The organism is Escherichia sp. WS568, from assembly GCF_046486085.1.
GTDB classification, from domain to species: domain Bacteria; phylum Pseudomonadota; class Gammaproteobacteria; order Enterobacterales; family Enterobacteriaceae; genus Escherichia; species Escherichia coli.
The window spans coordinates 1-57,671 of record NZ_JBJQMC010000016.1; the positions used below are offsets into that span (position 1 = coordinate 1).

The window sequence follows — 57,671 nt, forward strand, 5'->3', positions numbered from 1 at the left end:
GCACGGCTGGGACGGAAGTCGCTGTCGTTCTCAAAATCGGTGGAGCTGCATGACAAAGTCATCGGGCATTATCTGAACATAAAACACTATCAATAAGTTGGAGTCATTACCCAGTCTGTCGATGACATTACAATGCCAGGATGGGCTTTATCTTCACGTTGTGCTATCGCGGTGTGAGAGGTGCAACTGCCGCCAACGTTAGGTTATACTGTCATCTCACCGTGTAACTTAACGTGACAGTTACTAAGGGCGGATCACAATGGTAGAACTCCTAAGCAAATTAAATAGGTAACTGTTTAAGTTGCTGACAGAGAAGACTTTTTTGGTCTTCTCCACCTGGGGAGATTCTGGAGCGGGCGAAGGGAATCGAACCCTCGTATAGAGCTTGGGAAGCTCTCGTTCTACCATTGAACTACGCCCGCTTCGAGATGCGTAAGGCATTATAAACCTTACGCTCTCCTTAGCAAGTGCCGCGCTGCTGACTGCTGATTAATTCGCCATCAGCATTTTGGCTTGCTGCTCTGAGGCGGCAAGTAACGCAGCGGATCAATTGCCGTAGCACGGTAACGAATCTGGAAATGCAGGCGAACCGATGCCGCATCAGTGCTCCCCATAGTGGCGATTTTTTGCCCAGCCTTCACGCTTTGCCCATTATTTACCAGCATCGTGTCATTATGGGCGTAAGCCGTAATGTAATCTTCACTGTGTTTAATCATGATGAGATTACCGTAGCCACGCAGCTGGTTGCCCACATACACCACCTTTCCTGCACCCGCGGCGTAAATAGGTGTACCCCGTGGAGCTGAGATATCAATCCCTTTATTGCCGCCATCAGCTGTCGAATACGGCATGATAACTTTCCCTGTCGTTGGCCATAACCAACAACGTTGCCCTACTGGCGGCCAGGAAGATTTCGGTACTGCTGATGACGGTGTAACCGATGCGGTTTTGGTCGTTGATTTGGCGGTTGATTTACGTGTACTGCTACTTTTCGCCCCACCCAGTTTTAGTTTCTGACCAACTTCAATGGTGTAAGGGGGGGAAATGCCGTTCAGTCGCGCCAGCTCTTTTACGCTGGTTCCCGTGGTGCGCGAAATACGATATAGCGTATCCCCCCGTTTCACGGTGTAAACGGAGCCGGAATACGTTCCTGTATCGGATGATTTGCTACCCGAGCAGCCCGCCAAAAGCAGTCCAACCGATAACAACATCACGATACCCAGAGATTTTTTATTCAGGCGTCCCGCACTCAAAATCTTTCCTCGCTTAAAAAACAAGACGCCATATCATAGCAGCCAGCCTCTGGATACCCAATCTCTTGCTTCTCGAAAAACGCGGTAATAGAGAAAGAGGTTAATTTCATTTGGCAAAGGGAAGTATCATCAGCAAAATATTCGCTGCAGAGGTATCGAATTTCCTGACTTTTTTACCCTATTTCCCATCCTGATGCGTAATAATCCTGATTTATCACATTGATTTTATCGCCACTCATATTGATACGTATCACTGCCCCTATTCAGAGTCCTGTTTCGTATCATATCTGTGTTTTTTTAACGTCATCACACTTCCTTCCTCCCCTAACGCTTATCGTCGTTTCTGGCGTAAATCTTGCCTGCTTAGACTAAATCTTTGCCATAAGAACCAAATGTTCAAATCGAGGGGATTTCTATGGAAGCGCGGGAAGCAACCGCTACGGGTGAATCTTGCATGCGCGTCGATGCCATTGCTAAGGTCACCGGGCGGGCACGATATACTGACGATTATGTTATGGCGGGCATGTGTTACGCGAAATATGTACGTAGCCCTATCGCACATGGTTATGCCGTAAGTATTAATGATGAACAAGCCAGAAGTTTACCAGGCGTACTGGCGATTTTTACCTGGGAAGATGTACCTGATATCCCATTCGCTACAGCTGGGCATGCCTGGACACTTGACGAAAACAAGCGCGATACCGCCGATCGCGCACTGCTAACTCGCCATGTTCGTCATCATGGTGACGCCGTTGCCATCGTCGTGGCCCGTGATGAACTCACGGCAGAAAAAGCGGCGCAATTGGTCAGCATTGAGTGGCAAGAATTACCCGTTATCACCACGCCAGAAGCGGCGCTGGCAGATGACGCTGCACCAATCCATAACGGCGGCAATTTACTAAAACAAAGCTCGATGTCGACGGGTAATGTCCAACAAACAATCGATGCCGTCGATTACCAGGTGCAGGGGCACTATCAGACGCCGGTCATTCAACATTGTCACATGGAAAGCGTGACATCGCTGGCATGGATGGAGGATGACTCGCGAATTACCATCGTTTCCAGCACCCAGATCCCGCACATTGTTCGCCGTGTGGTTGGTCAGGCGCTGAATATTCCCTGGTCATGCGTACGAGTCATCAAACCGTTTGTCGGTGGCGGTTTTGGTAATAAACAGGATGTACTGGAAGAGCCAATGGCGGCATTCCTGACCAGCAAGCTTGGCGGCATTCCGGTGAAAGTTTCCCTTAGCCGTGAAGAGTGTTTCCTCGCAACCCGTACCCGCCACGCTTTTACTATTGACGGGCAAATGGGCGTGAACCGCGACGGAACATTGAAAGGTTATAGTCTGGATGTTCTGTCTAACACCGGCGCTTATGCATCTCACGGGCACTCCATCGCTTCTGCAGGGGGGAATAAAGTCGCTTACCTTTATCCTCGTTGTGCCTACGCTTACAGTTCAAAGACCTGCTATACCAACCTCCCCTCGGCTGGTGCGATGCGTGGTTATGGCGCGCCACAAGTCGTATTTGCCGTTGAGTCTATGCTTGATGACGCCGCGACAGCGTTAGGTATTGATCCTGTTGAAATTCGTTTACGCAACGCCGCCCGCGAAGGAGATGCTAATCCGCTCACAGGCAAACGTATTTACAGCGCAGGGTTGCCGGAGTGTCTTGAAAAAGGCCGGAAAATCTTTGAATGGGAAAAACGCCGTGCAGAGTGCCAGAACCAGCAAGGCAATTTACGCCGCGGCGTTGGCGTCGCCTGTTTTAGCTACACCTCTAACACCTGGCCTGTCGGCGTAGAAATTGCTGGCGCGCGCCTGTTGATGAATCAGGATGGAACCATCAACGTACAGAGTGGTGCCACGGAAATCGGCCAGGGTGCCGACACCGTGTTCTCGCAAATGGTGGCAGAAACCGTGGGGGTTCCGGTCAGCGACATTCGCGTTATTTCAACACAAGATACCGACGTTACGCCGTTCGATCCCGGCGCATTTGCCTCACGCCAGAGCTATGTTGCCGCGCCCGCGCTACGCAGTGCGGCACTGTTATTAAAGGAGAAAATCATCGCTCACGCCGCTGTCATGCTACATCAGTCAGCGATGAATCTTACCTTGATAAAAGGCCATATCGTGCTGGTTGAACGACCGGAAGAGCCGTTAATGTCGTTAAAAGATTTGGCGATGGATGCCTTCTACCACCCTGAACGCGGCGGGCAGCTCTCTGCCGAAAGCTCCATCAAAACCACCACTAACCCACCAGCGTTTGGCTGTACCTTTGTTGATCTGACGATCGATATTGCGCTGTGCAAAGTCACCATCAACCGCATCCTTAACGTTCATGATTCGGGCCATATTCTTAATCCGTTGCTGGCAGAAGGTCAGGTACACGGCGGAATGGGAATGGGCATTGGCTGGGCGCTATTTGAAGAGATGATCATCGATGCGAAAAGCGGCGTGGTCCGTAACCCCAATCTGCTGGATTACAAAATGCCCACCATGCCGGATCTGCCACAACTGGAAAGCGCGTTCGTCGAAATCAATGAGCCGCAATCCGCATACGGACATAAGTCACTGGGTGAGCCACCAATAATTCCTGTTGCCGCTGCTATTCGTAACGCGGTGAAGATGGCTACCGGTGTTGCAATCAATACACTGCCGCTGACGCCAAAACGGTTATATGAAGAGTTCCATCTGGCAGGATTGATTTGAGGATAACATCATGTTTGATTTTGCTTCTTACCATCGCGCAGCAACCCTTGCCGATGCCATCAACCTGCTGGCTGACAACCCACAGGCCAAACTGCTCGCCGGTGGCACTGACGTACTGATTCAGCTCCACCATCACAATGACCGTTATCGCCATATTGTTGATATTCATAATCTGGCGGAGCTGCGGGGAATTACGCTAGCGGAAGATGGCTCACTACGTATCGGCTCTGCAACGACATTTACCCAGCTCATTGAAGATCCTGTAACTCAACGTCATCTCCCAGCGTTATGTGCTGCGGCCTCGTCCATTGCCGGACCGCAGATCCGTAACGTCGCTACCTACGGTGGAAATATTTGCAACGGTGCTACCAGTGCAGATTCTGCCACGCCAACGCTAATTTATGACGCGAAACTGGAGATTCACTCCCCGCGCGGTGTTCGTTTCGTCCCGATTAATGGCTTTCACACTGGGCCGGGCAAAGTGTCTCTTGAGCATGACGAAATCCTTGTCGCCTTTCATTTTCCGCCCCAGCCGAAAGAACACGCGGGCAGCGCGCATTTTAAATATGCCATGCGCGACGCAATGGATATTTCAACGATTGGCTGCGCCGCACATTGCCGACTGGATAACGGCAATTTCAGCGAATTACGCCTGGCATTTGGTGTTGCCGCGCCAACGCCAATTCGCTGCCAACATGCCGAACAGACTGCACAAAATGCGCCATTAAACCTGCAAACACTGGAAGCCATCAGCGAATCAGTCCTGCAAGATGTCGCCCCGCGTTCTTCATGGCGGGCCAGTAAAGAGTTTCGTCTGCATCTCATCCAGACGATGACCAAAAAAGTGATTAGCGAAGCCGTCGCCGCGGCGGGGGGAAAATTGCAATGAATCACAGCGAAACAATCACCATCGAATGCACCATTAACGGGATGCCTTTTCAGCTTCACGCCGCACCAGGCACGCCGCTCTCGGAATTACTCCGCGAACAAGGACTGCTAAGTGTCAAACAAGGGTGCTGCGTGGGTGAATGTGGTGCCTGTACGGTGCTGGTCGACGGCACAGCAATAGACAGTTGCTTATACCTTGCCGCCTGGGCTGAAGGAAAAGAGATCCGCACGCTGGAAGGTGAAGCGAAAGGCGGAAAACTTTCTCATGTACAGCAGGCTTATGCTAAATCCGGCGCAGTGCAGTGCGGGTTTTGTACGCCTGGCCTGATTATGGCTACCACAGCAATGCTGGCGAAACCACGCGAGAAGCCATTAACCATTACGGAAATTCGTCGCGGACTGGCGGGAAATCTTTGTCGCTGCACGGGGTATCAGATGATTGTAAATACAGTTCTGGATTGCGAGAAAACGAAGTAAAAGGATATCCGGCCTGAATTCAGGCCGGATTCACTGAGGTTATGTGTTTAACAACTCATATTTCTTAATCTTGCGATAGAGCGTAGCAATGCCGATGCCCAGTTCATCAGCAACTTGCTTCTTGCTGTTATGACGTGAAAGCGCCTCGCGGATCATTTGCTTTTCCATCTCCTCCAGCGCCGTGCCGCCCGCATCATCGAGTGCCAGGTGCGCCTCGTTGACCTCTGTTACATCACTTTGCTCCGTTGTGCCATTATTCAGCAGATTTGGCGGCAATAGCGTGCTGTCGATAACTTCACCTGAAGGAACCACGTTAACCAGATATTCCATCAAATTGCTTAACTCGCGCAGGTTTCCGGGCCAACGATGCTTACGCAATATTTCGACGACATCGGGAGCAATGCCCGGATAAACCGATCCCAGACGACGGGTATGCAGATGTAAAAAGTAATGCACCAGTAGTTCAATATCTTCCTGACGTTCACGCAGCGGTGGCAGAGTTATCGGGATAACATTAAGTCGGTAGAAGAGATCTTCGCGGAATTTACCTTCGGCAATGAACTGGGCCAAATTCTGGTTAGTTGCAGAAATGATGCGAATGTCGACTTGTATTGGGCTACTGGCACCAATCGGCAGAATTTCACGCGCCTCAATAGCGCGCAGTAATTTAGCCTGCAACATTAATGGCATATCACCTATTTCATCGAGAAACAGCGTGCCCGTATTCGCCGCCTGAATCAACCCTGTTTTACCGTTGGCAGAAGCGCCAGTAAATGCGCCTTTAACATAACCGAACAGTTCGCTCTCCAGAAGCTGCTCCGGAATCGCGGCACAGTTGATAGCAATAAAGGGTTTATTCCGTCTTCCGCTCAACTTATGGATTGCACGGGCGACAACTTCTTTACCCGTGCCGCTTTCACCAACCACCATAACGCTGGATGGGCTGGGTGCAATACGGCTAATGAGTCGTTTTAATTGCCGCATAACACGGCACTCGCCAACCAATTGTTCAATATGCGGTTCATCAGGTGCATTTGCTACAGAAAAACTGGTATGCGATTGGTGAAACGCCATTAAAAATAATTGTCGGCCCTGAATGTTATGCAATTGACCAATGATTAATTCACTTTTATCGTCCCACGAAACAATATGCTGCATATGTCCATGGGTAAAATTACTCTCAAATGTTAATGGTCTGAAACGGATAGGTTTCCCAATAATATTATTTTGTACAACACCAAGTGTTTTTAAGGCAGTCTGATTAACAAACTGAATCCGATTATCGTCATCAACAACTAATACACCCTGATCCATATTATCGATCATGGTCGCGAATATTTTACTGATGTTATCTCCTGGTCCCTGATCCTCCAGAAGTTTCGAAACAAAAATGGTGGATATATGGCGAACGTAATCAGAAAATTCGCGTAAATTATCACTAATATGCTCTTGTTGCTCGTGGGTAACGGCAATCAAACTTATCACCCCAACACAACGATCCTGTAAAATGACAGGCGTACCCAGAAATGCTTTTTCGCGGCAATTTTCTTTACTATCGCAACCTTCGCAAAGGGGATCGAAGCGAGACTGTGTCACAACTTTTTCAGTTTTCGTTTCCAGGACGTGGCGGAGCAGGCGTGAGTTGCCGCTCAACTGGCGACCAAGAAACTTCCCATACGCGCCCGTTCCGGCGACGCGACACAAGTTTTCATCAACGATCTCAACCTCAAGCTGCAAAACGCTGGCAAGCATTCTGGCAAAACGCTGAATTGTCGGTTGAATTTGCATCAATACTGACTGCGTAGTAGCAAGCTCCATAGCTTTACCTTCCAGACTTACTTAAAAGTCGATCATTGAAGACGTTGATGGTTCACAGATCATGATGATATTAACTCAGGCGAAATTGGCTTTGATAAAAACATAAGATTTTTATCACTTTCTAATGAAATTATGGAAGAGATATCACATTTCTATATCAATATGAGAATTACGGCGGTGAGTTTATCAAACTGAAGAGAGAGCGCCTGTTCCTTTATCTTATTTCTGATACTTAGCAGCAAATAAATAACGCGATAAAAAAAGCCAAACGTTTTCGTATTTTACAAACAACCAGAAGCTGGCATCAATTTGTGATCAACCCCACACATTACCCGTCAAATTAGTCTTTTGCAGCCGCTTGGATAATTCTGGCATAGTTATTGTTAGTCCCAGGTATAGCTGTGAAAAGACCAATCACTTTTGGCAAGTCACAGTGAAATAAACCTCTTTGCCTGTCATTCCACTACCGGGACTTTATGATGAAAACTGTTAATGAGCTGATTAAGGATATCAATTCGCTGACCTCTCACCTTCACGAGAAAGATTTTTTGTTAACGTGGGAACAGACGCCAGATGAACTGAAACAAGTACTGGACGTTGCCGCAGCATTAAAAGCACTGCGTGCTGAAAACATCTCAACCAAAGTCTTTAATAGTGGATTAGGTATTTCCGTATTCCGCGACAACTCCACCCGTACCCGTTTCTCTTATGCTTCCGCGCTTAACCTGCTCGGCCTTGCACAGCAAGATCTCGACGAAGGCAAATCACAAATCGCTCACGGCGAAACCGTGCGTGAAACCGCCAATATGATCTCCTTCTGCGCCGATGCCATCGGTATTCGTGACGATATGTATCTGGGCGCAGGCAACGCCTATATGCGTGAAGTTGGCGCTGCACTTGATGACGGTTACAAGCAGGGTGTGCTGCCGCAACGTCCGGCTTTAGTGAACCTGCAATGCGATATTGACCACCCGACTCAGTCAATGGCTGACCTGGCATGGTTACGTGAACACTTTGGTTCACTGGAAAACCTGAAAGGTAAAAAAATCGCCATGACCTGGGCCTACTCCCCAAGCTATGGCAAACCGCTCTCTGTACCACAAGGCATCATCGGTCTGATGACTCGCTTCGGTATGGATGTCACCCTGGCCCATCCGGAAGGCTACGACCTGATCCCGGATGTCGTTGAAGTCGCTAAAAACAATGCTAAAGCCTCCGGCGGTAGCTTCCGTCAGGTCACCAGCATGGAAGAAGCCTTCAAAGACGCAGACATCGTTTATCCGAAGTCATGGGCACCTTACAAAGTGATGGAAGAGCGTACTGAATTGCTGCGTGCGAACGATCACGAAGGCTTAAAAGCACTGGAAAAACAGTGTCTGGCACAGAACGCGCAACACAAAGACTGGCATTGTACTGAAGAGATGATGGAACTGACCCGTGATGGCGAAGCCCTGTACATGCACTGCCTGCCAGCTGATATCAGCGGCGTATCCTGCAAAGAAGGTGAAGTGACTGAAGGCGTATTCGAAAAATACCGTATCGCGACCTACAAAGAAGCCAGCTGGAAGCCTTATATCATCGCCGCGATGATCCTGTCCCGCAAATACGCCAAACCAGGTGCACTGCTCGAGCAACTGCTGAAAGAAGCGCAAGAACGCGTGAAATAACCCCTCGGGCCGATCAGCTGGTCGGCCCTCTATTTCCAGAGGCCAAAAGGATAGGATATGTCCGTTTTCTCATTGAAGATTGATATCGCCGATAACAAATTTTTCAACGGCGAAACATCACCGCTCTTTTCGCAAAGCCAGGCCAAACTGGCGCGCCAGTTCCACCAGAAAATTGCTGGTTATCGCCCAACACCGCTTTGTGCGCTGGACGATCTCGCAAACCTTTTTGGTGTGAAGAAAATTCTCGTCAAAGACGAATCAAAACGATTCGGTCTGAACGCCTTCAAAATGCTCGGCGGTGCGTACGCCATCGCTCAATTATTGTGTGAAAAATATCATCTTGATATCGAAACGCTGTCATTTGAGCATCTGAAAAATGCCATCGGCGAAAAAATGACCTTCGCGACCACCACCGACGGCAACCACGGGCGCGGTGTGGCATGGGCAGCACAGCAACTCGGACAGAATGCGGTGATTTACATGCCGAAAGGTTCTGCTCAGGAACGCGTTGACGCCATTCTGAACCTCGGTGCCGAGTGCATCGTCACGGATATGAACTATGACGATACCGTTCGCCTGACCATGCAACACGCGCAGCAGCACGGCTGGGAAGTGGTGCAAGATACCGCCTGGGAAGGTTACACCAAAATCCCAACCTGGATCATGCAGGGCTATGCAACACTGGCAGATGAAGCCGTCGAGCAAATGCGTGAAATGGGCGTAACCCCGACGCACGTTCTGCTGCAAGCTGGTGTCGGTGCAATGGCCGGTGGTGTGCTGGGTTATCTGGTCGACGTCTATAGCCCGCAAAATCTGCACAGCATTATTGTTGAACCTGACAAAGCTGACTGTATTTATCGCTCCGGCGTCAAAGGCGACATCGTCAACGTTGGCGGTGATATGGCCACCATCATGGCGGGCCTGGCCTGCGGCGAACCTAACCCGCTGGGCTGGGAAATCCTACGTAACTGCGCCACCCAATTCATCTCCTGCCAGGACAGTGTTGCCGCATTAGGTATGCGTGTGCTGGGTAATCCGTACGGCAATGACCCGCGCATCATCTCCGGTGAATCCGGCGCTGTCGGTTTGGGCGTTCTCGCAGCGGTTCATTATCACCCGCAACGTCAAAGCCTGATGGAAAAACTGGCGCTGAACAAAGATGCCGTAGTGCTGGTTATCAGCACTGAAGGCGACACAGACGTGAAGCACTACCGCGAAGTTGTCTGGGAAGGCAAACACGCTGTAGCACCTTAATCACCCTATTGGAACTGCTCCCTGCAAAACGGGGAGTAAAAAATCTGGAGAAAAATAATGGCTAAGAATATTCCATTCAAACTGATTCTTGAAAAAGCAAAAGATTACCAGGCGGACATGACTCGCTTCCTGCGCGACATGGTTGCTATTCCCAGTGAAAGCTGCGACGAAAAACGCGTAGTACATCGTATTAAAGAAGAGATGGAAAAAGTCGGCTTCGATAAAGTTGAAATCGACCCGATGGGCAACGTTCTCGGTTATATCGGCCACGGCCCGCGTCTGGTGGCAATGGACGCTCATATTGATACCGTCGGCATTGGCAACATCAAAAACTGGGACTTCGATCCGTACGAAGGCATGGAAACTGATGAGCTGATCGGTGGTCGCGGTACTTCCGACCAGGAAGGCGGCATGGCATCTATGGTTTATGCCGGTAAAATCATTAAAGACCTCGGTCTGGAAGATGAATATACCCTGCTGGTTACCGGTACTGTGCAGGAAGAAGACTGCGACGGTCTGTGCTGGCAGTACATTATTGAACAATCCGGCATTCGCCCGGAATTTGTGGTCAGTACCGAACCAACCGACTGCCAGGTATACCGTGGTCAGCGCGGTCGTATGGAAATTCGTATTGATGTTCAGGGTGTTAGCTGCCACGGTTCTGCGCCAGAACGCGGTGACAACGCCATTTTCAAAATGGGTCCGATTCTTGGCGAATTACAAGAACTCTCCCAACGTCTGGGTTATGACGAATTCCTCGGCAAAGGCACCCTCACCGTTTCTGAAATCTTCTTCACATCCCCAAGCCGTTGCGCTGTAGCAGATAGCTGCGCCGTCTCTATTGACCGCCGTCTGACCTGGGGCGAAACCTGGGAAGGCGCGCTGGACGAAATCCGCGCCCTGCCTGCAGTACAGAAAGCTAACGCGGTTGTTTCTATGTACAACTACGACCGTCCGTCCTGGACTGGCCTGGTTTACCCAACCGAATGCTACTTCCCGACCTGGAAAGTGGAAGAAGATCACTTCACCGTTAAAGCACTGGTGAATGCCTACGAAGGTCTGTTTGGCAAAGCGCCGGTTGTTGATAAGTGGACCTTCTCAACTAACGGCGTATCTATCATGGGCCGTCACGGCATTCCGGTGATCGGCTTTGGCCCAGGTAAAGAACCTGAAGCGCATGCACCTAACGAAAAAACCTGGAAATCTCACCTGGTGACCTGTGCCGCGATGTACGCGGCAATCCCGTTAAGCTGGCTGGCAACCGAATAATTACTCTTCACTTATTCCCCTCCGGTTCGCCGGAGGGTTTTTGGAGTTTGCTATGCGCGTATTGATCAAAAACGGCACTGTCGTTAACGCAGATGGACAAGCCAAACAGGATTTGCTGATTGAAAGCGGGATTGTTCGCCAGTTGGGCAACAATATTTCGCCACAGCTCCCGTATGAAGAAATTGATGCCACTGGCTGTTACGTTTTCCCTGGCGGCGTGGATGTCCATACGCATTTCAATATTGATGTCGGCATCGCGCGCAGTTGTGATGATTTTTTTACCGGTACCCGCGCAGCTGCGTGTGGCGGTACAACAACCATTATTGACCATATGGGATTTGGCCCGAATGGCTGCCGGTTACGCCATCAACTGGAGGTTTATCGTGGTTATGCCGCCCATAAGGCGGTCATCGACTACAGCTTTCACGGTGTGATCCAGCACATTAATCACGCCATCCTCGACGAAATTCCGATGATGGTCGAAGAAGGACTGAGCAGTTTTAAACTCTATTTAACCTATCAATACAAACTCAACGATGACGAAGTTTTGCAGGCGTTACGCCGCTTGCATGAGTCCGGCGCGCTGACCACCGTGCACCCGGAAAATGATGCAGCTATCGCCAGCAAGCGGGCGGAGTTTATTGCCGCAGGGTTAACCGCGCCGCGCTATCACGCCTTGAGTCGCCCTCTGGAATGCGAAGCGGAAGCCATCGCCCGCATGATTAACCTGGCACAAATTGCCGGTAACGCCCCGCTCTATATCGTGCACCTGTCTAACGGCTTAGGTCTGGATTATCTGCGTCTTGCCCGTGCGAATCACCAGCCAGTCTGGGTTGAAACCTGCCCACAATATCTCCTGTTGGACGAACGCAGTTACGATACAGAAGATGGCATGAAGTTCATTCTTAGCCCACCGCTGCGTAACGTACGCGAGCAGGACAAACTGTGGTGTGGCATCAGCGATGGTGCGATTGACGTGGTAGCGACCGATCACTGCACATTCTCGATGGCTCAACGCCTGCAAATTTCTAAAGGCGATTTCAGTCGCTGCCCAAATGGCTTACCCGGTGTGGAAAACCGCATGCAGTTACTGTTTTCCAGTGGCGTTATGACGGGACGTATAACACCGGAACGTTTTGTTGAATTAACCAGCGCGATGCCCGCCAGGCTGTTTGGCCTGTGGCCGCAAAAAGGATTATTAGCGCCCGGTTCCGATGGCGACGTGGTGATTATCGACCCACGTCAGAGTCAACAAATTCAGCATCGCCATCTCCACGACAACGCCGACTACTCGCCATGGGAGGGTTTTACCTGTCAGGGCGCGATTGTCAGAACTTTATCCCGTGGTGAAACGATTTTCTGTGACGGCACTTTTACAGGCAAAGCCGGGCGAGGTCGTTTCCTGCGACGCAAACCGTTTGTCCCTCCCGTGCTCTAACCACTGCCAGGGATCTATACACAATCAAGAATGATGAGTGAGGAAAAATGAGTAAGAAAATTGTTCTCGCCCTGGGCGGGAATGCGCTGGGCGACGATCTGGCCGGGCAAATGAAAGCGGTAAAAATTACTTCTCAGGCAATTGTTGATTTAATTGCCCAGGGACATGAGGTCATCGTCACTCACGGTAACGGGCCACAGGTGGGCATGATTAACCAGGCCTTTGAAGCTGCCGCAAAAACTGAAGCGCACTCGCCAATGCTGCCGATGTCTGTCTGTGTTGCCTTAAGCCAGGGTTATATTGGTTACGATCTACAAAACGCATTAAGAGAAGAACTGCTTTCTCGTGGCATTAATAAACCTGTAGCAACGCTGGTTACCCAGGTCGAAGTCGATGCTAACGACCCGGCATTCCTCAACCCGACCAAACCGATCGGTTCGTTCTTTACCGAGCAAGAAGCAGAGCAACTGACAAAACAGGGTTACACTCTGAAAGAAGATGCTGGTCGCGGCTATCGCCGTGTTGTTGCCTCGCCAAAACCGGTTGATATCATTGAAAAAGAAACGGTTAAAGCGTTGGTAGATGCAGGCCAGGTGGTGATCACCGTTGGCGGTGGTGGTATCCCTGTTATTCGTGAAGGTAACCACCTGCGTGGTGCCAGTGCGGTTATCGATAAAGACTGGGCCAGCGCCCGTTTAGCAGAAATGATTGATGCCGATATGCTGATCATTCTGACTGCGGTAGAAAAAGTGGCCATTAACTTCGGTAAAGAGAATGAACAGTGGCTCGATCGCCTGTCATTAAGTGATGCTGAACGCTTTATCGAAGAAGGTCATTTTGCGAAAGGTTCTATGCTGCCTAAAGTGGAAGCTGCCGCCTCGTTTGCTCGCTCTCGCGCAGGTCGTGAAGCACTGATTACCGTATTGAGCAAAGCGAAAGAAGGGATTGAAGGCAAAACCGGAACGGTGATTTGTCAGTAATTAAAAGGCCGGGTGGGTAATACCATCCGGCCATTTTCATTTAAGCCACTTCCAGCACTTCTTTTGTCGCTTTCACGCCCTGATGCATCAACATCATTAACGCCTCAAGTACGCCGCCGCCAATTGCCCGGGCTTTATCAGAAACGCTGGTGAAATCAGCCGTTTCACCACGAGGATCGATATCACCAATTTTAAAACCACCGACCACTGCTAGTCCGTCGTTCAACAAGCCACGCACCATCCCCGTCAACGGTGCTTTAATTTCATGCTCACCAATCCAGGCAATCACATCGCCCTCTTTCACCAGATCGCCTAATTTCACGTTGGATCGCATAATGCCTGCAGCAGGAGCACGGATCACCCGTCGGGTGGTATGCCCCATAATATTGCCAGGAACACCGGTATTCTCCTGCGCACAACCAGAGTAAATCACCTGACCGAGCCAGTGCCCGCGATTTGTTTCAATTACCGCATGACAATCCTTCCCTGCAATAAAGCCCGGCCCAAGCGCGATTGTTACTGGTGCCATATCTGCCCGCGTCCCCAAATTCTGTTTCGCCAGAATAGCGTCCACCACGCAAAGCGGTTTCAGTTCATCAAGCAATGAACAGGCGGGATCTACCATCACAGGGATGAATCCGCGTTCGGTAAGTTTCATCGCTTCCGCAGAGCTGGTTGCCAGGCGGGCAGTGACGCCTTCGACCGTCATTTCGCCATCGAACACGGCCTGGGCAAACGCCACGGTACAACGAATCACTGTCGGTTTTTCCACTTCCAGCATGATCACTTTAAAACCCGCATGATACAGACGTAGCGCCACACCACTGGCGATATCCCCCGCACCGCGAATCACCACCAGCTGGTGTCCGGAAGGATGAGAAGGTTTCATCATCAGCCCACCCGGCGCGTTATTTTTCACCTGTAATATTTCTGCCAGCACGCTGATGGCGATCTCCTGCGGCGTTTCCGCACCTATGTTGTAACCAACGGGCGCATGTAAACGGGCAATATGTTCTTCAGCCACGCCTTTCTCACGCAATTGACGCAGGAAAAGCTGAACCTTGCGGCGACTTGCCAGCAACCCCAGCCATGCAATGGGCTGTTCAATGAGTTTGTCGAGGGCTTCACGATCCTGATTATTCGTGGCAATCAGGACAAAATTATCAGGGCGAATATCCAGTGCTTCCACTGCCGCACCAAACGACTCAGCATGGAGAAGCGTGGTTGATGGTGGGAATAATTCAGGATTGAGGCTTTCGCGATAAATATCGGCAACGGCAATATCAAATCCTAATAGCGCCGCACTCTGGGCTATCGCCCGGTTGACATGCCCCGCGCCAATCAACACCAGACGTGGACGCATACCATGGACGCTGATAAATACGGACATTGCACCTCCACAATCTGACCCGACAGCATCCGCACCGTTACGAGCCATACGTCCATGGAATAATCGCGGCTTACGTTCCTGCAATGCCTGAAGCGACTCTTCAATCACCTTCCGCTCAACCATTCCGCCACCAATTGTACCGACGATAGAGCCATCGGCGCGCACTAACATTTGTGCAGAATGGCGGGGAGTCGAGCCTCGGCTATCAACAATTTGCGCCATCGCAAACGGACAATTTTGCTCTTCGAGTTTTGCAGCCTCTGTGAAAATATTCATACCAACCTCAATGGATATCCTTTCAGTAACCCGGAATACCCGGGCCGCTAATTCACAAATCTGCGCGCGATTGCAGGATGTTCTTGTATATCGCCCAGCCAGATTGCCTCTACGTCGTGTTGTTGCAGCGGTTGAAGGAGCTCGCTTTGTGCAATCGCATTCTCACATTGAGAAAAACGGTTAATGAACCAGACTCGCCGACAACCTTGCGGTACGTTTTTAAATGCGCCCTGAGGGTGGCGAACCAGCGCAACGAGATCGCTCAGTTGCAAGGTTGCATCAGGTGTTAACCCGGTAATATCAGCAAACTGCGACCAGCGATGGACATTTTCTGTGCTCACTTTCGCGCCCAAAATATGTCCTCCCATCACAGCAATCACGCAGCAACTGCTTTTGGGTATGCAAGGTTCGTGCTCATCAGGCGCTTTTAACGTCATTCCACGCGAGCCATCTGCCTCAATGAGAATTACGTCACACTCTGGTCGTTGCACCAGTGCATCAATCGCTTCTGGCGTAAATCCCTGCACTTTTCCCTGGTTCGCTTTCCAGCTGTGAAAACAAAATGAAATGGGGGATGTAAGAGACGCATGAGGAAGCATGGCGGGATCACGACAGAAAACCACGGGCCAGTGAGACGTTGGCATAAACATATGTGTCGTCGTAGTGATTAACACACGCCTGCCGCTAGCCTGGAGCAGTTCTGCCAGCCAAAAAAGCAAGCTGGTTTTCCCCCCAGCCCCAACAACAGAAATCACAGTGGGACGTTTCTGCGCGCCTAAATCAATGAATAATGCCGATGGGTCAACTATACTTTTCACGAGTCTTTATGACCTCTCTGGGATAAATTATCCCCAACTTAATCCATCAGGAAGTAACGCAATTATCAGGCGTTATTAGCCCCTATAAATAATGGAACCACTATGTCAGCCATCGACTGTATAATTACCGCTGCCGGATTATCATCAAGAATGGGGCAATGGAAAATGATGTTACCCTGGCAACAGGGAACAATTCTTGATACAAGTATCAAAAATGCGTTGCAGTTTTGTAGCCGAATTATTTTAGTCACCGGCTATCGTGGTAATGAACTGCACGAGCGTTATGCGAACCAGAGCAATATCACTATTATCCACAACCCAGATTATGCGCAGGGTTTACTAACATCAGTAAAGGCCGCAGTACCCGCGGTAAAAACAGAATATTGTTTTCTCACCCACGGTGACATGCCTACCCTCACCATCGATATTTTTAGAAAAATCTGGTCGTTACGAAATGATGGCGCAATACTGCCACTCCATAATGGCATTCCCGGCCATCCGATTTTAGTGTCAAAGCCATGCCTGATGCAGGCAATCCAGCGTCCCAATATCACCAATATGCGTCAGGCACTCCTTATGGGAGATCATTATTCCGTCGAAATAGAAAATGCAGAAATAATTTTAGATATTGATACTCCGGACGACTTTATTACAGCGCAAAAAAGGTATACTAAAATTTAGAAAATGTAGTTAAACGATTGCGTTCAAATATTTAATCCCTCCAGCACTCTTTATCATAATGATAAGGAATCACTGATTTTGAGAAAAGAGAAAAAGTGATAAATGGGCTGGCAATAATAATTTTCAGGAGTGATTTTAATTCTCATTTGGCACCTGTGAGTTCATTCACAAAAAGCTCCTAAGTTTCGAGCCGCCTCACATTTTTTTATATTTCCCGCCAAACCTGGCAAGAGTGGTGCGATTGTTGCTCTATCCCCCTAAACCACCGGATTTCTCAACACCGGTCACTCAATGATATCTGTATAAGCTAAGGAGAGGGTTATGGGGGATATTATGCGTCCCATTCCGTTTGAGGAACTTTTGACGCGCATATTTGATGAATACCAACAACAACGCTCAATCTTTGGTATTCCCGAGCAACAGTTTTACTCACCCGTAAAAGGTAAAACTGTTAGCGTCTTCGGTGAAACCTGTGCCACTCCCGTCGGCCCTGCCGCTGGCCCGCACACGCAGCTCGCGCAAAATATTGTCACTTCCTGGCTGACTGGCGGGCGCTTCATCGAACTAAAAACCGTCCAAATTCTTGACCGTCTGGAGCTGGAAAAGCCCTGTATCGATGCCGAAGACGAGTGCTTTAACACCGAATGGTCTACCGAATTTACCCTGCTTAAAGCCTGGGATGAATACCTCAAAGCCTGGTTTGCCCTGCACCTTCTCGAAGCGATGTTCCAGCCTTCTGATTCCGGTAAATCGTTCATCTTTAATATGAGCGTCGGTTATAACCTCGAAGGTATTAAGCAACCGCCGATGCAACAGTTCATCGACAATATGATGGATGCATCTGACCATCCGAAATTCGCTCAATATCGCGATACGCTGAATAAATTACTCCAGGATGACGCATTTTTAGCCCGCCACGGATTGCAGGAAAAACGCGAATGCCTGCAGGCCTTACCGGCACGCATCCCCACCAGCATGGTAGAAGGCGTTACCCTCTCCACCATGCACGGCTGTCCTCCGCATGAAATCGAAGCCATTTGCCGCTACATGCTGGAAGAAAAAGGGCTCAATACCTTTGTGAAACTCAACCCGACCTTACTGGGGTACGCGCGTGTTCGTGAGATCCTCGATGTCTGCGGTTTCGGTTACATAGGCTTAAAAGAAGAGTCATTTGATCACGACCTCAAGCTGACGCAAGCGCTGGAAATGCTGGAACGCCTGATGGTACTGGCAAAAGAAAAATCACTCGGCTTTGGCGTAAAACTGACTAACACTCTCGGCACCATCAACAATAAAGGCGCACTGCCTGGTGAAGAGATGTATATGTCAGGCCGTGCGCTGTTCCCGCTCTCCATCAATGTTGCAGCAGTTCTCTCTCGCGCCTTTGACGGCAAACTGCCCATTTCTTATTCCGGTGGTGCCAGTCAGCTGACTATCCGCGATATTTTTGATACTGGTATTCGCCCTATTACTATGGCAACCGACCTGCTGAAACCTGGCGGCTATCTGCGCTTAAGTGCCTGCATGCGCGAGCTGGAAGGCTCCGACGCCTGGGGGCTTGACCATGTTGACGTCGAACGCCTGAACAAACTGGCAGCAGACGCGTTAACCATGGAATACACTCAGAAACACTGGAAGCCAGAAGAGCGTATTGAAGTGGCAGAAGACCTGCCGCTGACCGACTGCTACGTTGCACCGTGCGTTACTGCTTGCGCCATTAAACAGGATATTCCGGAATACATCCGTCTGCTTGGCGAACACCGCTATGCCGACGCACTGGAACTCATCTACCAACGCAACGCCCTGCCCGCCATTACCGGTCATATTTGCGATCACCAGTGCCAATACAACTGTACCCGCCTGGATTACGACAGTGCGCTGAATATCCGCGAACTGAAAAAAGTCGCGCTGGAAAAAGGTTGGGATGAATATAAGCAACGCTGGCACAAACCAGCCGGTTCTGGTTCACGCCATCCGGTTGCCGTGATTGGTGCAGGTCCGGCGGGTCTGGCAGCAGGTTACTTCCTTGCCAGAGCGGGCCATCCGGTTACGCTGTTTGAACGCGAAGCCAATGCGGGCGGCGTGGTGAAAAATATCATTCCTCAGTTCCGTATTCCTGCAGAGTTAATTCAGCACGATATCGATTTTGTTGCCGCTCACGGCGTGAAATTTGAGTATGGCTGCTCACCCGATTTGACCGTTGAACAGTTAAAAAATCAGGGCTTCCACTATGTTCTGATTGCCACCGGCACTGATAAAAATAGCGGTGTGAAACTGGCGGGCGACAACCAAAATGTCTGGAAATCACTCCCCTTCCTGCGTGAATACAACAAGGGCACAGCGCTCAAGCTGGGCAAACATGTGGTCGTTGTCGGGGCGGGTAACACGGCAATGGACTGCGCTCGTGCGGCGTTACGCGTTCCAGGCGTAGAAAAAGCAACGGTCGTTTACCGTCGTTCACTGCAAGAGATGCCAGCATGGCGCGAAGAGTATGAAGAAGCGTTGCACGACGGTGTGGAGTTCCGTTTCCTGAATAATCCGGAACGTTTCGATGCTGATGGCACCTTAACCTTGCGCGTTATGTCGCTTGGCGAACCTGATGAGAAAGGTCGTCGCCGTCCGGTTGAAACCAACGAAACAGTAACACTGCATGTAGACAGCCTGATCACCGCCATTGGTGAACAGCAGGATACTGAAGCCCTGAATGCGATGGGCGTGCCGCTGGACAAAAACGGCTGGCCAGACGTCGACCATAATGGCGAAACTCGTCTGACTGACGTCTTTATGATCGGCGACGTACAGCGCGGACCATCCTCCATTGTCGCTGCTGTCGGAACCGCGCGTCGGGCGACCGATGCCATCCTTAGTCGGGAAAACATCCGTTCCCACCAGAACGATAAATACTGGAACAACGTCAATCCGGCGGAAATCTATCAACGCAAAGGCGATATCTCTATCACCCTGGTGGATAGCGACGATCGTGACGCGTTTGTCGCCCAGGAAGCCGCACGCTGCCTTGAATGTAACTACGTTTGCAGCAAGTGTGTGGATGTCTGCCCGAACCGCGCCAACGTATCCATTGCGGTCCCTGGCTTCCAGAACCGTTTCCAGACGCTGCACCTCGACGCTTACTGTAACGAATGCGGCAACTGCGCTCAGTTCTGCCCGTGGAACGGTAAACCGTACAAAGACAAAATCACCGTCTTCAGCCTGTCGCAAGACTTTGATAACAGCAGCAACCCTGGCTTCCTTGTGGAAGATTGCCGGGTACGAGTACGTCTGAATAACCAAAGCTGGGTGTTAAACATCGACAGCGAAGGTCAGTTCAACAACGTACCACCGGAGCTGAACGATATGTGCCGCATTATTAGCCATGTCCACCAGCATCATCATTATCTGCTGGGCCGCGTGGAGGTGTAATCATGTTGATTCTGAAGAATGTCACCGCAGTGCAGTTACACCCGGCGAAAGTGCAGGAAGGCGTTGATATCGCCATCGAAAATGATGTGATTGTCGCTATCGGCGATGCCCTGACGCAACGCTACCCCGATGCCAGCTACAAAGAGATGCATGGTCGGATTGTGATGCCAGGAATTGTCTGCTCGCACAACCATTTTTACTCGGGGCTGTCCCGCGGAATTATGGCAAACATCGCCCCCTGCCCGGATTTCATCTCAACGCTGAAAAATCTCTGGTGGCGACTCGATCGCACCCTTGATGAAGAGTCGCTCTATTACAGCGGACTGATTTGTTCCCTGGAAGCGATTAAGGGCGGATGTACATCGGTTATCGATCACCATGCCTCTCCGGCGTATATCGACGGGTCGCTCTCCACATTGCGCAACGCATTTTTAAAAGTTGGCCTGCGCGCGATGACCTGTTTTGAAACTACTGACCGTAACAACGGTATCAAAGAGTTGCAGGAAGGTGTAGAAGAAAACATCCGCTTCGCCCGTCAGATTGATGAGGCGAAGAAAGCAGCAACCGAACCGTATCTGGTGGAAGCACATATCGGCGCTCACGCGCCGTTTACCGTGCCGGATGCCGGTCTGGAGATGCTGCGTGAAGCCGTGAAAGCCACAGGTCGTGGTTTGCACATTCACGCTGCGGAAGACCTTTATGACGTTTCCTACAGTCACCACTGGTACGGCAAAGACCTGCTGGCACGACTGGCGCAATTCGATCTCATCGACAGCAAAACGCTGGTCGCTCATGGGCTGTACTTGTCGAAAGATGACATCGCCCTACTCAATCAGCGCGATGCGTTCCTGGTGCATAACGCCCGTTCAAACATGAACAACCATGTCGGCTACAACCATCACCTTAGCGACATCCGCAATCTGGCGTTGGGAACTGACGGCATTGGTTCGGACATGTTTGAAGAGATGAAATTTGCCTTCTTTAAACATCGCGATGCGGGTGGTCCGCTGTGGCCTGACAGTTTTGCCAAAGCACTGGCTAACGGCAACGAACTGATGAGCCGCAACTTTGGCGCGAAATTTGGCCTTCTGGAAGCCGGTTACAAAGCCGATTTAACCATTTGCGATTACAACTCGCCGACACCGCTGCTGGCAGACAATATCGCCGGGCATATCGCTTTCGGTATGGGCTCAGGCAGCGTTCATAGCGTGATGGTCAATGGCGTGATGGTCTATGAAGACCGTCAGTTTAACTTCGATTGCGATTCCATTTATGCGCAAGCCAGAAAAGCCGCTGCCAGTATGTGGCGTCGGATGGATGCGCTGGCATAAATGACAAATACCCTCTTCCCGTAGGGAAGAGGGTTAAATAAGGAAAGAAGATGATTGAACAATTTTTCAGGCCCGACTCTGTCGAACAGGCGCTGGAACTGAAGCGCCGCTACAAGGATGAAGCCGTCTGGTTCGCCGGGGGCAGCAAACTCAACGCTACACCAACCCGTACCGATAAAAAGATTGCCATTTCCTTACAGGATCTGGAACTGGACTGGGTTGACTGGGATAACGGTGCACTGCGGATTGGCGCAATGTCTCGCTTGCAGCCACTGCGTGATGCGCGATTTATTCCTGCAGCACTGCGTGAAGCCCTCGGCTTTGTCTACTCTCGCCATGTTCGTAATCAGTCGACCATTGGTGGTGAAATCGCCGCCCGGCAGGAAGAGTCTGTGCTGCTTCCCGTCCTGCTGGCACTGGATGCTGAACTGGTTTTTGGCAATGGCGAAACACTGTCAATCGAAGAGTACCTGGCCTGCCCATGCGATCGCCTGCTAACCGAAATTATCATTAAAGATCCGTATCGCACCTGTGCGACCCGCAAAATTAGCCGTTCTCAGGCAGGTTTAACCGTCGTGACGGCAGCCGTTGCAATGACAGACCACGACGGTATGCGAATTGCGCTGGATGGCGTCGCCAGTAAAGCCCTGCGTCTGCACGATGTTGAAAAACAAAATCTGGAAGGCAATGCACTTGAACAGGCTGTCGCCAACGCCATTTTCCCGCAGGAAGATTTGCGGGGCAGCGTGGCCTATAAACGCTATATCACGGGAGTTCTGGTAGCCGACCTTTATGCCGACTGCCAACAGGCTGGGGAGGAAGCCGTATGATCATCCACTTTACTTTAAATGGCGCGCCTCAGGAGCTAACCGTTAATCCAGGCGAAAACGTGCAAAAGCTGTTGTTTAACATGGGAATGCACTCTGTACGCAACAGCGATGATGGATTCGGGTTTGCCGGTTCTGACGCAATTATCTGTAACGGTAATATCGTTAACGCGTCCTTGCTTATCGCCGCACAGTTAGAGAAGGCAGATATTCGTACCGCAGAGTCTCTGGGCAAATGGAACGAGTTAAGTCTGGTTCAACAGGCAATGGTTGATGTTGGCGTGGTGCAGTCTGGTTATAACGATCCAGCTGCGGCTCTGATTATCACCGATCTTCTCGATCGCATTGCCACACCGACCCGCGAAGAGATCGACGACGCGCTTTCTGGTTTGTTCAGCCGCGATGCAGGCTGGCAACAATACTATCAGGTCATTGAACTGGCGGTTGCACGTAAAAATAATCCGCAGGCCACCATTGATATCGCTCCAACTTTCCGCGATGACCTTGAAGTCATTGGTAAGCATTATCCTAAAACTGATGCCGCGAAAATGGTGCAGGCGAAACCCTGCTATGTTGAAGACCGCGTAACGGCTGACGCCTGCGTCATTAAAATGTTACGTAGCCCACACGCTCACGCACTGATTACTCATCTGGATGTCAGCAAAGCTGAAGCCTTACCGGGCGTTGTTCACGTTATTACTCACCTGAATTGCCCGGATATCTACTATACCCCGGGCGGTCAGAGCGCACCGGAACCGTCACCGCTTGACCGCCGTATGTTCGGCAAGAAAATGCGTCACGTCGGCGATCGCGTTGCTGCGGTCGTCGCTGAAAGTGAAGAAATTGCGCTCGAAGCACTGAAGCTCATCGACGTTGAATATGAAGTGCTTAAACCTGTAATGTCGATCGACGAAGCAATGGCGGAAGATGCGCCTGTCGTGCACGATGAACCGGTGGTGTATGTTGCTGGTGCGCCAGATACTCTGGAAGACGATAACAGCCATGCAGCCCAGCGCGGCGAACATATGATCATCAACTTCCCGATCGGTTCTCGCCCCCGTAAAAATATCGCCGCCAGTATTCATGGTCATATTGGCGATATGGACAAAGGCTTTGCCGATGCCGATGTGATCATTGAGCGAACCTATAACTCAACGCAGGCACAGCAGTGCCCGACTGAAACACATATCTGCTTTACCCGTATGGACGGCGATCGTCTGGTGATCCACGCCTCCACCCAGGTACCATGGCACTTACGCCGCCAGGTCGCGCGCCTCGTGGGCATGAAACAGCATAAAGTTCATGTCATTAAAGAGCGAGTTGGCGGCGGTTTTGGTTCCAAACAAGACATCCTGCTGGAAGAAGTGTGCGCCTGGGCAACCTGCGTGACCGGACGTCCGGTACTGTTCCGCTACACCCGTGAAGAAGAGTTTATTGCTAACACCTCTCGCCACGTCGCGAAAGTCACCGTCAAACTGGGCGCGAAAAAAGATGGTCGCCTGACGGCAGTGAAGATGGATTTCCGCGCCAACACGGGCCCTTACGGCAACCACTCACTCACCGTACCGTGTAACGGACCGGCGCTGTCGCTGCCGTTATATCCGTGTGATAACGTCGATTTCCAGGTCACCACCTACTACAGCAACATTTGCCCAAATGGTGCTTATCAGGGTTATGGCGCGCCGAAAGGTAACTTCGCTATCACCATGGCATTAGCGGAACTGGCTGAACAGTTACAGATCGACCAGCTGGAAATTATCGAACGTAACCGTGTACACGAAGGGCAAGAGCTGAAAATTCTCGGTGCAATCGGTGAAGGTAAAGCGCCGACCTCCGTTCCTTCCGCCGCCAGCTGCGCACTGGAAGAGATCCTGCGTCAGGGTCGCGAGATGATCCACTGGTCGTCACCGAAACCGCAAAATGGTGACTGGCACATCGGTCGCGGCGTCGCCATTATCATGCAGAAATCGGGTATCCCAGATATCGATCAGGCTAACTGCATGATCAAACTGGAATCGGACGGCACCTTTATCGTTCATTCTGGCGGTGCGGATATTGGTACTGGTTTGGATACTGTGGTGACGAAACTGGCAGCAGAAGTGCTGCACTGCCCACCGCAGGACGTGCATGTTATCTCCGGTGATACCGATCATGCGTTGTTTGATAAAGGCGCATATGCCTCGTCCGGTACTTGCTTCTCGGGTAACGCGGCGCGTTTGGCAGCAGAAAATCTGCGGGAGAAAATTCTGTTCCACGGTGCACAAATGTTGGGTGAGCCAGTGGCAGATGTCCAACTAGCAACGCCGGGCGTCGTGCGCGGCAAGAAAGGCGAAGTTAGTTTCGGGGATATTGCCCATAAAGGCGAAACCGGCACCGGCTTTGGTTCACTGGTGGGAACTGGCAGTTATATCACGCCTGATTTCGCCTTCCCGTATGGCGCAAACTTCGCTGAAGTTGCCGTCAACGCGCGTACGGGTGAAATCCGCCTGGATAAATTCTACGCCTTGCTGGACTGCGGTACACCGGTCAACCCGGAATTAGCATTGGGACAAATCTACGGTGCTACCCTGCGAGCTATCGGCCACAGTATGAGCGAAGAGATCATTTATGACGCCGAAGGTCACCCGTTAACGCGTGATTTACGCAGTTACGGTGCACCGAAAATTGGTGACATTCCGCGTGATTTCCGCGCAGTGCTGGTGCCGAGCGACGATAAAGTCGGCCCGTTCGGGGCGAAATCGATCTCGGAAATCGGTGTAAATGGCGCAGCTCCGGCGATTGCTACCGCAATTCACGATGCCTGCGGCATCTGGTTACGCGAATGGCATTTCACACCGGAGAAAATACTCACCGCGCTGGAAAAAATATAAGTAATAAATGGCCGCTTCGGCGGCCTGTTTCTCTGTTTGAACGACGACCAAATAGTGACTGCGAAAATGAGATAAGCCGTTCTCAAGGCGTCCTGCGCCCCAAATTCGTGGGAATTTATTTTACTGATTCAGATGATCAAATTTACTTTAAAAGGAGTGAAGGGATGTCTGATATAAACCATGCAGGTTCTGACCTTATATTTGAACTGGAGGATCGCCCTCCCTTTCATCAGGCTCTCGTTGGTGCCATTACCCATCTGTTGGCAATTTTCGTTCCGATGGTAACCCCCGCGTTAATCGTGGGTGCGGCCTTACAGCTTTCCGCTGAAACAACTGCCTATCTTGTTTCAATGGCGATGATCGCCTCTGGTATTGGTACCTGGTTACAAGTAAACCGCTATGGCATCGTCGGTTCTGGCCTACTCTCAATTCAGTCAGTCAATTTTTCATTTGTTACGGTCATGATTGCGCTGGGCAGCAGCATGAAAAGCGACGGTTTTCACGAAGAGTTAATCATGTCGTCGCTCCTCGGCGTCTCCTTCGTTGGCGCATTTCTGGTTGTCGGCTCTTCTTTTATCCTGCCCTATTTACGTCGGGTTATTACGCCTACCGTCAGCGGCATTGTGGTGCTGATGATCGGCTTAAGCCTGATTAAAGTCGGCATTATCGATTTTGGTGGAGGATTTGCAGCCAAAAGCAGCGGTACATTCGGCAATTACGAACATCTCGGCGTTGGTTTATTGGTTTTGATTGTGGTGATCGGCTTTAACTGCTGTAGCAGTCCGTTGCTACGCATGGGAGGGATCGCCATTGGGCTATGTGTCGGCTATATCGCATCGTTATGCCTGGGCATGGTGGATTTCAGCAGTATGCGCAATTTGCCGTTAATCACCATCCCACATCCGTTCAAATACGGCTTTAGTTTTAGCTTCCATCAGTTCCTGGTGGTTGGCACGATTTATCTGCTTAGCGTGCTGGAAGCTGTCGGCGATATCACCGCCACGGCAATGGTTTCCCGCCGCCCCATTCAGGGGGAAGAGTATCAGTCCCGACTGAAAGGCGGCGTGCTGGCAGACGGTCTGGTTTCTGTTATCGCCTCCGCTGTCGGATCATTACCCTTAACCACGTTTGCGCAAAATAATGGGGTTATTCAGATGACTGGCGTCGCTTCACGTTATGTCGGGCGAACCATCGCGGTAATGCTGGTTATCCTCGGCTTATTTCCGATGATTGGCGGCTTCTTCACGACCATTCCCTCGGCAGTTCTGGGAGGCGCAATGACGTTGATGTTTTCCATGATTGCCATCGCAGGGATTCGCATCATCATCACCAACGGTTTAAAGCGCCGAGAAACACTTATTGTCGCCACTTCTTTAGGTTTAGGGCTTGGCGTCTCCTACGATCCCGAAATTTTTAAAATATTGCCAGCCTCTATTTATGTACTAGTTGAAAACCCTATTTGTGCTGGCGGGTTAACTGCGATTTTATTAAATATTATCCTCCCTGGTGGCTACCGACAGGAAAACGTTCTGCCTGGTATTACCTCAGCGGAAGAGATGGATTAACAGTAAAGGAGTCAATGATGTCAGGAGAACACACGTTAAAAGCGGTACGAGGCAGTTTTATTGATGTCACCCGTACAGTCGATAACCCAGAGGAGATTGCCTCTGCGCTGCGGTTTATTGAGGATGGTTTATTACTCATTAAACAGGGAAAAGTGGAATGGTTTGGCGAATGGGAAGACGGAAAGCATCAAATTCCTGACACTATTCGCGTGCGCGACTATCGCGGCAAACTGATAGTACCGGGCTTTGTCGATACACATATCCATTATCCGCAAAGTGAAATGGTGGGGGCCTATGGTGAACAATTGCTGGAGTGGTTGAATAAACACACCTTCCCTACTGAACGTCGTTATGAGGATTTAGAGTACGCCCGCGAAATGTCGGCGTTCTTCATCAAGCAGCTTTTACGTAACGGAACCACCACGGCTCTGGTGTTTGGCACTGTTCATCCGCAATCCGTTGATGCGCTGTTTGAAGCCGCCAGCCATATCAATATGCGTATGATTGCCGGTAAGGTGATGATGGACCGCAACGCACCGGATTATCTGCTCGACACTGCCGAAAGCAGCTATCACCAAAGCAAAGAGCTGATCGAACGCTGGCACAAAAATGGTCGTCTGTTGTATGCGATTACGCCACGCTTCGCCCCTACCTCATCTCCTGAACAGATGGCGATGGCGAAACGCCTGAAAGAAGAATATCCGGATACGTGGGTACATACCCATCTCTGTGAAAACAAAGATGAAATTGCCTGGGTGAAAGAACTTTATCCTGACCATGATGGCTATCTGGATGTTTACCATCAGTACGGCCTGACCGGTAAAAACTGTGTCTTTGCTCACTGCGTCCATCTCGAAGAAAAAGAGTGGGATCGTCTCAGCGAAACCAAATCCAGCATTGCTTTCTGTCCGACCTCCAACCTTTACCTCGGCAGCGGCTTATTCAACTTGAAAAAAGCATGGCAGAAGAAAGTTAAAGTGGGCATGGGAACGGATATCGGTGCCGGAACAACTTTCAACATGCTGCAAACGCTGAACGAAGCCTACAAAGTATTGCAATTACAAGGCTATCGCCTCTCGGCATATGAAGCGTTTTACCTGGCCACGCTCGGCGGAGCGAAATCTCTGGGCCTTGACGATTTAATTGGCAACTTTTTACCTGGCAAAGAGGCTGATTTCGTGGTGATGGAACCCACCGCCACTCCGCTACAGCAGCTGCGCTATGACAACTCTGTTTCTTTAGTCGACAAATTGTTCGTGATGATGACGTTGGGCGATGACCGTTCGATCTACCGCACCTACGTTGATGGTCGTCTGGTGTACGAACGCAACTAATAATAAAACTTTAACATCCTCGTGAGGACATCATTATGTCTGGAGACATCCTACAAACACCGGACGCACCAAAGCCACAGGGCGCGCTGGATAATTATTTTAAAATTACCGCTCGTGGCAGTACCGTTCGTCAGGAAGTACTGGCTGGCTTAACGACCTTTCTGGCCATGGTTTATTCCGTTATCGTCGTTCCGGGAATGCTGGGCAAAGCAGGTTTTCCTCCCGCAGCTGTGTTTGTTGCCACCTGTCTGGTCGCGGGCTTCGGCTCGTTGCTGATGGGATTATGGGCCAATTTGCCAATGGCGATTGGTTGCGCGATTTCCTTGACGGCGTTTACCGCATTCAGTCTGGTACTCGGGCAACAAATTAGCGTTCCTGTCGCACTGGGCGCGGTCTTTCTGATGGGAGTCATCTTCACCGCCATTTCCGTAACCGGTGTGCGTACCTGGATCTTACGTAATTTACCGATGGGGATCGCTCACGGTACAGGTATCGGTATCGGGCTGTTTCTGCTGCTGATTGCTGCTAACGGTGTGGGAATGGTTATCAAAAACCCGATTGAAGGCTTGCCAGTGGCGCTCGGTGCGTTTACCTCCTTCCCGGTGATGATGAGCTTACTAGGGCTGGCGGTCATCTTCGGTCTGGAGAAGTGTCGCGTACCAGGCGGGATCTTGTTGGTGATTATTGCAATTTCGATCATCGGCTTAATCTTTGACCCAGCGGTGAAGTACCACGGTCTGGTGGCGATGCCAAGCCTGACTGGCGAAGATGGTAAGTCTCTGATTTTCAGCCTCGATATTATGGGCGCACTCCAGCCAACTGTACTTCCGAGTGTACTGGCATTGGTGATGACCGCAGTGTTCGACGCCACTGGCACCATCCGTGCCGTCGCCGGTCAGGCGAATTTGTTGGATAAAGACAACCAGATCATCAACGGCGGCAAAGCCCTGACCAGTGACTCAGTAAGTTCAATATTCTCCGGCCTGGTGGGCGCAGCGCCCGCAGCGGTTTATATCGAATCAGCGGCAGGAACCGCCGCCGGGGGTAAAACAGGGTTAACCGCAACCGTAGTGGGGGCGTTATTCCTGCTGATTCTGTTCTTATCACCGCTGTCATTTTTGATCCCTGGTTACGCCACTGCACCCGCTCTGATGTACGTAGGTTTGCTGATGTTAAGTAACGTCTCGAAGCTGGATTTCAATGATTTTATTGACGCTATGGCTGGCCTGGTGTGTGCCGTGTTCATCGTTCTGACTTGTAATATCGTTACCGGTATTATGCTGGGCTTTGTGACACTGGTCGTAGGCCGCGTCTTTGCACGCGAATGGCAAAAGCTGAATATTGGTACGGTGATCATTACTGCCGCACTGGTCGCATTTTACGCGGGTGGTTGGGCAATCTAATAGATTCTCCGCGCCTTTCAGCGCGGAGATTTCTTTCACAGAGGATTCTCACCGCTGGCAACAATACGCTGCTGGCGGACTCGCCTGAGTTCTCTTTCAGTAAGCAACTGCAGCGCCTGTGTTGGGCAAGATTCAACGCAGGCTGGCCCCTCTTCCCGCTGTTCACAGAGATCGCATTTCACGATTTGTTGCCGGGTATCCCCCGGCAACGACTGAATGGTGATCATTCCAAACGGGCACGCACTGACGCAACTCTGACAGCCAATACAACGGGCAGAATTGGTCTGCACCACCTGCTCGCCCATCGTCAGCGCCCCCACGGGGCAAGCGCCAACACAAGGGGCGTTTTCACACTGATGGCACATCACCGGCGCACTGATGCTGTCCAGTCGCTGTACCTTCAGCCGGGGTAAAAAGACATCGGCATTCAACTCCTGTTCTGAAGGGTGAGCGACCACACAGGCTACTTCACAAGTACGGCAGCCAATACAGTCAGCCGGATTAACGATAATTAACGATTTCATCACGATGCCTTCGTATCAAACAGAGTTAACATATCGCGCGCCGCCTGCCTTCCTGCGGCCATTGCAGTGACAACCAGATCCGCGCCATGAACTGCATCACCACCAGCAAAGACTTTTTTCAGATGCGTCTGGGTAGGTAAATACCCGACGTCACCGGTTTGAATCAGGCCCCATTTATCGAGTTTAATTCCGCTGCCCTGCAACCACGGCATGGCATGCGCCTGGAAACCAAAGGCCATAATGAGAACATCGGCGGGCAATTCAAACTCTGAACCCGCTACCGGACGAGGACGACGGCGACCATCCGGCCCCGGCTCCCCCATGGCGGTACGAATCAGGCCCACTGCAGTTAAACGCCCATCTTCGTCACAAGCGATATATTGCGGCTGAACATTGAACTGAAACTCGACACCTTCCTCGCGCGCATTGACCACCTCTTTGCGCGAGCCCGGCATACTGACTTCATCACGACGATACGCGCAGGTCACGCTGGCGGCATTGAGGCGGATGGAGGTCCGCAAACAATCCATGGTCGTATCGCCACCGCCCAATACCACGACTCGCTTACCTTCCACATCCGTCAGCGGATACTCTTCAGACTCCGGCAACCCCATGAGCTGGCGGGTATGGGCAGTCAGGAACGGTAGAGCCTGAATGACACCGGGCGCATCTTCATGCGGCAGATCTGCTCGCATCATCCCGTAAGTCCCCACGCCGATGAAAACTGCATCATATTCAGAAGTTAAATCGCTAAAGGTAATATCGCGGCCAATTTCACAGTTAAGATGAAAGTCGATTCCCATTGCGGTGAATATCTCTCGCCGCTGGCTTAATACCGTTTTATCGAGTTTGAAAGGAGGTATGCCAAAAGTCAGCATACCGCCAATTTCTGGATGGCGATCAAAGACATCAACCTGAACTCCTGCGCGCGCCAGAATATCAGCACACCCTAACCCTGCAGGCCCTGCGCCAATCACCGCCACTTTTTCGATACGGGGAACAACTTTGCTGACATCGGGACGCCAGCCCATCGCCAGCGCGGTATCGGTGATGTAGCGTTCCAGATTCCCGATAGAGACTGCGCCAGAGTGATCTTTCAAAGTACATGCGCCTTCACAAAGACGGTCCTGTGGACATACCCTGCCGCAGATTTCTGGTAAGGAACTGGTCTGGTGGCAAAGTTCTGCCGCTTCAATAATCTTTCCTTCCTGCACCAGACGGATGTAATCCGGAATAGCGTTATGCAGCGGGCAATGCCAGTTGCAGTTAGCTTTTTCGGCGCAATAAACACAGCGGTCACTCTCATAAGTCGCTTGTTGTGGATCCAGCCCGTAATAGATTTCGCCAAAGTGGGTTTTCCGTTCACTCGCTGAAATGTTATCTGCGCCTTTACGCGAGTTAACGGGGAGCAACGCTGCACTGCGAGATGGCTGAGCGTCTGATGACGCTTTTCCTGCTGCCGTTTTGCGCTGGCGGGCCACCTTTATCTGCTGCAACCCTTTATCGTCCATCAGCCGTAACGCCTGTGTTGGGCAGACTTCAATACAGGCTTGCGTGCCGGAACTGCGCTGGTTACAAAGGTCGCATTTCTGCGCAATCGTATCGACCATCTCAACGACGCCAAAGGAGCAAGCGATTGCGCATCTTTTACAACCAATACATTTTTGCTCGTCCAGTTGTACGCTATCGGGCTGGAAAGTCAGAGCATTAACCGGACAAGCCGTAACGCAAGGGGCATTGTTGCAGTGATGGCAGGCCACCGGATTCGCAGCCTGGCCTTTCCCTACAACGTGGATACGCGGTCGAAAGTCACTGTGACTCAGCGGCCAGTTTTCTTGATTATGTGCCATCGCACAGGCAATTTCACAAGCATGACAGCCTATACATTCCGCAGCTTCAGCAGCGATAAACTTATTCATTTGCATCCCTTTCATTTAATGAGTTATGTCTTCTCAAATTTCGCGATGCAATAAATGGGCATATATTAGGTAGCATGGCCGATTTAATTATAATTTTGCGACTGAGTTCAAATTATTGCCCCTCAATCTGTGCCGCTTTCATTATTTCAACATTGCCGACCAAAAGAGATCTAACCAGATAAAAACGATTAAATACGAGAGTGCGACATGCCAGAATGATTAATGAAATATCAATATGAGAAAATTACAGATAATTCCATTGTCAGGTTCTCTTCTCATTTTCGTGGTTTAACCACGATTATGTGATTGCCTCCGCAATTCCTGTCTCTAACTCCCCTTCCTCGCAAAAACTGGCACTCCACGAGCATGTGTTTAGACAGTTTCATTAACGTAAACGGTTGCTTTTTACTCTGGCGAGCGAAAGGAGAAACACTGATGAGCGCCATAGATTCCCAACTTCCCTCATCTTCAGGGCAAGATCGCCCAACTGATGAGGTTGACCGCATATTATCACCAGGAAAGCTGATCATACTCGGTCTGCAACACGTCCTTGTCATGTACGCAGGTGCAGTCGCTGTTCCTCTTATGATTGGTGACCGACTGGGCCTCTCAAAAGAAGCTATTGCGATGCTCATTAGCTCGGATCTCTTTTGCTGCGGGATCGTCACATTATTGCAATGTATCGGTATCGGCCGCTTTATGGGGATCCGCCTGCCGGTGATTATGTCGGTGACCTTCGCCGCTGTAACACCAATGATAGCCATTGGGATGAACCCGGATATCGGCCTGCTGGGGATATTCGGTGCCACTATCGCCGCGGGTTTTATCACCACATTATTAGCGCCACTTATCGGTCGCTTGATGCCTTTATTCCCGCCACTGGTTACCGGTGTGGTTATTACTTCTATCGGACTTAGCATCATTCAGGTGGGTATTGACTGGGCCGCAGGAGGTAAAGGGAATCCGCAATATGGTAATCCCGTTTATTTAGGTATCTCCTTTGCCGTCTTAATTTTTATCTTGCTCATTACTCGCTATGCGAAAGGATTTATGTCCAACGTCGCCGTATTACTGGGGATTGTATTTGGCTTTTTACTTTCGTGGATGATGAATGAAGTCAATTTATCCGGGCTACATGATGCTTCATGGTTTGCGATTGTCACGCCGATGTCATTTGGTATGCCGATTTTCGATCCCGTTTCCATTCTGACCATGACTGCCGTGTTAATCATCGTGTTTATCGAGTCGATGGGGATGTTCCTGGCACTGGGTGAAATAGTCGGTCGTAAACTCTCTTCACACGATATTATTCGCGGGCTGCGTGTCGATGGCGTAGGGACAATGATAGGCGGAACGTTTAACAGCTTCCCCCACACGTCATTTTCACAAAACGTTGGCCTGGTTAGCGTGACGCGCGTTCATAGCCGCTGGGTGTGTATTTCTTCGGGAATTATATTAATCCTGTTTGGCATGGTGCCAAAAATGGCGGTGCTGGTCGCCTCCATTCCGCAATTTGTGCTGGGCGGTGCTGGGCTGGTGATGTTCGGCATGGTACTGGCGACAGGAATTCGAATTCTGTCGCGCTGTAACTACACCACCAACCGTTACAACCTCTATATTGTGGCGATCAGTCTCGGCGTTGGCATGACTCCGACGCTCTCTCACGATTTCTTTTCTAAGTTACCGGCCGTACTGCAACCGTTGCTGCATAGCGGCATTATGCTCGCAACCCTTAGCGCCGTTGTGCTGAACGTCTTCTTTAATGGCTATCAGCATCATGCTGATCTGGTGAAGGAATCCGTCTCTGATAAAGATTTAAAAGTCAGGACAGTACGTATGTGGCTTCTGATGCGCAAGCTGAAGAAAAATGAGCATGGAGAATAATATGAATCTTTTAATGCGCGCTATATTCAGTCTGTTGTTGCTTTTTACTCTCTCTATTCCTGTCATTTCTGACTGTGTTGCAATGGCCATTGAAAGTCGCTTCAAATATATGATGCTGCTTTTTTAAATGGTTTTTACCTGTCGACATCCGCTCAAAACGGGCGGTTGTCGATAAACGCTCACTTGGTTAATCATTTCACTCTTCAATTATCTATAATGATGAGTGATTAGAATTACATGTGAGAAATTATGCAAACGGAACACGTCATTTTATTGAATGCACAGGGAGTTCCCACGGGTACGCTGGAAAAGTATGCCGCACACACGGCAGACACTCTCTTACATCTCGCGTTCTCCAGTTGGCTGTTTAATGCCAAAGGGCAATTATTAGTTACCCGCCGCGCACTGAGCAAAAAAGCATGGCCTGGCGTGTGGACTAACTCGGTTTGTGGGCACCCACAACTGGGAGAAAGCAACGAAGACGCAGTGATCCGCCGTTGCCGTTATGAGCTTGGCGTGGAAATTACGCCTCCTGAATCTATCTATCCTGACTTTCGCTACCGCGCCACCGATCCGAATGGCATTGTGGAAAATGAAGTGTGTCCGGTATTTGCCGCACGCACGACCAGTGCGTTACAGATCAATGATGATGAAGTGATGGATTATCAATGGTGTGATTTAGCAGATGTATTACACGGTATTGATGCCACACCGTGGGCGTTCAGTCCGTGGATGGTGATGCAGGCAGCCAATAGTGAAGCAAGAAAATTGTTGTCTGCTTTCGCGCAGCACAATTAAAAAACCCCGACATTTGCCGGGGTTGTGAGCATAACGTAATGCTTATTTCACCGGACGCATCGCCGGGAACAGAATAACGTCGCGGATGGTATGGCTGTTGGTGAACAGCATTACCATACGGTCGATACCAATTCCCAGACCTGCTGTCGGCGGTAAGCCATGTTCCAGTGCGGTGACATAATCTTCGTCGTAGAACATCGCTTCGTCGTCGCCTGCGTCTTTCGCGGCAACCTGATCCAGGAAGCGCTGCGCCTGATCTTCCGCGTCATTCAGCTCGCTAAAGCCGTTACCGATTTCACGACCACCAATGAAGAACTCAAAGCGGTCTGTGATTTCCGGGTTAACGTCGTTACGACGCGCCAGCGGAGAAACTTCTGCCGGATATTCAGTAATGAAGGTCGGCTGAATCAGATGTGCTTCTGCCACTTCTTCGAAGATCTCGGTAACGATACGGCCCAGACCCCAGCTCTTCTCAACGTGGATACCGATAGATTCAGCAATCGCTTTCGCAGAGTCGAAGTTGTCCAGATCTGCCATGTCGGTTTCCGGGCGATATTTCTTGATCGCTTCACGCATGGTCAGTTTTTCGAACGGTTTACCGAAGTCCAGCGTCACGTCGCCGTAGGTCACTTCCGTCTTACCGAGAATATCCTGTGCCAGAGTACGGAACAGCGATTCGGTCAGCTCGATCAGATCTTTGTAATCCGCGTAAGCCATATAGAGTTCCATCATGGTGAACTCTGGGTTATGACGTACGGAGATACCTTCGTTACGGAAGTTACGGTTGATTTCGAATACACGCTCGAAGCCACCGACCACCAGACGCTTGAGGTACAGTTCCGGCGCGATACGCAGGTACATGTCGAGATCCAGCGCATTATGGTGGGTGATAAACGGACGCGCAGCGGCACCGCCTGGGATCACCTGCATCATCGGCGTTTCAACTTCCATAAAGCCGCGGTTCACCATGAACTGGCGAATACCAGAGAGGATCTGCGAGCGCACTTTAAAAGTGTTGCGGGATTCATCGTTAGAGATGAGATCCAAATAACGCTGACGATAGCGCGCTTCCTGATCCTGCAAGCCGTGGAATTTGTCCGGCAGCGGACGCAGTGCTTTGGTCAGCAGACGCAGCTCGGTGCAGTGGATAGACAGTTCGCCAGTTTTGGTTTTGAACAGTTTACCTTTCGCGCCGAGGATGTCGCCGAGGTCCCATTTTTTGAACTGCTCGTTGTAAATGCCTTCCGGCAGATCGTCACGGGCAACGTACAGCTGAATGCGGCCCCCCACGTCCTGCAGGGTAACGAAAGACGCTTTACCCATAATACGACGGGTCATCATGCGGCCAGCAACGGCAACTTCGATGTTCAGCGCTTCCAGTTCTTCGTTCTCTTTACCGTCGAATTCTGCGTGCAATTGGTCAGAGGTATGATCGCGACGGAAATCGTTCGGGAAGGCAATCCCCTGCTCGCGCAGGTTCGCCAGCTTCTCACGACGCGTTTTCAGTTCATTGTTAAGATCGACTACCGCGTCAGCGCCCTGTGCGTGTTGTTCAGACATGTTGGTTCCTCATAACCCTGCTTTCAAACTTGCTTCGATAAATTGATCCAGGCTGCCGTCCAGCACGGCCTGCGTGTTGCGGGTTTCTACCCCGGTACGCAGATCTTTAATGCGGGAGTCATCAAGGACATAAGAACGAATCTGGCTGCCCCAGCCGATATCAGATTTATTATCTTCCATCGCCTGTTTCTCGGCATTTTTCTTCTGCATCTCCAGTTCATAAAGCTTCGCTTTCATCTGCTTCATGGCCTGGTCTTTGTTCTTGTGCTGGGAACGGTCGTTCTGGCACTGGGTCACGATCCCGGTCGGGATGTGGGTAATACGCACCGCAGATTCGGTACGGTTAACGTGCTGACCGCCCGCGCCGGACGCGCGATAAACGTCGATGCGCAGATCCGCCGGGTTGATTTCGATATCAATATCGTCATCAACTTCCGGGTAAACAAACGCGGAGCTGAACGACGTGTGGCGACGACCGCCGGAGTCAAACGGGCTCTTACGCACCAGGCGGTGAACGCCAGTTTCTGTACGCAGCCAGCCGTAAGCGTAATCGCCGGAGATTTTGATCGTCACGGATTTAATACCCGCCACTTCACCTTCCGACTCTTCGATGATTTCAGTTTTGAAACCACGCGATTCTGCCCAGCGCAGATACATACGCTCAAGCATGCTCGCCCAGTCCTGTGCTTCCGTACCACCAGACCCCGCCTGAATATCGAGGTAGCAGTCGGCGCTGTCATATTCGCCAGAGAACATACGGCGGAACTCAAGCTGCGCCAGTTTTTCTTCCAGAGCGTCGAGTTCAGCAACGGCTTCGTTAAAGGTTTCTTCGTCGTCAGCTTCTACAGCCAGTTCCAGCAGACCAGAAACATCTTCCAGCCCCTGTTTCATTTGGTCAAGGGTGTCGACAACGGCTTCGAGGGAGGAACGCTCTTTACCCAGCGCCTGTGCGCGTTCGGGTTCGTTCCAGACATCCGGCTGTTCCAGCTCGGCGTTTACTTCTTCCAGACGCTCTTTCTTGGCGTCATAGTCAAAGATACCCCCTAAGAACGTCGGAGCGTTCCGTGAGGTCCTGAATGCGATTATTTACCGGATTAATTTCAAACATGGTCTGATTTCTTTTCTTGAGCTAGTCAAAATGCGGTGATAAGAGCGGGATTGTACCCAATCCACGCTCTTTTTTATAGAGAAGATGACGCTAAATTGGCCAGATATTGTCGATGATAATTTGCAGGCTGCGATTGCCGCGAAACTCGTTGATATCAAGCTTATAAGCCAGTTGCACTTCGCGCACGCCGTTATCCGGCCAAAGGGCGGTATCAACGTTAAAGGCAATGCCGTCCAGCAGCGGGCCGCCGCCGACCGGTTCAACCATGACCTTCAAATGGCGTTCGCCTACCAGTCGTTGTTGCAGAAGGCGGAAATGACCGTCAAACAGCGGCTCCGGGAACATCTGCCCCCACGGGCCAGCATCGCGCAGCAGCTGCGCTACTTCCATGGTCATTTCGGCCGGGCTTAACGGGCCGTCTGACACCACTTCGCCTTGCAATAGTGAAGGATCCAGCCACTCAGTAACCAGTTCGCCAAACCGTTGTTGAAAGAGTTCGAATTTATCCTCTTCCAGCGACAAACCAGCCGCCATCGCATGACCGCCAAACTTGAGCATCATGCCAGGGTAGAGCATGTCTAACCGCTCCAGCGCATCACGCATATGCAGCCCCTGAATGGAGCGACCGGAACCTTTCAGCGTACCATCACCTGCTGGCGCAAAGGCGATAACCGGACGATGAAAACGCTCTTTGATGCGCGAAGCCAGAATGCCGACCACGCCCTGATGCCATTCGGGGTGATACATTGCCAGCCCACCGGGTAGCGTGTCGCGGCTGCGCTCCAGTTTCTCGCACAGGGTCAGGGCTTCAATCTGCATTCCCTGTTCGATCTCTTTTCGCGTCTGGTTTAGCGCATCGAGTTCATTTGCCAGCACGCGCGCTTCGCCGATGTTGTCGCACAGCAACAGCGCCACACCAACGGACATATCATCCAGTCGCCCGGCGGCATTGAGACGCGGCCCCAGCGCAAAACCTAAATCGCTGGCGGCGAGTTTTTGCGCATCGCGATTGGCCACTTCCAGCAGCGCTTTAATCCCCGGACGGCACTTCCCGGCGCGGATGCGGCTCATCCCCTGCCAGGTCAGAATACGGTTATTAGCGTCCAGCGGCACCACGTCTGCCACTGTCCCCAACGCCACCAGATCCAGCAGTTCTGCCAGATTAGGAATTGCGATGCCGCGCTCATCAAACCAGCCCTGATCGCGCAAAAAGGTGCGCAGAGCCAGCATCAGATAAAACGCCACACCCACGCCTGCCAGTGATTTCGACGGGAAATTACAGTCGCGCAAGTTAGGGTTAATGATCGCTTCCGCTGCGGGTAATGTGTCGCCCGGCAAATGGTGATCGGTAACAATAACCGGAATGCCCAACGAACGAGCGTGTTCAACCCCCGCATGGGAGGAAATACCGTTATCCACCGTGACAATTAACTGCGCGCCACGGGCATGGGCCTGATCGACTACTTCCGGGCTTAAGCCGTAACCGTCTTCGAAACGGTTTGGTACCAGGTAGTCGATATTGCTGCAACCAAGCGAGCGCATCGCCAGCACGCTTAGAGCCGTGCTGGTCGCGCCGTCGGCGTCGAAATCACCGACCACAATAATCCGCGTTCCTTCGCGAAAAGCGTTGTAAAGGATCTCAACGGCCTTTTCGACGCCGCTCAGTTGCTGCCAGGGCAGCATACCTTTAACACTGCGTTCCAGTTCATGCGCACTGCGTACTCCCCGGCTGGCGTATAAACGGCGCAGCAAGGGAGGCAATTCCGCGGGCAAGTCTGCCGTTTCATCGACTTCACGGCGACGAAGTTGTATCTGTTGTTTCACGCGAATTATTTACCGCTGGTCATTTTTTGGTGTTCGTCGAGGAATTCTTTCATGTCTTTCGGCGGCTGGTAACCCGGAACAAGTGTGCCATTGCTCAGCACAACTGCTGGAGTACCGCTAACGCCAAGCTGGACGCCAAGTGCGTAATGGTCGGCAATATCCACGTCGCAGCTGGCTGGTGCGACGCTTTTACCTGCCATCACATCATCAAACGCTTTGTTTTTATCTTTCGCACACCAGATAGCTTTCATTTCTTTCTCTGCATCGCTATCCAGCCCCTGGCGCGGGAAAGCAAGATAACGCACGGTGATCCCCAGCGCGTTATAGTCTGCCATTTGCTCATGCAGTTTGTGGCAGTAACCACAGGTAATATCAGTAAACACGGTGATGACGTGTTTTTCCTGCGGCGCTTTATAAACGATCATCTCTTTTTCAAGCGCATTCAACTGCTTTAACAGCATCTTATTGGTGACATTGACCGGAGCCGTGCCACTAACGTCATACATTGGCCCCTGAATGATATGTTTACCATCATCGGTGATGTACAACACACCGCTGTTAGTCAGAACTGTCTTCATGCCAGCTACGGGCGCGGGCTGAATATCGCTGCTTTTGATGCCCATTTTGGCTAACGTTTGTTGAATTGCCGCGTCATCAGCCTGAGCAAAGCCTGAAAACGCCGCCAACAAAGTAAACAACATAAAACCTTTCTTCATAAATCTTCCCGTTCTTTTCAGACATCACGCCCGCGGGTGATGCTGTTGATGAAGTTGCCGCAGACGCTCGGTAGCGACATGCGTATAAATTTGCGTGGTGGAGAGATCGCTGTGGCCCAGTAGCATCTGCACCACGCGTAAATCCGCACCATGATTTAATAAGTGAGTGGCAAAAGCGTGACGCAACACATGCGGTGACAGCTTTTCGCTGTCGATACCCGCCAGCACGGCATAATGTTTAATGCGGTGCCAGAAGGTCTGTCGCGTCATCTGCTGCGCACGCTGGCTGGGAAACAACACGTCAATTGACACACCATTCAGCAGCCACGGACGCCCATGTTCCAGATAGGTTTCCAGCCAGTAAACCGCCTCTTCACCTAACGGCACCAGGCGCTCTTTGTTGCCTTTACCAATGACCCGCACTACGCCCTGACGCAGGCTGATATCACTCATTGTCAGCCCGACCAGTTCAGAGACACGCAGTCCGGTAGCATACAACACTTCAAGCATGGCTTTATCGCGTAGCTCCAGTGGCTGATCAATTAATGGTGCCTGCAATAAACGTTCGACCTGCGCTTCGCTTAAATCTTTTGGCAAACGCTGGGGCAATTTCGGTGAAGCGAGATGCGCACTGGGATCGTCTTCACGAAACTTTTCGCGATAAAGATACTGGAACAATCGGCGCACTGCACTCAGCAAACGCGCTGAGCTGGTGGCTTTATACCCGCCCTCCAGCCTTTCTGCCAGTAATGCCTGCAAATCGTCACTTTGCGCCGTCGCCAGCGTCAACCCGCGGTGATGCAACCACTCCACCATCATTGACAGATCGCGACGGTATGCGTTCAACGTATTTTCAGCCAGATTTTTTTCCAGCCACAGAGCATCAAGAAACTGCTCGATGCGTGCCAGATCCTGTTTCACTTGCGCCCCTTATGGTCACTCATTTGATCCATTATGCCTTATTGTGCCGTGACTAAAGCGATTCTGATACACTAGCCGCAAAAGCCACAGCAGAATCGAGAAGCTTACGTTATGAATATGGGTCTTTTTTACGGTTCCAGCACCTGTTACACCGAAATGGCGGCAGAAAAAATCCGCGATATTATCGGCCCAGAACTGGTGACCTTACATAACCTCAAGGACGACTCCCCGAAATTAATGGAGCAGTACGATGTGCTCATTCTGGGTATCCCGACCTGGGATTTTGGTGAAATCCAGGAAGACTGGGAAGCCGTCTGGGATCAGCTCGACGACCTGAACCTCGAAGGTAAAATTGTTGCGCTGTATGGGCTTGGCGATCAACTGGGATACGGCGAGTGGTTCCTCGATGCGCTCGGTATGCTGCATGACAAGCTCTCGACCAAAGGCGTGAAGTTCGTCGGCTACTGGCCAACGGAAGGATATGAGTTTACCAGCCCGAAACCGGTGATTGCTGACGGGCAACTGTTCGTGGGTCTGGCGCTGGACGAAACTAACCAATATGACCTTAGCGACGAGCGTATTCAGAACTGGTGCGAGCAAATCCTCAACGAAATGGCAGAGCATTACGCCTGATGTCACTGACGGCTTAGCGCATATGCTTTGCCGTCATCTTTATCTTTGCGTCTCTTGTTGCAACAAAATCCGCCGTAAATCCCGCCATTCGGCTTCGTCCATGCTGTCGGCTGCCAGCCATAAATGTTGCCGTTTACCGCTGTCAGAACGTAAACGCAGCATCATGCCGCTCTTAATCATCCACGGCGCTTTGACGATGCTCCACTCCTGCCCTTGCCAGCGCAAACGCCCGTCCATCAACAGGCGAATTTCCCCCTGGCGAGCATTAATGCGCCGCTGGCTGCGAACGCAATCAAACACCACCAGCGAAAGTAACACCATCCATAACGGGGTGTAACTGAGCGGCCAGGGCATGAGTAAAATAACAGCGGCAACCAGCCCATGAATCAGCAAGGAAAGCCACTGTGCGCGCCAAGAGACGCGCAAATCAGATTGCCACAGGACCACGTTCCCGGTTCCGTGTCTGGATGAGTCGGACCATCATTTCCAGTTCTGCATCGGCCGGTTTACCGTGATTCATCAGCCAGTTAAACAGGTCCGGATCGTCACATTCCAGCAGACGAATAAAGATGCGTTTTTCGTCATCGCTTAAGCTGTCGTACTCATGTTCGAAAAACGGCATGATTGAAATATCGAGTTCGCGCATACCACGGCGGCATGCCCAATGAATGCGGGCTTTGTTGTTAATGTCCATCTTCTTCCTGTCTCACGAAAGTCCAGTACCCCGCTATTGTAACGTGTTTTTCGACTTCTTTTGCGGGAATATCAGTAAACACAATCGCGATCGCGAAATTAATTCACAACAATTCAAGGGCTTCATTTTTTTGGAAGTCGCCTCGCAGAAGGCACAGATCGCGTAGTGAAAGCACTTGCATTGCCTCATAGCTCTTTTACCATTAGTCATTAATACGCCGTTAAGCAACTCAGGACTCTATTATGGCTTTTACACCTTTTCCTCCCCGTCAGCCTACGGCTTCTGCCCGTTTGCCACTGACGCTGATGACGCTTGATGACTGGGCGCTTGCCACCATTACTGGCGCGGACAGCGAAAAATATATGCAGGGTCAAGTGACAGCAGATGTCAGCCAGATGACAGAAGATCAGCACCTGCTCGCCGCCCATTGCGACGCCAAAGGCAAAATGTGGAGCAACTTACGTCTGTTCCGCGACGGCGATGGCTTTGCATGGATTGAACGGCGCAGCGTGCGTGAACCGCAGCTGACTGAACTGAAAAAATATGCGGTGTTCTCTAAAGTGACAATCGCGCCAGACGACGAGCGTGTGCTGCTTGGTGTTGCCGGTTTTCAGGCGCGCGCCGCGCTGGCAAATCTCTTTAGTGAACTGCCTTCGAAAGAAAAACAGGTAGTTAAAGAAGGCGCGACCACTTTGCTATGGTTTGAACACCCGGCAGAACGTTTCCTGATCGTAACCGATGAAGCCACTGCCAATATGCTGACCGATAAACTGCGCGGTGAAGCGGAACTGAACAATAGCCAACAGTGGCTGGCATTAAACATTGAAGCGGGTTTCCCGGTGATTGATGCCGCCAACAGCGGGCAGTTTATCCCACAGGCGACCAACCTCCAGGCGCTGGGCGGCATTAGCTTTAAAAAAGGCTGCTATACCGGACAAGAGATGGTGGCGCGAGCTAAATTCCGTGGTGCCAACAAACGCGCGCTCTGGTTGCTGACAGGTAGTGCCAGCCGACTGCCGGAAGCTGGTGAAGACTTAGAGCTGAAAATGGGCGAGAACTGGCGTCGTACCGGTACGGTGCTGGCTGCGGTCAAACTGGAAGATGGTCAGGTCGTGGTACAGGTCGTCATGAATAACGATATGGAACCGGACAGCATCTTCCGCGTGCGTGACGATGCGAATACATTGCGTATCGAGCCGCTGCCGTATTCGCTCGAAGAGTAAATCTCTGTGTCGCATCAGGCATTTATCGCCTGATGCGACGCGGGTGTGTCTTTTCAGGCCTACAAAGGCACACCCATTACGCCTGCCCAATATATAAATAGATCGCCAGAAAGTGGCACACGCTGCCGCCGAGCACAAAGCCGTGCCAGATGGCATGGTTGTAGGGAATGCGTTTGCAGACGTAGAAAATCACCCCGAGCGAGTAAACCACGCCGCCTACAGCCAGTAAGGTAACGCTGCCCGCCGCAAGCTTAATTGCCATTTCATAAATCACCACCAGCGACAGCCAGCCCATCGCCAGATAGGTCACCAGAGATAAAATTTTGAATCGGTGCGCGATGGTCAGTTTGAACAGAATCCCCAGCAATGCCAGGCTCCAGATAACAATCATCAACCCGCGCGCTAACGGAGAATCCAGCCCCACCAGCAAAAACGGCGTGTAGGTTCCGGCAATCAACAGGTAAATAGCGCAATGGTCAAATTTCTTCAGCCACATTTTTGCCCGTTGATGGGGAATGGCGTGATAGAGCGTCGAAGCGAGGAACAGCAGGATCATACTGCCGCCATAGAGGCTGTAACTGGTTATCGCTGTGGCGCTGGCATTGAGATCCACCGCCTGAACCAGTAGCAACACCAGCCCAACGATACCAAACACCAACCCAATGCCGTGACTGACGCTGTTGGCAATTTCCTCTGCCAGCGAATATCCCTGCTTAATGAGGGGCTTCTGAACCATAACTTACTCCGGAGAAACGTACACGCACATGTATACCTCTCCAGCGTAACTGAGAATAGTTCCAGTGAACACCTGTTAGCTAAAATAAATTCTGATTTGGGACTAATCTCCTAAAAATCATGAAATTAAATGCAAAATTTCAACTAACAGGCGTGAGTTCAATTTAAAGGCATTTAAATTCAATCACATAAAACTGTATCTGGCCGGGATAGATGTCGGCAATGACCTTTTTCAGTTCTGGCAGGGTCATATTCTCCTGCCCTGCATGTTTTTCCGTCAGCGTATCCAGCGTTACGGTTGAGGTTGCAGTGACTTCAATCGTGCAAAAATAACCGTCATCTTCAAAACGTCCGACACGAAGCACATCACCCGTTTTGAAGTGCGATTCAGACTCGTCGCGGATGGTGATGGTTTTACGCCCAGCCAGAATGTCATCCTGGAAACGTTGAAAAAAAGTGATGTCGTTTGGCTGCATGGTACTATTTCCTGTAAGAATTGACTCATCTGGAGCCTATGATAGTGAAAAAACTCACCTTACCGAAAGATTTCTTATGGGGCGGCGCAGTTGCCGCTCATCAGGTCGAAGGCGGCTGGAACAAAGGCGGCAAAGGGCCGAGCATTTGTGACGTTCTGACCGGTGGCGCACACGGCGTGCCGCGCGAAATCACCAAAGAAGTCTTGCCAGGCAAATACTATCCAAACCATGAAGCCGTTGATTTTTATGGTCACTACAAAGAAGACATCAAGCTATTTGCCGAAATGGGCTTCAAATGTTTTCGGACTTCCATCGCCTGGACGCGCATTTTTCCAAAAGGCGATGAAGCTCAGCCAAACGAAGAAGGGCTGAAGTTTTACGACTCTCTGTTCGATGAATTGCTGAAATACAACATCGAACCGGTGATCACCCTATCCCACTTTGAAATGCCGCTGCATCTGGTGCAGCAATACGGTAGCTGGACCAACCGTAAAGTGGTTGATTTCTTTGTCCGTTTCGCAGAAGTGGTATTTGAACGCTATAAGCATAAAGTCAAATACTGGATGACCTTCAACGAAATTAACAACCAGCGTAACTGGCGTGCACCGCTGTTCGGTTACTGCTGCTCCGGCGTGGTGTATACCGAGCATGAAAACCCGGAAGAGACGATGTACCAGGTGCTGCATCACCAGTTTGTCGCCAGCGCCCTGGCGGTGAAAGCCGCGCGTCGCATTAACCCGGAAATGAAAGTCGGCTGTATGCTGGCGATGGTGCCGCTTTACCCTTACTCCTGTAATCCGGACGATGTGATGTTCGCCCAGGAGTCGATGCGCGAACGCTACGTCTTTACCGATGTGCAGTTGCGTGGCTATTACCCATCCTATGTGTTGAACGAGTGGGAGCGTCGCGGATTTAACATCAAAATGGAAGACGGCGATCTGGATGTGCTGCGCGAAGGCACCTGCGATTATCTTGGTTTCAGCTATTACATGACCAACGCAGTGAAGGCCGAAGGCGGCACCGGTGATGCCATCTCTGGTTTTGAAGGCAGCGTACCAAACCCGTATGTTAAAGCGTCTGACTGGGGCTGGCAGATTGATCCTGTGGGTCTGCGTTACGCACTTTGCGAACTGTATGAGCGTTATCAGAAGCCGCTGTTTATTGTCGAAAACGGTTTTGGCGCTTATGACAAAGTGGAAGAAGATGGCAGCATCAACGACGACTACCGCATTGACTACCTGCGCGCCCATATTGAAGAGATGAAAAAAGCGGTGACTTACGATGGCGTGGATCTGATGGGCTACACACCGTGGGGCTGCATCGACTGCGTGTCGTTTACCACCGGGCAGTACAGCAAACGCTACGGCTTTATCTATGTGAATAAACATGACGACGGTACTGGCGATATGTCGCGTTCACGTAAGAAGAGCTTTGACTGGTACAAAGAGGTGATTGCCAGCAACGGCGAGAATCTTTAATTACCCGATGTGCCTGATACGCCCCGCTCATCAGGCCTGGCGCTCCTGTCATATATTGAACTCCAGGAGTTTATATTTACGCTTCATCCGACACACAAAGCGCACTTTATTAACAAGCTAAAAAGGCGCCGAAGCGCCTTTAGAAGATAGTCGAATCAGTGAATTACTGGTATTCGCTAATCGGTACGCAGGAGCAGAACAGGTTACGGTCGCCGTAAACATCATCCAGACGTTTCACTGTCGGCCAGTATTTGTCTGCCACGCCTGCCGGGAATACCGCAACTTCACGGCTGTACGGATGCGCCCACTCGGCGACCAGTTCGCTCTGAATGTGCGGCGCGTTCACCAGCGGGTTATCTTCCAGCGGCCAGACACCGGCTTTCACCTGGTCAATTTCTGCGCGGATAGCCAGCATCGCGTCGATAAAGCGATCCAGTTCCACTTTGCTTTCAGATTCAGTCGGTTCAACCATCAGCGTACCCGCCACCGGGAACGACATCGTCGGCGCGTGGAAACCGTAGTCGATCAGACGCTTGGCAATATCCAGTTCGCTGATGCCGGTTTCTTCTTTCAGCGGGCGAATATCGAGAATACATTCGTGCGCCACGCGACCGTCGCGACCGGTATACAGCACCGGGAAGGCATCCTGCAGGCGGCTGGCAATATAGTTGGCGTTGAGGATTGCCACCTGGCTTGCTTTTTTCAGCCCTTCTGCGCCCATCATGCGGATGTACATCCAGCTGATTGGCAGGATAGAGGCACTACCGAACGGTGCCGCAGAAACCGCGCCCTGACGGGTTAACATGCCTTCGATTTGCACCACGCTATGACCCGGTACAAACGGTGCCAGATGCGCTTTCACACCGATCGGTCCCATACCTGGGCCGCCGCCACCGTGCGGAATGCAGAAGGTTTTATGCAGGTTGAGATGCGAAACGTCCGCGCCAATAAAGCCCGGTGAGGTGATGCCGACCTGGGCGTTCATGTTCGCGCCATCAAGGTAAACCTGACCGCCGAACTGATGCACGACTTCACACACTTCACGGATCGTTTCTTCATACACGCCGTGGGTGGAAGGATAGGTCACCATGATACAGGAGAGGTTATCGCCCGCTTGTTCCGCTTTCGCGCGCAGATCAGCCAGATCGATGTTGCCGTTTTTATCACACGCCACAACCACCACCTGCATTCCTGCCATATGTGCAGAAGCGGGGTTAGTTCCGTGCGCAGAAGCCGGGATCAGGCAGATATCGCGATGCCCTTCGTTGCGGCTTTCATGATAATGACGAATCGCCAGCAGGCCCGCGTATTCGCCCTGTGCGCCGGAGTTCGGCTGCATACAAACGGCGTCGTAACCGGTCAGTTTCACCAGCCAGTCAGCCAACTGCGCAATCATCTGCTGATAACCTTCGGCCTGTTCTGGCGGGCAGAACGGGTGCAGTTCGGCAAATTCCGGCCAGGTGATGGGGATCATCTCGGCGGCGGCGTTCAGTTTCATGGTGCAGGAACCCAGCGGGATCATCGCCTGATTCAGCGCCAGATCTTTACGCTCCAGCGAGTGCATATAGCGCATCATTTCGGTTTCGCTGTGGTAGCGATTAAACACCGGATGGGTGAGTATTTCGTCGTCGCGCAACATTGCAGGCTGAATAGAGCGGCTATCGTGAGCCACGTCTTTGTCCAGCGTGTCGATGTCCAGTCCGTGGTTATCGCCCAGCAGTACGCTGAAAAGCTGCATCACGTTTTCACGCGTGGTGGTTTCATCAAGGGTGATCCCCACGGCGTTCAGAATATCGCTACGCAGGTTGATTTCAGCCGCTTCGGCACGCGCCAGTACGCCCTCTTTGTCGGCCACTTCCACACACAAAGTGTCGAAATAGTGCGCATGACGCAGTTTCAGACCTTTTTGTTGCAGGCCCGCCGCCAGGATATCGGTCAGACGGTGGATGCGGTTAGCGATACGTTTCAGGCCCACCGGGCCGTGATAAACGGCATACAGGCTGGCGATGTTTGCCAGCAGTACCTGGGAAGTACAAATGTTGGAGTTCGCTTTCTCACGGCGAATATGTTGCTCGCGAGTCTGCATCGCCATGCGCAGAGCGGTATTGCCAGCTGCATCTTTCGATACACCGATAATACGGCCCGGCATTGAGCGTTTGTATTCATCTTTCGCCGCAAAGAATGCTGCGTGTGGGCCACCGTAGCCCATCGGCACACCGAAGCGTTGCGCCGAACCAAAGACAATATCCGCGCCCTGTTTACCCGGCGCAGTTAACAGCACCAGCGCCATAATATCGGCGGCGACACTGACCACAATTTTGCGTGATTTCAGTTCGCTAATAAGCGCGGTGTAGTCGTGAATTTCACCAGTAGTGCCAACCTGCTGTAACAGCACGCCGAAGACGTCCTGGTGGTCGAGCACTTTTTGCGCATCATCGACAATCACTTCAAAACCAAAGGTTTCAGCACGAGTACGGACCACATCGAGCGTTTGCGGATGGACGTCAGAAGCAACAAAGAAGCGGTTGGCATTTTTCAGTTTGCTGACGCGTTTAGCCATCGCCATTGCTTCGGCGGCAGCGGTGGCCTCGTCCAGAAGAGAAGCAGAGGCCATATCCAGCCCGGTTAAATCCAACGTTACCTGCTGGAAGTTGAGCAGTGCTTCAAGGCGGCCCTGGGAGACTTCAGGTTGATACGGAGTATACGCGGTATACCAGCCCGGATTTTCCAGCATGTTACGCAGGATAACCGGCGGTAGCTGCACGGCGGTGTAACCCATGCCGATGTAAGACGTGAAGCGTTTATTGCGACTGGCAATAGCCTTGAGTTCCGCCAGCGCGGCGTATTCGGTCGCCGGTGCGCCAACCTGCGGCGGGGTCGCAAGCTGAATATCTTTCGGCACAATCTGGCCGGTCAGCGCGTTTAACGATTGTGCGCCAACGGCATTCAGCATTTCTTGCTGTTGCGCGGCATCCGGTCCGATATGGCGTTCAATAAAAGCGCCGCTGTTTTCAAGCTGGCTTAACGTCTGTGTCATGAGCGATGGTTCCTGAAACGTGCAGTGAATTGTGAACCTCTCTCCTTGCGAAGAGAGTGAGGGTGAGGCGTAAAAGTTCCTCACCCTGATCCTCTCCCGCAGAAGAGGAATAAAGCCGTTACTCGTCTTCTAACAATGCTTCGTATGCGGTCGCATCCAGCAGTGATTCCAGTTCGCTTTCATCGCTGGCTTTGATTTTAAAGATCCAGCCGCCTGCATACGGTTCGCTGTTCACCAGTTCCGGGGAATCGCTCAGTGCGTCGTTTACCGCCACGATTTCACCGCTGACTGGCGCATAAATGTCTGACGCCGCTTTTACTGATTCGGCAACCGCGCAGTCATCGCCCGCGCTAACCGTTGCGCCCACTTCCGGCAGGTCAACAAACACCATATCGCCTAACAGCTCCTGGGCATGTTCGGTTATACCAACGGTGTAAGTGCCGTCGGCTTCTTTACGCAGCCATTCGTGTTCTTTGCTGTATTTCAGTTCTGCTGGTACGTTGCTCATCAATCAATCTCCAAAAAAGTAAATCACGCGACGGCTTTGCCGTTACGCACAAAAACAGGTTTCGTCACTTTAACCGGCATTTCACGGTTGCGAATTTGCACAATCGCCGTTTCGCCAATACCTTCCGGCACGCGCGCCAGCGCAATGCTGTAACCCAGCGTCGGGGAGAAAGTCCCGCTGGTGATAATGCCTTCATGCTGGTTGCCCTGCGCATCGGTAAAACGTACCGGCAGTTCATTACGCAGCACGCCTTTTTCGGTCATCACCAGACCAACCAGTTTTTCTGTACCATGTTCACGCTGCGCTTCCAGAGCTTCACGACCGATAAAGTCACGATCTGCCGGTTCCCAGGCGATAGTCCAGCCCATGTTGGCGGCTAACGGAGAAATGGTTTCGTCCATCTCCTGACCATAAAGATTCATACCCGCTTCCAGACGCAGCGTGTCACGCGCGCCCAGGCCGCATGGCTTAACGCCCGCTTCCACCAGCGCACGCCAGAAATCGGCCGCTTTTTCATTGGGCAGCGCAATTTCATAGCCCGCTTCACCGGTATAACCAGTGGTGGCAATAAACAGATCGCCCGCCTGCACGCCAAAGAACGGTTTCATCCCTTCCACCGCCTGACGCTGGGCGTCATTAAACAGTGTGGCAGCTTTTGCCTGCGCATTCGGCCCTTGTACGGCGATCATGGAAAGGTCATCACGAACGGTAATTTCGATGCCGAAAGGTTCAGCGTGTTGGGTAATCCAGGAGAGGTCTTTTTCGCGGGTGGCGGAGTTAACAACGAGGCGGAAGAAATCTTCAGTAAAGTAGTAGACGATGAGGTCATCTATCACACCGCCAGAGGCATTCAACATCCCCGAGTAAAGGGCTTTACCGCTTTTGGTGAGCTTCGCCACATCGTTCGCCAGCAGATAACGCAAAAACTCCCGGGTGCGGCTGCCGCGAAGATCGACGATGGTCATATGTGACACATCAAACATTCCGGCATCGGTACGTACCGCATGATGTTCGTCGATTTGCGAACCGTAATGCAGCGGCATCATCCAGCCGTGGAAATCCACCATGCGAGCGCCGCAAAGCGTGTGTTGTTCGTACAAAGGAGTCTGTTGTGCCATCTTGTCCTCATTGAATAAGCGGGGCTGACAACTTTTCCATGGCGAAATTATCACCACGAAACCCAGCATCGGAGCCACTCCCGGTCCCCAACGCAATCGTTCTCTTTTGCCTGAACTTACCACCGAAACAGACTGTTAACCATAAGGTAAAATTGATCATCACATTAGCTTATGGTTAAAAAACGCCAAAATCACAACAGAATAAAAAACCAAAAAATGAACAAATCTCTATATAAATATAAACAGATGAGAAAGTTAATTTGATTAATGCAATATTAAGAACTAAAAAATTGTCAAAAAACACTAAATTAAAAAATCATGACATTAGAAAATATAATGCGAAAACGGAGGTGAAATTAGTTTATTTCAAATGAGGAAAATCTCCCGGCGAAAAAAACGGGAGATGAAAGTGTGATGGGTATCAAATAAACAGCAGAAGAGAAATTTTTAACGCAGCCATTCAGGCAAATCGTTTAATCCCATTGCCTGGCGGATAAGTTGTGGTTTAACGCCAGGAAGCGTGTCGGCCAGTTTCAAACCAATATCACGCAGCAGTTTTTTCGCCGGATTGGTACCGGAAAACAGATCGCGGAATCCCTGCATACCAGCCAGCATCAGCGCCGCACTGTGCTTGCGGCTACGCTCATAGCGACGCAGATAAATGTACTGCCCGATGTCTTTCCCCTGACGATGCAACCGTTTCAGTTCAGCAACCAGCTCTGCAGCATCCATAAAGCCGAGATTAACGCCCTGCCCCGCGAGCGGGTGAATGGTATGTGCGGCGTCGCCCACCAACGCCAGACGGTGCGCGGCAAACTGGCGCGCATAACGCCCCGTCAGTGGGAACACCTGACGCGCGCTCTCAACCTTGCATAAGCCCAGGCGATTATCAAAAGCGATATTTAACGCGCGATTAAATTCGTCTTCACTTGCCTGCTGCATCCGCTGCGCTTCCTCTGGCGACAGTGACCAGACAATCGAGCAAAGATGCGGATCGCTAAGCGGTAAAAAGGCCAGAATGCCTTCGCCATGGAAAACCTGCCGCGCCACCGCATCATGCGGTTCTTCCGTGCGAATGGTCGCTACCAGCGCGTGATGCTGATAATCCCAGAAAGTCAGCGGAATATCGGCTTTGTTGCGCAACCAGGAATTAGCGCCGTCCGCGCCAATCACCAGACGCGCCGTTAACATGCTGCCATCTTTCAGCGTCAGGAAGGTTTCATTTTCTCCCCAGGCGACCTGCTGTAATTCTGCGGGGGCCAACAGAGTGATATCTGACGACTGCTGCGCTTTGTTCCACAGCGCGTAGTGAATCACTGAATTTTCAACGATATGCCCAAGATGGCTATAGCCCATGCTTTGATCGTCAAACGAAATGTGACCAAAGCTGTCTTTATCCCACACTTCCATGCCGTGATAACAGCTGGCCCTACGAGAGAGAATGTCCTGCCAGACGCCAAGACGGGTGAGTAATTTTTCGCTGGCGGCATTGATAGCCGAAACGCGCAGTTGTGGTGGTGCATCCGCCGCCAGAGGTTCCGGTACGCGCTGCTCCAGTACGGCAACGCGTAAGCCGCTCCCCTGTAAGCCGCAGGCAACCGCCAGCCCCACCATGCCGCCACCAACAATGGCTACATCAACACTTTGCATTGTTTATTCCTTAAAACCGCCTTCAACGCGCCACCCAACCGAGGGTGCGCTGCGCCAGCACATCGCGTGCCGGGGTAAATAATTCCATCGTCATCAGCCCGATGTTGCGCCCGACAACCAGCGGGGTCCAACGGTTGGCAAAAAGATGTACAAGGCTGTCCGTGACGCCGATGGTTGCTTCGCGATCGCGCTGTCGACGCTGCTGATAACGGCACAATACGCCGTAATCACCCATGTCTTCTCCGCGCTCCTGCGCCTGAGTCAGGGTTTCTGCAAGGCTCATCACATCACGCATACCGAGGTTGAACCCTTGCCCGGCGATGGGGTGCAGAGTTTGCGCCGCATTGCCCACCAGCACAGTGCGATGGGTAATCGGTCTGGCGGCGCGGGTTAATGCCAGCGGATAAGCACTGCGTTTACCGGCGTGGGTAATTTGCCCCAGTCGCCAGCCAAAGGCAGACTGGAGTTCACGGCAAAACTTCTCGTCGCTCCACGACAGCACCTCTTCGCGCCGTTCCAGTGGATGACACCAGACCAGCGAACAGCGTCCGTCAGACATCGGCAACATCGCCAGCGGGCCATGTTTCGTGAAGCGTTCAAAAGCGCGGCCTTCGTGCGCAACGGAAGTCGCAACGTTAGCAATCACAGCCAGTTGTTCGTAAGGCTCCTGCTGCCAGTCAACGCCGCACACAGTGGCTAACGCTGAATGGGTGCCATCAGCGGCTACCAGCACGCAGCCCGTCAGCGTCTCGCCACTCTCCAGCGTCACTTCAACGTGACTCTGAGCACGGGCAACGTTAGCCACGCGATCAGGGCAATGCAGCGTTACGCCAGGTGCTTTGCGCAGCAATGCAAACAGCCGTTGCCCGACATTATGCAATTCGACAACCTGCCCCAGCGCCGCCAGTTGGTAATCTTCTGCGGCGAGGGTGACGAATCCGGCATGACCACGATCGCTGACATGCACGCTGGTGATGGCGGTTGCGCAATCCGCCAGAGATTGCCAAACGCCGATGCGCGCCAGTTGCTGACAGGTACCCGCCGCCAGCGCAATAGCTCGTCCATCAAAGCCCGGATGAGCATGTGACTCTGGCGCAGTCGCTTCAATCAAATGTACCGGCAGCGCCCCGTGACTTAACCGGGAAATAGCCAGCGCCAGCGTCGCGCCCGCCATGCCGCCACCGACGATGATTACGCTCATTGCTTTCTCGCAGCAGCCATCAACGCTTCGATTTCTTCCGGCTTTTTCACCACGCTGGCGGTGAGGTTTTCGTTGCCGGTTTCGGTAATCACAATGTCGTCTTCAATACGAATGCCGATACCGCGATATTGTTCTGGCACATCCGCATCCGGCGCGATATACAGACCAGGCTCTACGGTCAGTACCATCCCCGGTTCCAGAATGCGCGAGCGATCCTGACCATAAACGCCAACGTCATGGACATCCAGTCCTAACCAGTGGCTAAGGCCATGCATAAAGAAAGGACGATGGGCGTTCTGAGCGATCAGTTCATCAACATCACCTTTCAGGATGCCGAGTTTTACCAGGCCGCTAACCATGATACGCACCACTTCACTGGTGACTTCCAGAATGGAGGTTCCCGGACGATACAGGCGCAGGCTGGTTTCAAGAGACTCCAGCACAATGTCGTAGATTTCACGCTGGGCCTGGGTGAATTTGCCGTTGACCGGGAAGGTACGGGTAATATCGCCCGCGTAACCTTTGTATTCACAGCCCGCGTCAATCAACACCAGGTCACCGTCACGCAGTTCACACTCGTTTTCGGTGTAGTGCAGAATACAGCCGTTTTCACCGCTGCCGACAATGGTGTTGTAGGACGGATAGCGCGCACCGTGGCGGTTAAATTCGTGGTGAATTTCGCCTTCCAGATGGTACTCGAACATTCCCGGACGGCATTTTTCCATCGCCCGGGTATGCGCCAGAGCGGTGATTTCCCCCGCGCGGCGAAGTACGGCAATCTCTTCTGGTGATTTGAACAGGCGCATTTCATGTACCATGGGACGCCAGTCGATCATCGTTGCCGGGGCGGTGAGATTTTGTCGCGAGCCTTTACGCAGTTTTTCCAGCGCACTGTTCACGATTTCATCAGCATATGCATATTCGCCCTGAGCATGGTAAACCACATCCAGGCCGTTAAGTAGTTGATAAAGTTGCTGATTGATTTCACTGAATGCCAGTGCGCGGTCAACGCCCAGTTTCTCTGGCGCGGCATCCTGGCCTAAGCGACGACCAAACCAGATCTCTGCCGTCAGGTCGCGAACGCGGTTAAACAAAACGCTGTGGTTATGAGTGTCATCGCTTTTAATCAGCACCAGCACCGCTTCCGGTTCATTAAAGCCGGTGAAGTACCAGAAGTCACTGTTCTGACGATAGGGGTATTCGCTGTCGGCGCTACGTGTTACTTCTGGTGCAGCAAAAATCAGCGCGGCGCTGCCGGGTTGCATTTGCTCCACCAGGGCCTGACGGCGACGCTGAAACTCTTGCCGGGATATATCACTCATAACACTCTCCTTACGTTTTTTGTTTTTAGTGTAGAGTCGGTTTTTGTACTTCTGGCGCGGTCGGTTGCGGATGAGTAAAGGTGTCGTGGCATAACAGCGCGGCAACACGGACGTACTCGATGATCTCTTCAAGCGACATTTCAAGCTCTTCCTGATCTTCGTCTTCGTCGTAGCCCAACTGCGCGATGTTACGCAGATCGTCGATGGCTTCACCGGTTTCTCCGGTCACTTTGTCCAGCTTCGGTTGCGTAACGCCAAGACCAAGCAGGAAGTGATTAACCCAACCTGCCAGCGCATCAGCCCGATCGAAAACGCTGACATCATCGCCATCAGGCAGATAAAGCTGAAAAAGGAAGCCGTCATCCTGCAGGGCATCGCTGGTGGCAGAGTGCATTTTACGCAGTGCCTGTGCCAGCTCATGACCGAAAGCCATGCCTTCGTTCGTCAGGTCGTGAAGTAGCGGCAGCCATGAGCTGTCATCGTTACCGCCACATATCATCCCGCTGATTAAACCATGCATCTCAGCTGGGGTCAGACCCGTCCCTTGTTGGTTCAGATACTGGTTCATTTCGTTGTAACCAGGCATTTCGTTCTGTATAGACATAAGCATTCGTCGTCAAAGGGAGGAATATTCATGATATGCTACCACTTTGGGCCCTGGTGGACCAGAAAAGGGCTTGTCTCTTCTCATCAGGGTAGCTATAGTGTCGCCCCTTCGCAGACCATGGGTCTAAAGACGAAGGCAGCGCAGTCAATCAGCAGGAAGGTGGCATGTCTGCACAACCCGTCGATATCCAAATTTTTGGCCGTTCACTGCGTGTGAACTGCCCGCCTGACCAAAGGGATGCGTTGAATCAGGCAGCGGACGATCTGAACCAACGGTTGCAAGATCTGAAAGAACGCACTAGAGTCACAAATACTGAACAGTTGGTCTTCATTGCCGCATTGAATATCAGCTATGAGTTAGCGCAAGAAAAAGCGAAGACTCGTGACTACGCGGCAAGTATGGAACAGCGTATTCGGATGCTGCAGCAGACCATAGAACAAGCGTTACTTGAACAAGGTCGCATCACCGAAAAAACTAACCAAAACTTTGAATGACACTTTTCGGTTTACTGTGGTAGAGTAACCGTGAAGACAAAATTTCTCTGAGATGTTCGCAAGCGGGCCAGTCCCCTGAGCCGATATTTCATACCACAAGAATGTGGCGCTCCGCGGTTGGTGAGCATGCTCGGTCCGTCCGAGAAGCCTTAAAACTGCGACGACACATTCACCTTGAACCAAGGGTTCAAGGGTTACAGCCTGCGGCGGCATCTCGGAGATTCCCTTCTTATCTGGCACCAGCCATGACGCAACTACCAGAACTCCCACTGACATTATCCCGACAAGAAATCCGCAAAATGATTCGGCAACGTCGTCGTGCGTTAACGCCGGAACAACAGCAGGAAATGGGTCAACAAGCTGCTACCCGGATGATGACTTATCCCCCAGTGGTGATGGCGCATACGGTCGCTGTATTCCTCTCTTTTGATGGCGAACTCGACACCCAGCCACTTATAGAACAACTCTGGCGCGCCGGTAAGCGCGTATATCTTCCAGTTTTGCATCCCTTCAGTGCCGGTAATTTGCTGTTCCTGAATTACCATCCGCAAAGCGAACTGGTGATGAACAGGTTGAAGATCCATGAGCCAAAACTGGATGTGCGTGACGTGCTCCCCCTTTCCCGATTAGACGTGTTGATCACACCGCTGGTCGCCTTTGATGAGTACGGTCAGCGCCTGGGAATGGGCGGTGGTTTTTATGATCGAACCTTACAAAACTGGCAGCACTATAAAATGCAACCGGTGGGTTATGCGCATGATTGTCAGTTGGTGGAAAAACTCCCCGTTGAAGAGTGGGATATCCCTCTTCCTGCGGTGGTTACACCGTCGAAAGTCTGGGAGTGGTGAGGGCGACACACCTGCATCGCCCTGATTGACATCGTTGATTCTTTAACCTAATTTAGTGAGTAAGGGTAAGGGAGGATGACTCCTCCCCTGAGACTGACTGTTAATAAGCTGGGAAACTTATGAGTAACAGTACAATCAGTATGATGACAAGTCGCATCATAACCCTTCTCCTTCAAGCCCTCGCTTCGGTGAGGGCTTTACCGTTACAGCCCCATGCTGCCCTGCCATCGTAAATCCCCATTAAATAAACACAACGCATTGATCTGACTTTGATTTATTTTCTGGAGCAGACTCGCAAAGTAGAATGCGCAATGCGGCAACGGTGTGGAAAAGGGATAAAAAAACGGGCAAGTCAGTGACCTGCCCGTTAATTTTCAGAGAAGGGGAATTAGTACAGCAGACGGGCGCGAATGGTACCCGGAATAGCTTTCATTGCCTGCAGCGCTTTTTCGGCAACGTCTTCGTCGGCTTCAATATCAATAACTACATAACCCATTTGCGCAGAGGTTTGCAGATACTGGGCAGCGATGTTGACGCCCTGCTCGGCGAAGATTTTGTTCAGCGCAGTTAACACGCCCGGACGGTTTTCGTGGATGTGCATCAGACGACGCCCACCGTGCAGTGGCAGCGAGACTTCCGGGAAGTTCACCGCAGAGAGCGTTGAGCCATTGTCAGAATACTTGATCAATTTACCCGCAACTTCCAGGCCGATATTCTCCTG

Annotated in this window: 51 protein-coding genes, 1 tRNA gene and 1 other RNA gene (1 of these 53 running past the window's edge); 27 read left to right on the top strand and 26 right to left on the bottom strand. The window is 51.4% G+C overall.

Features of this window, described 5'->3' with window-relative positions:
• A partial coding sequence (locus ACJHWR_RS16970) for an IS1 family transposase (RefSeq protein WP_000851394.1) occupies positions 1 to 96 on the top strand: 96 nt, incomplete at its 5' end.
• A gap of 252 nt (positions 97 to 348) precedes the next feature.
• Here ACJHWR_RS16970 and ACJHWR_RS16975 read toward each other — a convergent pair.
• Together ACJHWR_RS16975 and actS are read right to left on the bottom strand one after the other, a co-directional pair.
• A tRNA-Gly gene (locus tag ACJHWR_RS16975) sits at positions 349 to 422 on the bottom strand.
• 78 nt (positions 423 to 500) lie between these two features.
• The gene (gene actS / locus ACJHWR_RS16980; protein ID WP_012311910.1) at positions 501 to 1,253 is read right to left on the bottom strand and encodes an amidase activator ActS; all 753 of its coding nucleotides are present in this window, start codon (positions 1,251 to 1,253) and stop codon (positions 501 to 503) included.
• 415 nt (positions 1,254 to 1,668) lie between these two features.
• Here actS and xdhA point away from each other — a divergent pair, with 415 nt between their 5' ends.
• The 3 genes from xdhA to xdhC are packed head-to-tail and all read left to right on the top strand — an operon-like array spanning position 1,669 to position 5,331.
• The gene (gene xdhA / locus ACJHWR_RS16985) at positions 1,669 to 3,966 is read left to right on the top strand and encodes a xanthine dehydrogenase molybdenum-binding subunit XdhA (protein ID WP_000388114.1); all 2,298 of its coding nucleotides are present in this window, start codon (positions 1,669 to 1,671) and stop codon (positions 3,964 to 3,966) included.
• A gap of 10 nt (positions 3,967 to 3,976) precedes the next feature.
• Complete coding sequence (gene xdhB, locus ACJHWR_RS16990; RefSeq protein ID WP_000459188.1) at positions 3,977 to 4,855, top strand: xanthine dehydrogenase FAD-binding subunit XdhB; 879 nt, start codon at positions 3,977 to 3,979, stop codon at positions 4,853 to 4,855.
• Positions 4,852 to 5,331 (top strand): xanthine dehydrogenase iron sulfur-binding subunit XdhC, encoded by a 480-nt coding sequence (xdhC, locus tag ACJHWR_RS16995; RefSeq protein ID WP_001016605.1) that lies wholly within the window; start codon positions 4,852 to 4,854, stop codon positions 5,329 to 5,331. The genes xdhB and xdhC overlap by 4 nt, the downstream gene beginning before the upstream one ends.
• A 39-nt stretch (positions 5,332 to 5,370) precedes the next feature.
• On the opposite strand, the gene ACJHWR_RS17000 is transcribed toward xdhC, so the two are convergent.
• Positions 5,371 to 7,149, bottom strand: a complete 1,779-nt coding sequence (locus ACJHWR_RS17000) for a sigma-54 interaction domain-containing protein (protein ID WP_000417785.1) — start codon at positions 7,147 to 7,149, stop codon at positions 5,371 to 5,373.
• A gap of 479 nt (positions 7,150 to 7,628) precedes the next feature.
• Between ACJHWR_RS17000 and ygeW the strand changes: the two genes are divergently transcribed.
• The 5 genes from ygeW to arcC are packed head-to-tail and all read left to right on the top strand — an operon-like array spanning position 7,629 to position 13,757.
• Entirely contained in the window at positions 7,629 to 8,816 is a 1,188-nt protein-coding gene (ygeW, locus tag ACJHWR_RS17005) for a knotted carbamoyltransferase YgeW (RefSeq protein ID WP_000859787.1), read from the top strand.
• A 57-nt stretch (positions 8,817 to 8,873) separates the two neighbouring features.
• Positions 8,874 to 10,070 (top strand): diaminopropionate ammonia-lyase, encoded by a 1,197-nt coding sequence (gene dpaL / locus ACJHWR_RS17010; RefSeq protein ID WP_000110493.1) that lies wholly within the window; start codon positions 8,874 to 8,876, stop codon positions 10,068 to 10,070.
• A 57-nt stretch (positions 10,071 to 10,127) separates the two neighbouring features.
• Complete coding sequence (locus ACJHWR_RS17015) at positions 10,128 to 11,339, top strand: YgeY family selenium metabolism-linked hydrolase (RefSeq protein WP_001107125.1); 1,212 nt, start codon at positions 10,128 to 10,130, stop codon at positions 11,337 to 11,339.
• A 52-nt stretch (positions 11,340 to 11,391) separates the two neighbouring features.
• Positions 11,392 to 12,777 (top strand): D-phenylhydantoinase, encoded by a 1,386-nt coding sequence (hyuA, locus tag ACJHWR_RS17020; RefSeq protein ID WP_001264452.1) that lies wholly within the window; start codon positions 11,392 to 11,394, stop codon positions 12,775 to 12,777.
• A 47-nt stretch (positions 12,778 to 12,824) separates the two neighbouring features.
• On the top strand, positions 12,825 to 13,757 hold the full coding sequence (arcC, locus tag ACJHWR_RS17025) for a carbamate kinase (RefSeq protein ID WP_000037992.1): 933 nt from the start codon (positions 12,825 to 12,827) through the stop codon (positions 13,755 to 13,757).
• Between the two features lie 40 nt (positions 13,758 to 13,797).
• On the opposite strand, the gene yqeB is transcribed toward arcC, so the two are convergent.
• On the bottom strand, positions 13,798 to 15,423 hold the full coding sequence (yqeB, locus tag ACJHWR_RS17030; RefSeq protein ID WP_001020377.1) for a selenium-dependent molybdenum cofactor biosynthesis protein YqeB: 1,626 nt from the start codon (positions 15,421 to 15,423) through the stop codon (positions 13,798 to 13,800).
• A gap of 47 nt (positions 15,424 to 15,470) precedes the next feature.
• A complete protein-coding gene (gene yqeC / locus ACJHWR_RS17035; RefSeq protein WP_001389471.1) occupies positions 15,471 to 16,241 on the bottom strand; it encodes a selenium cofactor biosynthesis protein YqeC in 771 nt (256 codons plus the stop codon).
• Positions 16,242 to 16,343: 102 nt separating this feature from the next.
• Between yqeC and mocA the strand changes: the two genes are divergently transcribed.
• From mocA to ghxQ, 8 genes are all read left to right on the top strand, one after another.
• Positions 16,344 to 16,922, top strand: a complete 579-nt coding sequence (mocA, locus tag ACJHWR_RS17040) for a molybdenum cofactor cytidylyltransferase (RefSeq protein ID WP_001272842.1) — start codon at positions 16,344 to 16,346, stop codon at positions 16,920 to 16,922.
• Positions 16,923 to 17,243: 321 nt separating this feature from the next.
• Positions 17,244 to 20,342, top strand: coding sequence for a putative selenate reductase subunit YgfK (gene ygfK, locus ACJHWR_RS17045; protein ID WP_000502380.1), 3,099 nt, complete (start codon positions 17,244 to 17,246; stop codon positions 20,340 to 20,342).
• A 2-nt stretch (positions 20,343 to 20,344) separates the two neighbouring features.
• On the top strand, positions 20,345 to 21,673 hold the full coding sequence (ssnA, locus tag ACJHWR_RS17050) for a putative aminohydrolase SsnA (RefSeq protein WP_000906297.1): 1,329 nt from the start codon (positions 20,345 to 20,347) through the stop codon (positions 21,671 to 21,673).
• Positions 21,674 to 21,723: 50 nt separating this feature from the next.
• Positions 21,724 to 22,503 carry a molybdopterin-dependent oxidoreductase FAD-binding subunit gene (ygfM, locus tag ACJHWR_RS17055; protein ID WP_000572434.1) on the top strand — a complete coding sequence of 260 codons (780 nt, stop codon included), beginning with the start codon at positions 21,724 to 21,726 and terminating at the stop codon, positions 22,501 to 22,503.
• Positions 22,500 to 25,370, top strand: coding sequence for a molybdopterin-dependent oxidoreductase Mo/Fe-S-binding subunit (locus ACJHWR_RS17060; RefSeq protein WP_000583592.1), 2,871 nt, complete (start codon positions 22,500 to 22,502; stop codon positions 25,368 to 25,370). Before ygfM ends, ACJHWR_RS17060 begins: the two co-directional genes overlap by 4 nt.
• 164 nt (positions 25,371 to 25,534) lie before the next feature.
• On the top strand, positions 25,535 to 26,935 hold the full coding sequence (gene xanQ, locus ACJHWR_RS17065; RefSeq protein ID WP_001280200.1) for a xanthine/proton symporter XanQ: 1,401 nt from the start codon (positions 25,535 to 25,537) through the stop codon (positions 26,933 to 26,935).
• Positions 26,936 to 26,952: 17 nt separating this feature from the next.
• Positions 26,953 to 28,269: a guanine deaminase gene (gene guaD / locus ACJHWR_RS17070; RefSeq protein ID WP_001389470.1), complete on the top strand. Its 1,317-nt coding sequence runs from the start codon at positions 26,953 to 26,955 to the stop codon at positions 28,267 to 28,269.
• Positions 28,270 to 28,304: 35 nt separating this feature from the next.
• Positions 28,305 to 29,672, top strand: a complete 1,368-nt coding sequence (gene ghxQ / locus ACJHWR_RS17075; protein ID WP_000012163.1) for a guanine/hypoxanthine transporter GhxQ — start codon at positions 28,305 to 28,307, stop codon at positions 29,670 to 29,672.
• A 35-nt stretch (positions 29,673 to 29,707) separates the two neighbouring features.
• Here the strand turns inward: ghxQ and ACJHWR_RS17080 are convergent, their stop codons facing one another.
• Positions 29,708 to 30,196 carry a 4Fe-4S dicluster domain-containing protein gene (locus ACJHWR_RS17080; protein ID WP_000838428.1) on the bottom strand — a complete coding sequence of 163 codons (489 nt, stop codon included), beginning with the start codon at positions 30,194 to 30,196 and terminating at the stop codon, positions 29,708 to 29,710.
• Positions 30,196 to 32,115, bottom strand: coding sequence for a formate-dependent uric acid utilization protein YgfT (ygfT, locus tag ACJHWR_RS17085; RefSeq protein ID WP_024210542.1), 1,920 nt, complete (start codon positions 32,113 to 32,115; stop codon positions 30,196 to 30,198). Before ygfT ends, ACJHWR_RS17080 begins: the two co-directional genes overlap by 1 nt.
• Before the next feature lie 435 nt (positions 32,116 to 32,550).
• Between ygfT and uacT the strand changes: the two genes are divergently transcribed.
• Together uacT and yqfG are read left to right on the top strand one after the other, a co-directional pair.
• Positions 32,551 to 33,999, top strand: a complete 1,449-nt coding sequence (gene uacT / locus ACJHWR_RS17090; RefSeq protein WP_001295374.1) for a urate/proton symporter UacT — start codon at positions 32,551 to 32,553, stop codon at positions 33,997 to 33,999.
• Between the two features lies 1 nt (position 34,000).
• A complete protein-coding gene (gene yqfG, locus ACJHWR_RS17095; RefSeq protein WP_001050745.1) occupies positions 34,001 to 34,126 on the top strand; it encodes a protein YqfG in 126 nt (41 codons plus the stop codon).
• Here yqfG and ACJHWR_RS17100 read toward each other — a convergent pair.
• On the bottom strand, positions 34,123 to 34,194 hold the full coding sequence (locus ACJHWR_RS17100; RefSeq protein WP_120795390.1) for a protein YqfH: 72 nt from the start codon (positions 34,192 to 34,194) through the stop codon (positions 34,123 to 34,125). The genes yqfG and ACJHWR_RS17100 overlap by 4 nt on opposite strands.
• A gap of 54 nt (positions 34,195 to 34,248) precedes the next feature.
• Between ACJHWR_RS17100 and idi the strand changes: the two genes are divergently transcribed.
• Entirely contained in the window at positions 34,249 to 34,797 is a 549-nt protein-coding gene (gene idi, locus ACJHWR_RS17105; RefSeq protein WP_001192793.1) for an isopentenyl-diphosphate Delta-isomerase, read from the top strand.
• Between the two features lie 42 nt (positions 34,798 to 34,839).
• Here the strand turns inward: idi and lysS are convergent, their stop codons facing one another.
• The 5 genes from lysS to xerD all read right to left on the bottom strand — a co-directional run bounded on the left by lysS (position 34,840) and on the right by xerD (position 40,926).
• Entirely contained in the window at positions 34,840 to 36,357 is a 1,518-nt protein-coding gene (gene lysS, locus ACJHWR_RS17110) for a lysine--tRNA ligase (protein WP_000003060.1), read from the bottom strand.
• A gap of 9 nt (positions 36,358 to 36,366) precedes the next feature.
• A protein-coding gene (prfB, locus tag ACJHWR_RS17115) for a peptide chain release factor 2 (RefSeq protein ID WP_001701073.1) occupies positions 36,367 to 37,465 on the bottom strand; the annotation gives its coding sequence in 2 pieces (ribosomal slippage) (positions 36,367 to 37,389 and positions 37,391 to 37,465; 1,098 coding nt in all).
• 90 nt (positions 37,466 to 37,555) lie between these two features.
• Complete coding sequence (gene recJ, locus ACJHWR_RS17120) at positions 37,556 to 39,289, bottom strand: single-stranded-DNA-specific exonuclease RecJ (protein ID WP_000813176.1); 1,734 nt, start codon at positions 39,287 to 39,289, stop codon at positions 37,556 to 37,558.
• A 5-nt stretch (positions 39,290 to 39,294) separates the two neighbouring features.
• Complete coding sequence (dsbC, locus tag ACJHWR_RS17125; protein ID WP_000715213.1) at positions 39,295 to 40,005, bottom strand: bifunctional protein-disulfide isomerase/oxidoreductase DsbC; 711 nt, start codon at positions 40,003 to 40,005, stop codon at positions 39,295 to 39,297.
• A 24-nt stretch (positions 40,006 to 40,029) separates the two neighbouring features.
• On the bottom strand, positions 40,030 to 40,926 hold the full coding sequence (gene xerD, locus ACJHWR_RS17130) for a site-specific tyrosine recombinase XerD (protein ID WP_000806638.1): 897 nt from the start codon (positions 40,924 to 40,926) through the stop codon (positions 40,030 to 40,032).
• A gap of 111 nt (positions 40,927 to 41,037) precedes the next feature.
• Here xerD and fldB point away from each other — a divergent pair, with 111 nt between their 5' ends.
• Positions 41,038 to 41,559 (top strand): flavodoxin FldB, encoded by a 522-nt coding sequence (gene fldB, locus ACJHWR_RS17135; RefSeq protein WP_001055872.1) that lies wholly within the window; start codon positions 41,038 to 41,040, stop codon positions 41,557 to 41,559.
• Positions 41,560 to 41,598: 39 nt separating this feature from the next.
• Here fldB and ACJHWR_RS17140 read toward each other — a convergent pair whose 3' ends face one another.
• Both ACJHWR_RS17140 and sdhE read right to left on the bottom strand, forming a co-directional pair.
• Positions 41,599 to 42,006: a protein YgfX gene (locus ACJHWR_RS17140; protein ID WP_000244781.1), complete on the bottom strand. Its 408-nt coding sequence runs from the start codon at positions 42,004 to 42,006 to the stop codon at positions 41,599 to 41,601.
• On the bottom strand, positions 41,987 to 42,253 hold the full coding sequence (gene sdhE, locus ACJHWR_RS17145) for an FAD assembly factor SdhE (protein ID WP_000354046.1): 267 nt from the start codon (positions 42,251 to 42,253) through the stop codon (positions 41,987 to 41,989). The genes ACJHWR_RS17140 and sdhE overlap by 20 nt, the downstream gene beginning before the upstream one ends.
• A 242-nt stretch (positions 42,254 to 42,495) precedes the next feature.
• Between sdhE and ygfZ the strand changes: the two genes are divergently transcribed.
• Complete coding sequence (ygfZ, locus tag ACJHWR_RS17150) at positions 42,496 to 43,476, top strand: tRNA-modifying protein YgfZ (RefSeq protein WP_000886075.1); 981 nt, start codon at positions 42,496 to 42,498, stop codon at positions 43,474 to 43,476.
• 76 nt (positions 43,477 to 43,552) lie between these two features.
• Here ygfZ and trhA read toward each other — a convergent pair whose 3' ends face one another.
• Both trhA and yqfB read right to left on the bottom strand, forming a co-directional pair.
• Positions 43,553 to 44,212: a PAQR family membrane homeostasis protein TrhA gene (gene trhA / locus ACJHWR_RS17155; protein ID WP_000250269.1), complete on the bottom strand. Its 660-nt coding sequence runs from the start codon at positions 44,210 to 44,212 to the stop codon at positions 43,553 to 43,555.
• A gap of 163 nt (positions 44,213 to 44,375) precedes the next feature.
• Positions 44,376 to 44,687 (bottom strand): N(4)-acetylcytidine aminohydrolase, encoded by a 312-nt coding sequence (gene yqfB / locus ACJHWR_RS17160; RefSeq protein ID WP_001182958.1) that lies wholly within the window; start codon positions 44,685 to 44,687, stop codon positions 44,376 to 44,378.
• A gap of 44 nt (positions 44,688 to 44,731) precedes the next feature.
• Between yqfB and bglA the strand changes: the two genes are divergently transcribed.
• Entirely contained in the window at positions 44,732 to 46,165 is a 1,434-nt protein-coding gene (bglA, locus tag ACJHWR_RS17165) for a 6-phospho-beta-glucosidase BglA (RefSeq protein ID WP_024210543.1), read from the top strand.
• 163 nt (positions 46,166 to 46,328) lie between these two features.
• Here the strand turns inward: bglA and gcvP are convergent, their stop codons facing one another.
• The 3 genes from gcvP to gcvT form a co-directional block, all read right to left on the bottom strand.
• Positions 46,329 to 49,202 carry an aminomethyl-transferring glycine dehydrogenase gene (gene gcvP / locus ACJHWR_RS17170; RefSeq protein WP_000195069.1) on the bottom strand — a complete coding sequence of 958 codons (2,874 nt, stop codon included), beginning with the start codon at positions 49,200 to 49,202 and terminating at the stop codon, positions 46,329 to 46,331.
• A 118-nt stretch (positions 49,203 to 49,320) separates the two neighbouring features.
• A complete protein-coding gene (gcvH, locus tag ACJHWR_RS17175; protein ID WP_001295377.1) occupies positions 49,321 to 49,710 on the bottom strand; it encodes a glycine cleavage system protein GcvH in 390 nt (129 codons plus the stop codon).
• A gap of 23 nt (positions 49,711 to 49,733) precedes the next feature.
• On the bottom strand, positions 49,734 to 50,828 hold the full coding sequence (gene gcvT, locus ACJHWR_RS17180) for a glycine cleavage system aminomethyltransferase GcvT (protein ID WP_000068700.1): 1,095 nt from the start codon (positions 50,826 to 50,828) through the stop codon (positions 49,734 to 49,736).
• Positions 50,829 to 51,118: 290 nt separating this feature from the next.
• On the opposite strand from gcvT, the gene ACJHWR_RS17185 reads away from it, so the two are divergent.
• Positions 51,119 to 51,202, top strand: coding sequence for a hypothetical protein (locus ACJHWR_RS17185; RefSeq protein WP_122986706.1), 84 nt, complete (start codon positions 51,119 to 51,121; stop codon positions 51,200 to 51,202).
• Between the two features lie 73 nt (positions 51,203 to 51,275).
• Here ACJHWR_RS17185 and ubiI read toward each other — a convergent pair whose 3' ends face one another.
• Genes ubiI through ygfB form a run of 4 tightly spaced genes read right to left on the bottom strand, consistent with a single transcriptional unit; the run spans position 51,276 to position 55,605 of the window.
• Entirely contained in the window at positions 51,276 to 52,478 is a 1,203-nt protein-coding gene (gene ubiI / locus ACJHWR_RS17190) for an FAD-dependent 2-octaprenylphenol hydroxylase (protein WP_001192180.1), read from the bottom strand.
• Positions 52,479 to 52,500: 22 nt separating this feature from the next.
• Positions 52,501 to 53,679 carry a 2-octaprenyl-6-methoxyphenyl hydroxylase gene (gene ubiH / locus ACJHWR_RS17195; protein WP_000111160.1) on the bottom strand — a complete coding sequence of 393 codons (1,179 nt, stop codon included), beginning with the start codon at positions 53,677 to 53,679 and terminating at the stop codon, positions 52,501 to 52,503.
• Positions 53,676 to 55,001 carry a Xaa-Pro aminopeptidase gene (gene pepP / locus ACJHWR_RS17200; protein WP_001280383.1) on the bottom strand — a complete coding sequence of 442 codons (1,326 nt, stop codon included), beginning with the start codon at positions 54,999 to 55,001 and terminating at the stop codon, positions 53,676 to 53,678. Before pepP ends, ubiH begins: the two co-directional genes overlap by 4 nt.
• A gap of 25 nt (positions 55,002 to 55,026) precedes the next feature.
• On the bottom strand, positions 55,027 to 55,605 hold the full coding sequence (ygfB, locus tag ACJHWR_RS17205) for a UPF0149 family protein YgfB (protein WP_001295378.1): 579 nt from the start codon (positions 55,603 to 55,605) through the stop codon (positions 55,027 to 55,029).
• Between the two features lie 167 nt (positions 55,606 to 55,772).
• Here ygfB and zapA point away from each other — a divergent pair, with 167 nt between their 5' ends.
• The 3 genes from zapA to ACJHWR_RS17220 all read left to right on the top strand — a co-directional run bounded on the left by zapA (position 55,773) and on the right by ACJHWR_RS17220 (position 56,950).
• A complete protein-coding gene (gene zapA, locus ACJHWR_RS17210) occupies positions 55,773 to 56,102 on the top strand; it encodes a cell division protein ZapA (RefSeq protein WP_001276008.1) in 330 nt (109 codons plus the stop codon).
• A gap of 41 nt (positions 56,103 to 56,143) precedes the next feature.
• A non-coding RNA gene (gene ssrS, locus ACJHWR_RS17215) (6S RNA) lies at positions 56,144 to 56,327 on the top strand.
• Between the two features lie 20 nt (positions 56,328 to 56,347).
• On the top strand, positions 56,348 to 56,950 hold the full coding sequence (locus ACJHWR_RS17220) for a 5-formyltetrahydrofolate cyclo-ligase (protein WP_001298273.1): 603 nt from the start codon (positions 56,348 to 56,350) through the stop codon (positions 56,948 to 56,950).
• 100 nt (positions 56,951 to 57,050) lie between these two features.
• On the opposite strand, the gene ibsC is transcribed toward ACJHWR_RS17220, so the two are convergent.
• Together ibsC and serA are read right to left on the bottom strand one after the other, a co-directional pair.
• Positions 57,051 to 57,110, bottom strand: a complete 60-nt coding sequence (gene ibsC / locus ACJHWR_RS17225) for a type I toxin-antitoxin system toxin IbsC (protein WP_071525914.1) — start codon at positions 57,108 to 57,110, stop codon at positions 57,051 to 57,053.
• A 228-nt stretch (positions 57,111 to 57,338) separates the two neighbouring features.
• Positions 57,339 to 57,671 carry the 3' portion of a phosphoglycerate dehydrogenase gene (serA, locus tag ACJHWR_RS17230; protein ID WP_001151604.1) on the bottom strand. Its footprint extends 900 nt past the window's final position, so the window shows 333 of its 1,233 coding nt (coding positions 901-1,233); the start codon falls outside the window, past its right edge; its stop codon occupies positions 57,339 to 57,341.

What these genes read in the sequence shown, in the direction of transcription:
- xdhA (WP_000388114.1), top strand. Translation starts at nt 1,669, where the DNA reads ATGGAAGCGCGGGAAGCAACCGCTACGGGTGAATCTTGCATGCGCGTC.
- xdhB (WP_000459188.1), top strand. Translation starts at nt 3,977, where the DNA reads ATGTTTGATTTTGCTTCTTACCATCGCGCAGCAACCCTTGCCGATGCC.
- xdhC (WP_001016605.1), top strand. Translation starts at nt 4,852, where the DNA reads ATGAATCACAGCGAAACAATCACCATCGAATGCACCATTAACGGGATG.
- ACJHWR_RS17000 (WP_000417785.1), bottom strand. Translation starts at nt 7,149, where the DNA reads ATGGAGCTTGCTACTACGCAGTCAGTATTGATGCAAATTCAACCGACA.
- ygeW (WP_000859787.1), top strand. Translation starts at nt 7,629, where the DNA reads ATGAAAACTGTTAATGAGCTGATTAAGGATATCAATTCGCTGACCTCT.
- dpaL (WP_000110493.1), top strand. Translation starts at nt 8,874, where the DNA reads ATGTCCGTTTTCTCATTGAAGATTGATATCGCCGATAACAAATTTTTC.
- ACJHWR_RS17015 (WP_001107125.1), top strand. Translation starts at nt 10,128, where the DNA reads ATGGCTAAGAATATTCCATTCAAACTGATTCTTGAAAAAGCAAAAGAT.
- hyuA (WP_001264452.1), top strand. Translation starts at nt 11,392, where the DNA reads ATGCGCGTATTGATCAAAAACGGCACTGTCGTTAACGCAGATGGACAA.
- arcC (WP_000037992.1), top strand. Translation starts at nt 12,825, where the DNA reads ATGAGTAAGAAAATTGTTCTCGCCCTGGGCGGGAATGCGCTGGGCGAC.
- yqeB (WP_001020377.1), bottom strand. Translation starts at nt 15,423, where the DNA reads ATGAATATTTTCACAGAGGCTGCAAAACTCGAAGAGCAAAATTGTCCG.
- mocA (WP_001272842.1), top strand. Translation starts at nt 16,344, where the DNA reads ATGTCAGCCATCGACTGTATAATTACCGCTGCCGGATTATCATCAAGA.
- ygfK (WP_000502380.1), top strand. Translation starts at nt 17,244, where the DNA reads ATGGGGGATATTATGCGTCCCATTCCGTTTGAGGAACTTTTGACGCGC.
- ssnA (WP_000906297.1), top strand. Translation starts at nt 20,345, where the DNA reads ATGTTGATTCTGAAGAATGTCACCGCAGTGCAGTTACACCCGGCGAAA.
- ygfM (WP_000572434.1), top strand. Translation starts at nt 21,724, where the DNA reads ATGATTGAACAATTTTTCAGGCCCGACTCTGTCGAACAGGCGCTGGAA.
- ACJHWR_RS17060 (WP_000583592.1), top strand. Translation starts at nt 22,500, where the DNA reads ATGATCATCCACTTTACTTTAAATGGCGCGCCTCAGGAGCTAACCGTT.
- xanQ (WP_001280200.1), top strand. Translation starts at nt 25,535, where the DNA reads ATGTCTGATATAAACCATGCAGGTTCTGACCTTATATTTGAACTGGAG.
- guaD (WP_001389470.1), top strand. Translation starts at nt 26,953, where the DNA reads ATGTCAGGAGAACACACGTTAAAAGCGGTACGAGGCAGTTTTATTGAT.
- ghxQ (WP_000012163.1), top strand. Translation starts at nt 28,305, where the DNA reads ATGTCTGGAGACATCCTACAAACACCGGACGCACCAAAGCCACAGGGC.
- ACJHWR_RS17080 (WP_000838428.1), bottom strand. Translation starts at nt 30,196, where the DNA reads ATGAAATCGTTAATTATCGTTAATCCGGCTGACTGTATTGGCTGCCGT.
- ygfT (WP_024210542.1), bottom strand. Translation starts at nt 32,115, where the DNA reads ATGAATAAGTTTATCGCTGCTGAAGCTGCGGAATGTATAGGCTGTCAT.
- uacT (WP_001295374.1), top strand. Translation starts at nt 32,551, where the DNA reads ATGAGCGCCATAGATTCCCAACTTCCCTCATCTTCAGGGCAAGATCGC.
- yqfG (WP_001050745.1), top strand. Translation starts at nt 34,001, where the DNA reads ATGAATCTTTTAATGCGCGCTATATTCAGTCTGTTGTTGCTTTTTACT.
- idi (WP_001192793.1), top strand. Translation starts at nt 34,249, where the DNA reads ATGCAAACGGAACACGTCATTTTATTGAATGCACAGGGAGTTCCCACG.
- lysS (WP_000003060.1), bottom strand. Translation starts at nt 36,357, where the DNA reads ATGTCTGAACAACACGCACAGGGCGCTGACGCGGTAGTCGATCTTAAC.
- dsbC (WP_000715213.1), bottom strand. Translation starts at nt 40,005, where the DNA reads ATGAAGAAAGGTTTTATGTTGTTTACTTTGTTGGCGGCGTTTTCAGGC.
- fldB (WP_001055872.1), top strand. Translation starts at nt 41,038, where the DNA reads ATGAATATGGGTCTTTTTTACGGTTCCAGCACCTGTTACACCGAAATG.
- sdhE (WP_000354046.1), bottom strand. Translation starts at nt 42,253, where the DNA reads ATGGACATTAACAACAAAGCCCGCATTCATTGGGCATGCCGCCGTGGT.
- ygfZ (WP_000886075.1), top strand. Translation starts at nt 42,496, where the DNA reads ATGGCTTTTACACCTTTTCCTCCCCGTCAGCCTACGGCTTCTGCCCGT.
- trhA (WP_000250269.1), bottom strand. Translation starts at nt 44,212, where the DNA reads ATGGTTCAGAAGCCCCTCATTAAGCAGGGATATTCGCTGGCAGAGGAA.
- yqfB (WP_001182958.1), bottom strand. Translation starts at nt 44,687, where the DNA reads ATGCAGCCAAACGACATCACTTTTTTTCAACGTTTCCAGGATGACATT.
- gcvP (WP_000195069.1), bottom strand. Translation starts at nt 49,202, where the DNA reads ATGACACAGACGTTAAGCCAGCTTGAAAACAGCGGCGCTTTTATTGAA.
- gcvH (WP_001295377.1), bottom strand. Translation starts at nt 49,710, where the DNA reads ATGAGCAACGTACCAGCAGAACTGAAATACAGCAAAGAACACGAATGG.
- gcvT (WP_000068700.1), bottom strand. Translation starts at nt 50,828, where the DNA reads ATGGCACAACAGACTCCTTTGTACGAACAACACACGCTTTGCGGCGCT.
- ubiI (WP_001192180.1), bottom strand. Translation starts at nt 52,478, where the DNA reads ATGCAAAGTGTTGATGTAGCCATTGTTGGTGGCGGCATGGTGGGGCTG.
- ubiH (WP_000111160.1), bottom strand. Translation starts at nt 53,679, where the DNA reads ATGAGCGTAATCATCGTCGGTGGCGGCATGGCGGGCGCGACGCTGGCG.
- pepP (WP_001280383.1), bottom strand. Translation starts at nt 55,001, where the DNA reads ATGAGTGATATATCCCGGCAAGAGTTTCAGCGTCGCCGTCAGGCCCTG.
- ygfB (WP_001295378.1), bottom strand. Translation starts at nt 55,605, where the DNA reads ATGTCTATACAGAACGAAATGCCTGGTTACAACGAAATGAACCAGTAT.
- zapA (WP_001276008.1), top strand. Translation starts at nt 55,773, where the DNA reads ATGTCTGCACAACCCGTCGATATCCAAATTTTTGGCCGTTCACTGCGT.
- ACJHWR_RS17220 (WP_001298273.1), top strand. Translation starts at nt 56,348, where the DNA reads ATGACGCAACTACCAGAACTCCCACTGACATTATCCCGACAAGAAATC.